This is a genomic window from Geodermatophilus sp. SYSU D00710, assembly GCF_054050195.1.
On the sequence record NZ_JBJGYX010000027.1, the window covers coordinates 1 to 56,827 of the forward strand.

General features: G+C 76.1%; 54 protein-coding genes. 27 read left to right on the forward strand and 27 right to left on the reverse strand.

What is annotated here, in order from left to right; all coding sequences use genetic code 11:
* Positions 1-149 precede the first annotated feature (149 nt).
* Complete coding sequence (locus ACI78U_RS13755) at positions 150-917, forward strand: alpha/beta hydrolase (RefSeq protein WP_456875883.1); 768 nt, start codon at positions 150-152, stop codon at positions 915-917.
* A gap of 45 nt (positions 918-962) precedes the next feature.
* On the opposite strand, the gene ACI78U_RS13760 is transcribed toward ACI78U_RS13755, so the two are convergent.
* Together ACI78U_RS13760 and ACI78U_RS13765 are read right to left on the reverse strand one after the other, a co-directional pair.
* Positions 963-1,709: an alpha/beta fold hydrolase gene (locus ACI78U_RS13760; protein ID WP_456875884.1), complete on the reverse strand. Its 747-nt coding sequence runs from the start codon at positions 1,707-1,709 to the stop codon at positions 963-965.
* A gap of 35 nt (positions 1,710-1,744) precedes the next feature.
* On the reverse strand, positions 1,745-2,098 hold the full coding sequence (locus tag ACI78U_RS13765; RefSeq protein WP_456875885.1) for a nuclear transport factor 2 family protein: 354 nt from the start codon (positions 2,096-2,098) through the stop codon (positions 1,745-1,747).
* Between the two features lie 78 nt (positions 2,099-2,176).
* Between ACI78U_RS13765 and ACI78U_RS13770 the strand changes: the two genes are divergently transcribed.
* A complete protein-coding gene (locus ACI78U_RS13770) occupies positions 2,177-2,974 on the forward strand; it encodes a MerR family transcriptional regulator (protein WP_456875886.1) in 798 nt (265 codons plus the stop codon).
* A 23-nt stretch (positions 2,975-2,997) separates the two neighbouring features.
* Here the strand turns inward: ACI78U_RS13770 and ACI78U_RS13775 are convergent, their stop codons facing one another.
* Entirely contained in the window at positions 2,998-3,906 is a 909-nt protein-coding gene (locus tag ACI78U_RS13775) for an NAD-dependent epimerase/dehydratase family protein (RefSeq protein ID WP_456875887.1), read from the reverse strand.
* Positions 3,907-4,129: 223 nt separating this feature from the next.
* Between ACI78U_RS13775 and ACI78U_RS13780 the strand changes: the two genes are divergently transcribed.
* Positions 4,130-4,273, forward strand: coding sequence for a hypothetical protein (locus tag ACI78U_RS13780; protein ID WP_456875888.1), 144 nt, complete (start codon positions 4,130-4,132; stop codon positions 4,271-4,273).
* A 143-nt stretch (positions 4,274-4,416) separates the two neighbouring features.
* On the opposite strand, the gene ACI78U_RS13785 is transcribed toward ACI78U_RS13780, so the two are convergent.
* The gene (locus tag ACI78U_RS13785; RefSeq protein WP_456875889.1) at positions 4,417-4,656 is read right to left on the reverse strand and encodes a hypothetical protein; all 240 of its coding nucleotides are present in this window, start codon (positions 4,654-4,656) and stop codon (positions 4,417-4,419) included.
* Between the two features lie 273 nt (positions 4,657-4,929).
* Here ACI78U_RS13785 and ACI78U_RS13790 point away from each other — a divergent pair, with 273 nt between their 5' ends.
* The 4 genes from ACI78U_RS13790 to ACI78U_RS13805 all read left to right on the forward strand — a co-directional run bounded on the left by ACI78U_RS13790 (position 4,930) and on the right by ACI78U_RS13805 (position 7,742).
* Positions 4,930-5,244: a hypothetical protein gene (locus tag ACI78U_RS13790; RefSeq protein WP_456875890.1), complete on the forward strand. Its 315-nt coding sequence runs from the start codon at positions 4,930-4,932 to the stop codon at positions 5,242-5,244.
* A gap of 150 nt (positions 5,245-5,394) precedes the next feature.
* Entirely contained in the window at positions 5,395-6,336 is a 942-nt protein-coding gene (locus ACI78U_RS13795; protein ID WP_456875891.1) for a PAS domain S-box protein, read from the forward strand.
* A gap of 159 nt (positions 6,337-6,495) precedes the next feature.
* Positions 6,496-6,783 carry a hypothetical protein gene (locus ACI78U_RS13800; protein WP_456875892.1) on the forward strand — a complete coding sequence of 96 codons (288 nt, stop codon included), beginning with the start codon at positions 6,496-6,498 and terminating at the stop codon, positions 6,781-6,783.
* 203 nt (positions 6,784-6,986) lie between these two features.
* The gene (locus ACI78U_RS13805) at positions 6,987-7,742 is read left to right on the forward strand and encodes an SDR family oxidoreductase (protein WP_456875893.1); all 756 of its coding nucleotides are present in this window, start codon (positions 6,987-6,989) and stop codon (positions 7,740-7,742) included.
* A gap of 109 nt (positions 7,743-7,851) precedes the next feature.
* Here the strand turns inward: ACI78U_RS13805 and ACI78U_RS13810 are convergent, their stop codons facing one another.
* From ACI78U_RS13810 to ACI78U_RS13825, 4 genes are all read right to left on the reverse strand, one after another.
* Positions 7,852-9,069, reverse strand: a complete 1,218-nt coding sequence (locus tag ACI78U_RS13810) for a glycosyltransferase (protein ID WP_456875894.1) — start codon at positions 9,067-9,069, stop codon at positions 7,852-7,854.
* Positions 9,070-9,137: 68 nt separating this feature from the next.
* Positions 9,138-9,905 (reverse strand): CPBP family intramembrane glutamic endopeptidase, encoded by a 768-nt coding sequence (locus ACI78U_RS13815; RefSeq protein WP_456875895.1) that lies wholly within the window; start codon positions 9,903-9,905, stop codon positions 9,138-9,140.
* Complete coding sequence (locus ACI78U_RS13820; RefSeq protein WP_456875896.1) at positions 9,902-10,843, reverse strand: NAD(P)H-binding protein; 942 nt, start codon at positions 10,841-10,843, stop codon at positions 9,902-9,904. Before ACI78U_RS13820 ends, ACI78U_RS13815 begins: the two co-directional genes overlap by 4 nt.
* Before the next feature lie 108 nt (positions 10,844-10,951).
* Positions 10,952-11,194, reverse strand: a complete 243-nt coding sequence (locus ACI78U_RS13825; protein WP_456875897.1) for a hypothetical protein — start codon at positions 11,192-11,194, stop codon at positions 10,952-10,954.
* 84 nt (positions 11,195-11,278) lie between these two features.
* On the opposite strand from ACI78U_RS13825, the gene ACI78U_RS13830 reads away from it, so the two are divergent.
* The 5 genes from ACI78U_RS13830 (at position 11,279) to ACI78U_RS13850 (ending at position 15,209) form a co-directional block, all read left to right on the forward strand.
* Complete coding sequence (locus ACI78U_RS13830; RefSeq protein WP_456875898.1) at positions 11,279-11,689, forward strand: hypothetical protein; 411 nt, start codon at positions 11,279-11,281, stop codon at positions 11,687-11,689.
* A 73-nt stretch (positions 11,690-11,762) separates the two neighbouring features.
* On the forward strand, positions 11,763-12,566 hold the full coding sequence (locus tag ACI78U_RS13835) for a class I SAM-dependent methyltransferase (protein ID WP_456875899.1): 804 nt from the start codon (positions 11,763-11,765) through the stop codon (positions 12,564-12,566).
* Positions 12,567-12,656: 90 nt separating this feature from the next.
* Positions 12,657-14,090 carry an APC family permease gene (locus tag ACI78U_RS13840; protein WP_456875900.1) on the forward strand — a complete coding sequence of 478 codons (1,434 nt, stop codon included), beginning with the start codon at positions 12,657-12,659 and terminating at the stop codon, positions 14,088-14,090.
* A gap of 1 nt (position 14,091) precedes the next feature.
* Positions 14,092-14,571: a universal stress protein gene (locus ACI78U_RS13845; RefSeq protein WP_456875901.1), complete on the forward strand. Its 480-nt coding sequence runs from the start codon at positions 14,092-14,094 to the stop codon at positions 14,569-14,571.
* Entirely contained in the window at positions 14,568-15,209 is a 642-nt protein-coding gene (locus ACI78U_RS13850; protein ID WP_456875902.1) for an adenylate kinase, read from the forward strand. Before ACI78U_RS13845 ends, ACI78U_RS13850 begins: the two co-directional genes overlap by 4 nt.
* Positions 15,210-15,223: 14 nt before the next feature.
* On the opposite strand, the gene ACI78U_RS13855 is transcribed toward ACI78U_RS13850, so the two are convergent.
* Entirely contained in the window at positions 15,224-17,440 is a 2,217-nt protein-coding gene (locus tag ACI78U_RS13855; protein WP_456875903.1) for a thiamine pyrophosphate-dependent enzyme, read from the reverse strand.
* Between the two features lie 173 nt (positions 17,441-17,613).
* On the opposite strand from ACI78U_RS13855, the gene ACI78U_RS13860 reads away from it, so the two are divergent.
* On the forward strand, positions 17,614-18,630 hold the full coding sequence (locus ACI78U_RS13860; RefSeq protein ID WP_456875904.1) for an LLM class flavin-dependent oxidoreductase: 1,017 nt from the start codon (positions 17,614-17,616) through the stop codon (positions 18,628-18,630).
* A 3-nt stretch (positions 18,631-18,633) separates the two neighbouring features.
* On the opposite strand, the gene ACI78U_RS13865 is transcribed toward ACI78U_RS13860, so the two are convergent.
* Positions 18,634-20,643, reverse strand: a complete 2,010-nt coding sequence (locus tag ACI78U_RS13865) for a glucuronyl esterase domain-containing protein (RefSeq protein ID WP_456875905.1) — start codon at positions 20,641-20,643, stop codon at positions 18,634-18,636.
* A 117-nt stretch (positions 20,644-20,760) separates the two neighbouring features.
* Here ACI78U_RS13865 and ACI78U_RS13870 point away from each other — a divergent pair, with 117 nt between their 5' ends.
* From ACI78U_RS13870 to ACI78U_RS13880, 3 genes are all read left to right on the forward strand, one after another.
* Positions 20,761-21,642 (forward strand): ATP-grasp domain-containing protein, encoded by an 882-nt coding sequence (locus ACI78U_RS13870; protein ID WP_456875906.1) that lies wholly within the window; start codon positions 20,761-20,763, stop codon positions 21,640-21,642.
* Positions 21,639-22,997, forward strand: coding sequence for a circularly permuted type 2 ATP-grasp protein (locus ACI78U_RS13875; RefSeq protein ID WP_456875907.1), 1,359 nt, complete (start codon positions 21,639-21,641; stop codon positions 22,995-22,997). The genes ACI78U_RS13870 and ACI78U_RS13875 overlap by 4 nt, the downstream gene beginning before the upstream one ends.
* 191 nt (positions 22,998-23,188) lie before the next feature.
* The gene (locus ACI78U_RS13880) at positions 23,189-24,079 is read left to right on the forward strand and encodes a class I SAM-dependent methyltransferase (RefSeq protein WP_456875908.1); all 891 of its coding nucleotides are present in this window, start codon (positions 23,189-23,191) and stop codon (positions 24,077-24,079) included.
* Between the two features lie 39 nt (positions 24,080-24,118).
* Here ACI78U_RS13880 and ACI78U_RS13885 read toward each other — a convergent pair whose 3' ends face one another.
* Positions 24,119-24,874, reverse strand: coding sequence for an IclR family transcriptional regulator (locus tag ACI78U_RS13885; RefSeq protein WP_456875909.1), 756 nt, complete (start codon positions 24,872-24,874; stop codon positions 24,119-24,121).
* Positions 24,875-24,884: 10 nt separating this feature from the next.
* Positions 24,885-26,366 (reverse strand): APC family permease, encoded by a 1,482-nt coding sequence (locus tag ACI78U_RS13890; protein ID WP_456875910.1) that lies wholly within the window; start codon positions 26,364-26,366, stop codon positions 24,885-24,887.
* A 249-nt stretch (positions 26,367-26,615) separates the two neighbouring features.
* On the opposite strand from ACI78U_RS13890, the gene ACI78U_RS13895 reads away from it, so the two are divergent.
* Genes ACI78U_RS13895 through ACI78U_RS13910 form a run of 4 tightly spaced genes read left to right on the forward strand, consistent with a single transcriptional unit; the run spans position 26,616 to position 31,365 of the window.
* On the forward strand, positions 26,616-28,109 hold the full coding sequence (locus ACI78U_RS13895; protein ID WP_456875911.1) for an APC family permease: 1,494 nt from the start codon (positions 26,616-26,618) through the stop codon (positions 28,107-28,109).
* A 35-nt stretch (positions 28,110-28,144) separates the two neighbouring features.
* Entirely contained in the window at positions 28,145-30,082 is a 1,938-nt protein-coding gene (locus tag ACI78U_RS13900; RefSeq protein WP_456875912.1) for a primary-amine oxidase, read from the forward strand.
* Positions 30,079-30,459, forward strand: a complete 381-nt coding sequence (locus ACI78U_RS13905; protein ID WP_456875913.1) for a hypothetical protein — start codon at positions 30,079-30,081, stop codon at positions 30,457-30,459. The genes ACI78U_RS13900 and ACI78U_RS13905 overlap by 4 nt, the downstream gene beginning before the upstream one ends.
* 57 nt (positions 30,460-30,516) lie before the next feature.
* Positions 30,517-31,365: a tryptophan 2,3-dioxygenase gene (locus ACI78U_RS13910; RefSeq protein WP_456875914.1), complete on the forward strand. Its 849-nt coding sequence runs from the start codon at positions 30,517-30,519 to the stop codon at positions 31,363-31,365.
* 31 nt (positions 31,366-31,396) lie between these two features.
* On the opposite strand, the gene ACI78U_RS13915 is transcribed toward ACI78U_RS13910, so the two are convergent.
* The 4 genes from ACI78U_RS13915 to ACI78U_RS13930 all read right to left on the reverse strand — a co-directional run bounded on the left by ACI78U_RS13915 (position 31,397) and on the right by ACI78U_RS13930 (position 34,668).
* The gene (locus tag ACI78U_RS13915; protein ID WP_456875915.1) at positions 31,397-31,729 is read right to left on the reverse strand and encodes a hypothetical protein; all 333 of its coding nucleotides are present in this window, start codon (positions 31,727-31,729) and stop codon (positions 31,397-31,399) included.
* 68 nt (positions 31,730-31,797) lie between these two features.
* Entirely contained in the window at positions 31,798-32,625 is an 828-nt protein-coding gene (locus tag ACI78U_RS13920; RefSeq protein ID WP_456875916.1) for a hypothetical protein, read from the reverse strand.
* Positions 32,626-32,854: 229 nt separating this feature from the next.
* Complete coding sequence (locus ACI78U_RS13925; protein WP_456875917.1) at positions 32,855-33,910, reverse strand: patatin-like phospholipase family protein; 1,056 nt, start codon at positions 33,908-33,910, stop codon at positions 32,855-32,857.
* A gap of 176 nt (positions 33,911-34,086) precedes the next feature.
* The gene (locus ACI78U_RS13930; protein WP_456875918.1) at positions 34,087-34,668 is read right to left on the reverse strand and encodes a flavodoxin domain-containing protein; all 582 of its coding nucleotides are present in this window, start codon (positions 34,666-34,668) and stop codon (positions 34,087-34,089) included.
* A 288-nt stretch (positions 34,669-34,956) separates the two neighbouring features.
* On the opposite strand from ACI78U_RS13930, the gene ACI78U_RS13935 reads away from it, so the two are divergent.
* Positions 34,957-36,822, forward strand: coding sequence for a nitroreductase/quinone reductase family protein (locus tag ACI78U_RS13935; RefSeq protein ID WP_456875919.1), 1,866 nt, complete (start codon positions 34,957-34,959; stop codon positions 36,820-36,822).
* Here the strand turns inward: ACI78U_RS13935 and ACI78U_RS13940 are convergent.
* Entirely contained in the window at positions 36,805-38,964 is a 2,160-nt protein-coding gene (locus ACI78U_RS13940; protein WP_456875920.1) for a DEAD/DEAH box helicase, read from the reverse strand. The genes ACI78U_RS13935 and ACI78U_RS13940 overlap by 18 nt on opposite strands.
* Before the next feature lie 333 nt (positions 38,965-39,297).
* Between ACI78U_RS13940 and ACI78U_RS13945 the strand changes: the two genes are divergently transcribed.
* Positions 39,298-40,332 (forward strand): uroporphyrinogen decarboxylase family protein, encoded by a 1,035-nt coding sequence (locus ACI78U_RS13945; protein ID WP_456875921.1) that lies wholly within the window; start codon positions 39,298-39,300, stop codon positions 40,330-40,332.
* Between the two features lie 38 nt (positions 40,333-40,370).
* Entirely contained in the window at positions 40,371-40,766 is a 396-nt protein-coding gene (locus tag ACI78U_RS13950) for a nuclear transport factor 2 family protein (protein ID WP_456875922.1), read from the forward strand.
* On the opposite strand, the gene ACI78U_RS13955 is transcribed toward ACI78U_RS13950, so the two are convergent.
* The 4 genes from ACI78U_RS13955 to ACI78U_RS13970 are packed head-to-tail and all read right to left on the reverse strand — an operon-like array spanning position 40,739 to position 44,662.
* The gene (locus tag ACI78U_RS13955; protein ID WP_456875923.1) at positions 40,739-41,638 is read right to left on the reverse strand and encodes a dioxygenase family protein; all 900 of its coding nucleotides are present in this window, start codon (positions 41,636-41,638) and stop codon (positions 40,739-40,741) included. The genes ACI78U_RS13950 and ACI78U_RS13955 overlap by 28 nt on opposite strands.
* 56 nt (positions 41,639-41,694) lie before the next feature.
* The gene (locus ACI78U_RS13960; protein WP_456875924.1) at positions 41,695-42,666 is read right to left on the reverse strand and encodes a zinc-binding dehydrogenase; all 972 of its coding nucleotides are present in this window, start codon (positions 42,664-42,666) and stop codon (positions 41,695-41,697) included.
* Entirely contained in the window at positions 42,663-43,475 is an 813-nt protein-coding gene (locus ACI78U_RS13965) for a citryl-CoA lyase (RefSeq protein WP_456875925.1), read from the reverse strand. The genes ACI78U_RS13960 and ACI78U_RS13965 overlap by 4 nt, the downstream gene beginning before the upstream one ends.
* Positions 43,472-44,662 (reverse strand): CaiB/BaiF CoA transferase family protein, encoded by a 1,191-nt coding sequence (locus ACI78U_RS13970; protein WP_456875926.1) that lies wholly within the window; start codon positions 44,660-44,662, stop codon positions 43,472-43,474. Before ACI78U_RS13970 ends, ACI78U_RS13965 begins: the two co-directional genes overlap by 4 nt.
* Before the next feature lie 222 nt (positions 44,663-44,884).
* Between ACI78U_RS13970 and ACI78U_RS13975 the strand changes: the two genes are divergently transcribed.
* The 3 genes from ACI78U_RS13975 (at position 44,885) to ACI78U_RS13985 (ending at position 47,545) form a co-directional block, all read left to right on the forward strand.
* The gene (locus tag ACI78U_RS13975) at positions 44,885-46,390 is read left to right on the forward strand and encodes an amidohydrolase family protein (protein ID WP_456875927.1); all 1,506 of its coding nucleotides are present in this window, start codon (positions 44,885-44,887) and stop codon (positions 46,388-46,390) included.
* 116 nt (positions 46,391-46,506) lie between these two features.
* The gene (locus tag ACI78U_RS13980) at positions 46,507-47,304 is read left to right on the forward strand and encodes an IclR family transcriptional regulator domain-containing protein (protein WP_456875928.1); all 798 of its coding nucleotides are present in this window, start codon (positions 46,507-46,509) and stop codon (positions 47,302-47,304) included.
* Between the two features lie 70 nt (positions 47,305-47,374).
* Positions 47,375-47,545, forward strand: coding sequence for a hypothetical protein (locus ACI78U_RS13985; protein WP_456875929.1), 171 nt, complete (start codon positions 47,375-47,377; stop codon positions 47,543-47,545).
* 103 nt (positions 47,546-47,648) lie between these two features.
* Here the strand turns inward: ACI78U_RS13985 and hutI are convergent, their stop codons facing one another.
* Genes hutI through hutH form a run of 5 tightly spaced genes read right to left on the reverse strand, consistent with a single transcriptional unit; the run spans position 47,649 to position 54,691 of the window.
* Positions 47,649-48,806, reverse strand: coding sequence for an imidazolonepropionase (gene hutI, locus ACI78U_RS13990; protein WP_456875930.1), 1,158 nt, complete (start codon positions 48,804-48,806; stop codon positions 47,649-47,651).
* Positions 48,803-50,149, reverse strand: coding sequence for a formimidoylglutamate deiminase (locus tag ACI78U_RS13995; RefSeq protein WP_456875931.1), 1,347 nt, complete (start codon positions 50,147-50,149; stop codon positions 48,803-48,805). Before ACI78U_RS13995 ends, hutI begins: the two co-directional genes overlap by 4 nt.
* Positions 50,146-51,393 carry an allantoate amidohydrolase gene (locus ACI78U_RS14000; protein ID WP_456875932.1) on the reverse strand — a complete coding sequence of 416 codons (1,248 nt, stop codon included), beginning with the start codon at positions 51,391-51,393 and terminating at the stop codon, positions 50,146-50,148. Before ACI78U_RS14000 ends, ACI78U_RS13995 begins: the two co-directional genes overlap by 4 nt.
* Positions 51,390-53,090, reverse strand: a complete 1,701-nt coding sequence (locus ACI78U_RS14005) for a urocanate hydratase (RefSeq protein WP_456875933.1) — start codon at positions 53,088-53,090, stop codon at positions 51,390-51,392. The genes ACI78U_RS14000 and ACI78U_RS14005 overlap by 4 nt, the downstream gene beginning before the upstream one ends.
* Before the next feature lie 38 nt (positions 53,091-53,128).
* The gene (gene hutH, locus ACI78U_RS14010; protein WP_456875934.1) at positions 53,129-54,691 is read right to left on the reverse strand and encodes a histidine ammonia-lyase; all 1,563 of its coding nucleotides are present in this window, start codon (positions 54,689-54,691) and stop codon (positions 53,129-53,131) included.
* A gap of 90 nt (positions 54,692-54,781) precedes the next feature.
* On the opposite strand from hutH, the gene ACI78U_RS14015 reads away from it, so the two are divergent.
* Positions 54,782-55,549, forward strand: a complete 768-nt coding sequence (locus ACI78U_RS14015) for an IclR family transcriptional regulator (protein ID WP_456875935.1) — start codon at positions 54,782-54,784, stop codon at positions 55,547-55,549.
* A 78-nt stretch (positions 55,550-55,627) separates the two neighbouring features.
* Here the strand turns inward: ACI78U_RS14015 and ACI78U_RS14020 are convergent, their stop codons facing one another.
* The gene (locus ACI78U_RS14020) at positions 55,628-56,797 is read right to left on the reverse strand and encodes a serine hydrolase domain-containing protein (RefSeq protein ID WP_456875936.1); all 1,170 of its coding nucleotides are present in this window, start codon (positions 56,795-56,797) and stop codon (positions 55,628-55,630) included.
* Between the last annotated feature and the right edge of the window lie 30 nt (positions 56,798-56,827).

Consider the following 56,827-nt stretch of genomic DNA (forward strand, 5'->3'; position numbering starts at 1 on the left):
CACCCCCCCAACCCCCCCCCCCCCCCCCCCCCCCCCCCCCCCCCCCCCCCCCCCCCCCCCCCCCCCCCCCCCCCCCCCCCCCCCCCCCCCCCCCCCCCCCCCCCCCCCCCCCCCCCCCCCCCCGCCGCGACGGCTCCCCGCTGCGCCTGGTGGTCGTCCGCCCGGCCGTCCCCCGTCGGCAGGTGCCCGGGGTGCTGTGGATCCACGGCGGCGGCTACGCCATCGGCACACCGGAGCAGAGCCTCGCCACGGCCAGGCGCCTGGTCACCGCCGGCAACGCCGTCGTCGTCCTGCCCGACTACCGCCTGTCGGTCGACGCGCCCTACCCCGCGGCGCTGGACGACTGCTACGACGCCCTGCTGTGGCTGCGCGACCACGCCGGCGACCTGGGCGTCGCCGACGACCAGCTGGTCGTCGGCGGCGAGAGCGCCGGCGGCGGGCTGACCGCGGCGGTCACCCTGGCGGCCCGCGACCGGGGCGAGGTCGCCGTCGCCTTCCAGATGCCGCTGTACCCGATGCTCGACGACCGCCCCACCGCCTCCTCGCGCGACAACTCCACCCCGGTGTGGAACACCACGACCAACACCGCCGCCTGGGACCTCTACCTCGGCGAGCTGCGCGGCGGCGACGTGCCGGCCCACGCGGCCCCGGCACGGGCCACCGACCTCGCCGGCCTGCCTCCGACGCTGACCTTCGTCGGGGACATCGAGCCCTTCCACGACGAGGTCGTCGACTGGTGCCGGCGCCTGCGCGACGCCGGCGTGCCGGTCGGCCTCGAGGTCTACCCGGGCGCCTTCCACGGCTTCGACCTCGTCGCGGGCTCCGCTCCGGTCAGCCGGAGGGCGCGCGCCTTCCTGGTCGACGGGTTCCGCGACTTCCTGGCCCGCTACCGCGCGCCGCAGCCGGCCCGCCGCTGACGTCCACCCGTTCCGTGCCCGCACCCGAACGCGCGTCCACCGGGATCAGGCGGCGGTGGCGCGGGCGGCCTCGTCGACCAGCCGCGCGACGACGTCGGGCCGGGAGACGGTCACGGCGTGGGAGGCGTCCACCTCCACGGTGTGCGACGACGCCCGCTCGGCCATGAACCGCTGGGCCTGCGCCGGGACGGCCAGGTCCTGACGCGTGACGAGGGTCCAGGACGGGATGGTCCTCCAGGCCGCCGTGGTCGCCTCGTCCGCCAGTGCGTCGGCGGTGATCGGCCGCTGCGTGACGGCCATCAGCTCGGCGACGTCCGCCGGCAGGTCCGCGGCGAAGACCTCCCGGAACCGGTCCTGCTCGATGTAGAAGTCGTCGCGTGGCCGCCCGCCCGGACCACGGACGGGCACCGGGCGCAGCGCCGGGCCCAGCTCGTTGCCCGGGTACCTGCCGGCCAGCTCACCGGTGCTCTCCCCCGCCTCCAGCAGGAAGCTGGCGACGTACACCAGCGCCCTCACCCGCGGGTGCCCCTCGGCCGCCTCGCTCATCACGCTGCCGCCGTAGGAGTGGCCGGCGAGGACGATCGGCCCGTCCACGCCGTCCAGGACGTCGCGCAGGAACTCGGCGTCGCCGGCCAGCGAGCGGAGCGGGTTGGCGACCCCGATCACCGGGTGTCCGTCCCGCCGGAGCTCGGCGATCACGCCGTTCCAGCTCGACGAGTCGGCGAAGGCCCCGTGCACGAGCACCACCGTCGGCGGAGCGCCGGTGCGGGCCTCGGGCGTGCCGCTGGTCATCGGTCCTCCCTCCCGGTCCGTGGGGAACGAGCGGGTCACGGGGCGATGACGAGCTCAGCGATGAGCCCGCCGTCCATCGCGAAGCGGTAGCCGAGCTCGACGACGCCGCCGGGGAAGTCGCCCTCCAGCCGGTTGGTGGCAACCCAGTGCGTGGCGTCGACGCGCTGGGCACCGACGAGCTCGGTGGTGTAGCTGAACCGGGCTCCGGCCCGGGACAGGAAGCGCCGGACCTCGTCGGTCCCCCGGTAGGTCGTGCCGTCGTCGACGACCACGGCGGTGGGCGTGAAGGCGCGCAGTGCGGCGTCCGCGTCGCGGGCCGCGTGCGCGGCCAGGTACTCGCGGATCGGAGCCGGGAGCTGGTCCGGCCGGATGCTGGTCGGTGTGGTCATGCCCCGACGGTGTGGCCTCCCGGGGCGGGAGGGTCAAGGGGTGGACCCTCCCCCGGCGAGAGGGTGCAGAGTGCTCCGGTGCTGGCGATCGGCGAGTTCTCCCGGCTGACCCACCTCAGCGTGCGCACCCTGCGCCGCTACCACGACGCGGGCCTGCTCGAGCCGGCGACCGTGGACGAGGCGACCGGCTACCGCTCCTACAGCGCGGACCAGATCCCGACCGCCCAGGTCATCCACCGGCTGCGCGAGCTGGACGTCCCCCTGTCCGACGTGCAGCGCATCCTGCGCTCCCCCGACCCGGTCACCCGCGCCGCCCTGGTCTCCGACCACCTGCAGCGGCTCGAGACCGAACTGGACCGCACCCGGGCCGCGGTGGCGTCGCTGCGCCGGCTGCTGCGACCGGAGCCGGCCCCGCTCCACGTGGAGGTGCGCGCGGTGCCCGCCTCGACCGTGGCCGCGGTCGAGGACGACGTGGCGCACGACCAGATCCTCGGCTGGTACGCCGGCGCCATGGCCGAGCTGGACGCCGTGGTCGGCGAGCCGAGCGGCGCCCCCGGAGGGCTGTACGACAACGCGCTGTTCGAGACCGGCCGCGGGCACGTGCTCGTGTACCGGCCGACGGCGCGGCCACCGCGCAGCGGCCGCGTGCACCCGGTGACCCTGCCGGCCGTCGAGCTGGCCGTCGCCACCCACGTCGGCGAGCACGACGACATCGACGTCACCTACGGCGAGCTGGGGACCTGGGTGGTGGCCAACGCGCTCGCGGTGGCCGGACCGGTGCGGGAGACCTACCTGGCCGGCCCGCGCGACACCCCCGACCCGTCGGCCTGGCGGACCGAGATCGGCTGGCCGGTCTTCCGGGTGGCCCCGCGCTGACGGTCCCGGTCGCCGGGTGTCCGTCACGCCTGCGGCGTCAGACCCCACCGCAGCTCGTCCAGGGCCTGTGCGAGACCGACCCGGGGCACCCAGCCCCACCGGCGCGCGCGGTCGGTGCGCAGCTGCCCGGTCCACACCGGCTCGTCGGTCCACTCGGGGGTGACGCCCAGCGCGCCGGTGACCGTGCCGAGGTAGTCCCGCCACGTCGCGGGCTCGCCGGCGACGATGACCGGGGTCGTGCCGCCGGGCACGGGGCCCCGCTCCGGGTCGTCGGACGTCGCGACGGCACCCGTGGCGACGTCCGCGACGAAGGCCGCCAGGTCCTCGACGTGCACCCAGGGCCAGGTCTGCGCCGGGTTGGCCCGGCGGTCGCCGTCCCGGATCGCCTGCGGTCGCAGCGTGTTCCAGACCGAGGTGTCGCCGGCGCCCAGGATCGCCGGCGGGCGGACCAGCACGGTCGTGAGCCCACCGACCTGTGCCAGCGCGGCGTCGGCGGCGTTCTTGGTGTCGGGGTAGTCGCCACTGCCCTCGGGCAGGAGGCGACCGTCCTCGGCGACGTCCCCGACGCCGGCCGAGCGGTCGTAGACCCCGGCCGTGGACACGTGCACCAGCCGGGCGACGCCGGCGTCGCGGGCCGCGCGGGCGAGGACCGACGTGCCCTCGACGCCCACCCGGTGCTGGACCTCCCGCGGCGAGCCCATCGGGTGGACCGTCGTGACGACCGCGTCGGCCCCCCGGGTCACCGCGCGGGCGAGGGACTCGTCGGCGGGGTCGCCGACGTGCTCGGTGACCCCGTCGAGCGCGGGCGCGCTGCCGGCACGGCGGACCACGGCGCGCACCTGCGCCGACCGCTCGACCAGCGCCCGGCACACCGCGGTGCCCACCAGCCCGTTCGCACCGGTCACCACGACGACGGGAGATGCAGCGGCCATGCCGCCCACCCTGTCAGCGAGCCCGTGACGGCGCGCGACGCCGGGCACGTCGTGGCCGCGTCGAGGGCTGCTCGCGCCGGGTCGACCGGACGGGGAGCCACGCCGCGCAGTGTCCGGGCCGGAGACCCGTCCCGAGCCGAACGGACGCGACGGACCCCCTGGCACACCGGGGCGACCGGGCGTAGAGAGGAGCCGTTCCCACCGCCGACGAGGGAGCACTCCCATGGCCGACAAGTCGCCCCACGACAACCACGCCACGAAGAAGTCGGGCAAGGCCGTCAAGGCCAAGCGCAGCGAACGCAAGGAGAAGCAGCGGGCCGCCACGGAGATGGAGCGGCTGATGCACCCGCGCCGGGCCAAGACCTGACCGATCTCCGCGAGGGAGGACACGCCGCGTCCACACCAGCCGGCCTCGGCCGGCGCCGGCCGCTCCCGTCCTCCCGACCCGAGACCACGCCCCCGGAGAGACGCCGAGCGGCTCTCCGGGGGGCGTTTCTCCGACCGGCCCGATCAGCCGCTGAGCCGGGACCTGAGCATCTGCTTGCCCTGCTCCGCGCCCTTGCGGCTCTCCGCCTGTGCCTTGCGGAAGAGGTCGGCGAGCTCACCGTCGCCGTCGCGGTCGGCGTCCTGGATGTAGGTCTCGAGCCGGAGTGCGTTGCTCAGGCACTGCTCGGTGAACCAGATGAGGTTGTAGTCCTTGTCCCGGGTGCCGGTGACCTGTCCGGACTCCTGGCCGCTACCAGTGGTCATGTCCCGCTCCCTCCCATCGAGTGAGGCCCTCGGTCTACTCGCCGTCGCCGGCCGCGTCCACCAGCACGTGCCCGGTGCACCCCGTTCCCGCCCTGCCCGGACAGCGCTGAGCCCACCGGTCGGTCCGGGCATCCGCCGACGGGTCCAGCAGTTCGTCGACGCAGCGGATGGCTCGTCGTGGGGAGTCCCCGGTGGGAGGATCGGCACGTCCGAGCGCGGCGAGACCGGGCGCCTGTCCCGACGCCGGGCCGGACCGACGGAGGGAGTGGCGCCGTGGCCGACCAGCACCCCATCGAGCCGGACGAGGTCTACCGGGCGGACGGCAGCCGCGTGCCGCAGCGCCGGACGGCGCTGGACACGGTGCCGGCCGCGGTGCGGTTCCTGCTCCCGGCCCTGCGCCGTGGCACGACCGCCGGGTCACTGGTCACCGCGTCGGCCCTCGCGATCGCGGCGGCCGTCACCGCCCGGGCCGCCGAGGCGGCCCGCCAGGCGGTGGAGCAGGCGGCCCGGGAGGGGCTGTCACTGCGGTCCACCGGGCCGTGGATCGAGGTCTCGGTCACCCGGATCGAGGTGCGCTGGCAACGCTGAGCCGCCCCGGGCGCCGTCCAGGACGCGGGAGGCGGCGCTCCCGGGTCACGGCACGGACCGGGTGGCCGGTTTGCCGATTTCGGACGGCGGCGGCACGATTCTCCCGGGGGCGAGGAGAGCCGGCCACCGATCCGATCGGGTGGTGACGGTGTGGCTCGCGACCAGGACTCCCCCTCCGGCACGGGGACCGGCCACTGGACGGACGCCGACCGCCTGTTGAGCGCCCTGGGGCACGCGGTCATCGCCACCGACCTCGACGGCCGCATCGTCCGGTGGAACCCCGCGGCCGAGCGGCTGTACGGCTGGAGCGCCGGGGAGATCCTGGGCCGCGACATCGCGGAGGTGACGGTCCCCGAGGCCGGGCAGGAACAGGGCGGCGAGATCATGCGGTCGCTGCGCGAGGGCAGGCCCTGGTCCGGCGGCTTCACCGTCGTCCGCAAGGACGGCTCGACCTTCTCCGCGCTCGTCACCGACGTCGGCGTGCGGGACGACGACGGTCGACTCGTCGGGATCGTGGGGGTCTCCACGGACGTGGGCCACGCGCTGCGCCCACTGCTGGCCCGCTCGTCGGACGCGGTCCTGGTCACCTCCCGCAGCGGCGCCGTCTCGTACGCCAGCCCGGCCTTCACCCGGCTGTTCGGCTGGTCCGAGGACGGCGTCCTCGGCGCGCACCTGTGGGATCTCGTGCACCCCGACGACCGGCCGGCCGCGGCGCCGCCGCCCGACCGGGACGGGTGCGAGGAGCCGCCTGCGCTGGTGTGCCGTCTCCGCTGCCCGGACGGCTCCTGGCGCCACGTCGAGATGGTGGTGACCGACCTGCTCGACGACCCCGCGGTCCGGGCCCGGATCTGCAACATCCGCGACGTCACCGAACGGCTGAGGGTGCAGGACCGGCTGGCCGAGCTCAACGGGCAACTGGAGACCGCCCTGACCTCGCGGGTGGTCATCGAGCAGGCCAAGGGCGTGCTGGCGGAACGGCGCGGGACCTCCGTCGACGAGGCGTTCCAGGTGCTGCGCAGGCACGCCCGTGAGCACAACGCGTCCCTGCAGGACGTCGCGACCGCGGTCGTCACCCTCGGGCTGTCCCCCTGAGCCCGGGGACACCCGGCCGCACGCCTCCCGCGTGGCCCGGCCTGGGTGAGGCGACTAGCGTGGGGACCGGCCGCTCCGCGGCCCTCCGCCCCGGTCCCCGGCGGAACCCTGTCGCTCCGGTCCACGGCGACGCCGTGCAGGTGCCGACTGGATGGACCGATGCTGACCCTCACCACGACCTGGACCGTCCCCGTCGACCGGCAGGTCGCCGACGCGGTCCGGCCGCACCCCACCCCCTTCCCGGTGGCCCGGACCATCGGGGACGAGACCCCGGACCGTCGTCTCCACCTCCTCGACGGGGACGGCGCCTCCTTGTGCGAGGCATTCCCGCCGCAGCAGCTCGAGCGGATGCGCCGGCCCTGGGAGGACGTCGACGCCGCCGCCCGGTGCCACCCCTGCGAGCTGCTCGGCTCCCCGTCCGCCGGAACGCCGCCCGGGTGCGGCTGACCTCCGCCACGCCGGGCCGCCACCGCTCCCCCGGGCCCGCGGAGGTCCTGTCGCCTCCGGTGGCCTGAAGGCTGCGCCGGCTCCCGCCCTACCCTGATCGTCGCGGGCCCCGGCGCGGCTCGGTCACCGTCGGCGGGTCGTGGACGGCCGCTGCCGCGACGCGGTCCTCGCCGGGCCGCCCACCCCCACAGGGAGGCCGACCCGTGGCGCAGCGCGTGACCGACGAGGCCGTCCTCGTGACCGGAGCCACCTCGGGCATCGGCGGCGGTCTCGCCGCGCGCTTCCTCGCCCGGGGCGCCCGCGTGATCATCTCGGGCCGGGACCGGGACCGGTTGGAGGCAGCCGCGGCTGCGCACCCCGGGACGTCCGCGGTCGTCATGGACGTCGCTGATCCGGAGTCCGTCACCCGGGGGATGGCGGAGGTGGCGGCGCACACCCCGGTCCTGACCACCCTCGTCAACAACGCGGGCATCCAGCGGCTGCTCGACTTCTCTGCCGCCGAGCCTCCCGGACCCGCGGACGTCGCACCCGAGATCGCGACGAACCTCACCGGCCTGATCAACGTCACGGCAGCCGCCCTCCCCCTCCTCCGTCGGGCCCGGCGGTCACGCGTGGTCCACGTCGGCTCGGGCCTGGGCTTCGTGCCGCTGGCGAAGGCCCCCGTCTACTCCGCGACGAAGGCCGCGGTGCACTCCTTCTCGACCAGCCTGCGACGGCAACTGGCGGGCTCGACGGTGCAGGTGGTCGAGATCATCGCGCCGGTCGTGGACACACCGCTGCACCGCGACCTGCCGTCGACGCCGCCCATGGCCATGCCCCTCGACGCCTTCCTGGACAAGGTGATGAGGGGCCTGGACGCCGGCCGGGACGAGATCCCCATCGGGCTCGGACGCGTGTCACGGCTCGGGGCACGGCTGGCCCCGCGCCGGCTGTTCGCGCTGGTCAACAGCGGGGGCTGACCCCTCGCCCGTCGGGCCTCGGTCACCCGGGCAGTCCCGCTCGCGGATCGGGCGTGGTCGTGGGTTCCCGCGTGGGCACCTCTCTCGGCCCCGTCCCGTCGTCGCACCCTCAGGACAGGCGACCGAGGAGCTCCAGCGCGGTCCGGCAGCCGTCCTCGCCGGCCATGGCACGCGCGGCGTCCGCCGCGGCGCCGGGCCCGGGCAGGGTGGCCAGTGCCGCACCGAGGCGGTCGGCGGTGAGCCGCCGCGCGGCCACGGGTGCCGCGCCGAGGCCGCGCCGGTGCAGCAGTGCGCCCCAGAAGGGCTGGTCGGCGATGAACGGCACCGTCACCGAGACCACCCCCGCCCGCACGGCGGCGTGCGCCGTACCCGCGCCACCGTGGTGCACGGCGACGCGGCAGCGGGGCAGGACGGCCGCGTGCGGCACACCGGCGCGGACGAGGACGCCGTCCCCGGCCAGGTCCGCGGGGATCCGCAGGCCTCCCCACCCCTCGGCCACGAGGAGCCGTCGTCCGGTCGCGCGGACCGCGCTGACGACCGCCCGGCCGCGGGCGACGGGGTCGCCCGTGACCATGGACCCGAACCCGGCGTAGACGACGTCGCCGGCCTCGAGGAAGGCGTCGAGCTCGGCGTCGAGCGGCTGGTCCGCCGGTGGGCGGTGCCAGGGCCCCGTGATCCGGGTGGTGTCCGGCCAGTCGGAGGGGCGGGGCAGGAGGACGCCGCTGACCGGCACGAGGGTCAGCGAGGGAGCCGGGAGCCGACCGCGCACGGGCACCCCGAGCCGGGCCCGGATCTCCCGCAGGGTCCCCGCGAACGGCCGGGAGGCGCCGGCCGCGGCCCGGTACGTCAGCGGGTTGAACCGCCCCAGGTCCACCGTCGTGACCCCGGCGGCGGGGAACTCGCGGGTCGGGGTCAGCGTCGGGACGATCTCCACCAGCACGTGGGGGACCCCCAGGTGCGCCGCGGCGATCGGCGCGGAGAGCACCTTGGGGTGGTGGACGACCACGTCGGGGCGGAACGCCACCGCTGCCTCGGCCGCGGACCGCAGCATGGCGGCCATCAGGGGGCGGATCACGGAGCGGTAGGACCGCAGCGCCGCCCAGGCCGACACGCCCTGCTGGGCGACCACCCGGGTGAGGTCCGCGTCGAGAGGGACGACGTCGACGCCGGCGCCCTCGGCCGCGTCGACGAAGTCGCGCGTCACGCCCAGCCGGACGTCGTGGCCGTCGTCCCGCGCCCGCCGCGCCAGCGCGAGGAAGGGCTCGACGTCCCCCCGGCTGCCGGCCGTCACCAGCATGATCCGCATCCCGGCCCCCACTCCGCGCACCGTCGGGATCCCGGGTCAGCTTCCTCGCCGGCGGTGACCGCGGCCAGGGGTCGCGGTCCGGGCTCCCGTCACCGGGCCGGGGTCGCCCGCTCCTCCTCCGCCAGGCGGTCGGCGAACAGCGGCGGCAGGTAGCGCAGCATCAGGGTCGACCACACCACGTGCGTGAGCACCGACGCCTGGATCCCCCCGGTGATCCGGCGCTGCTGGGCGAAGAGCAGGCCCATCGGCAGGCTGGCCAGCACGAGCGCCGGGTTGCGGGTGGCGGTGGTGGCCAGGCCGTACACCGCGGTCGAGACGAGCACGGGCCGCCGGGCCCCCGCCGCGGCGTAGAGCGCGCCGCGGAAGAACACCTCCTCCGCCACGCCGTTGGCCAGCGTGGTGGTGAGCACGAGCGGGGCCGACCCCTGGTCGGCGTACCGGAGCACCGAGCCGATCGCCCGCTCCAGGACCGGGATCCGCCGGGCGACCAACGCGGCGGCGTAGAAGGCACCGAAGGCGCCGACCCCCGAGACGACCGGCGTGAGCAGCGGCCGCTGCAGCCGGTCGCCGGGCCCGAACATCCGTCCCAGGTGCAGCGGCCCGGACGCCAGCCCCCCGGCGACCCAGGTGCCGGCGACCCCGAGGGTCAGCCCGTAGAAGCACGGCGAGCCCGGGGGGGTCGACAGCGACACCCCCAGCAGCGACGCGCCGGCCACCGCGACGGTGCCGGTGACCCGCCGGCGCCGCCGGAAGGCCTCGTCGCTCTCCCAGTGGTCCCGCGGCACGCTCCGCAGCAGCGGCCCGGCCGCCCGCCGGACCCGGGCCTCCAGCGCCGCGAGGGCGCGGCGGCGGGTCACCGCCGCGCTCCGCGGCTGAGCCACCCGCCCCGCCGCTCCCCGATCCGCCGCCGGCGTTCCCGCGCCCGCTCGACCAGGGCGGTGAGCACCATCTCGTCGTAGTCCACCGGCTCGAAGGGGACGACCGAGCGGATGGCGGGGTCGGTGACGACGACCTCGTTGGTCATCGAGTCGATGAGCGAGCGTCCCGTGGCCACGTCGACGTCGGTGACGAGGGACAGCCAGCGCGAGGACAGCCGCGGGCTGAGCAGCGGGACGGGCACGACGAACAGGTGCCGGTTCTGGATGTCGGCGACCCGGGTGAGCATCTGCAGGTAGGTGAGCACCTCCGGGCCCCCGACCTCGAACACCCGCCCGGCGGCCTGCGGCACGTCGAGGACGCCGACCAGGTACCGGACGACGTCGGCGACCGCGATCGGCTGGGTCCGCGTGCCGACCCACCGGGGGGTGACCATCGCGGGCAGGTGGGCCACGAGCTGGCGGGTGATCTCCCACGACACCCCGCCATGGCCGACCACGATGCCCGCGCGCAGCACGGTCACCGGCACCCCGCTGCCGCCCAGGAGCCGCTCCACCTCGCGGCGGCTGCGCAGGTGCGGGGACAACCGGTCGCCGTCCCGGCCCAGGCCCCCGAGGTAGACGATCCGGCCGACGCCGGCCGCCGCGGCGGCACGCGCGAAGGCCCGCGCCGCGTCGGCGTCCTTGCGCTCGAAGTCCGCGTCGCCCAGCGAGTGCACGAGGTAGTAGGCGGCCTCGGCGCCCGCGAGCGCCTCCCGCAGCGACGCCTCGTCGCCGACGTCCCCCGCGACCGGCGTGCCGGGTCCCTCGTACCCCCCGGGCCGGCGGGTCATGGCCCGGACCTCGTGGCCCTGCTCGTCCAGCGCGGCGGCCAGCCGGCCGCCCACGAACCCCGACGCACCGGTGACCAGCACTCGCACCGCCCCAGCCTGACGCGGACGGGCGACGCGCGCGACCCGGTCGGGCACGATCCGGCCGTGGGACGCCGAGACCCGTCGCGGACGGCGGGCGGCCGGCCGGGCGGGCACCTACCGGAAGAGGTCCCAGAAGCTGCCCGAGGTGTCCCACGGCCGCCCGCCGCCGTCCCCTGCCTCGGGCAGGGCGGGCCGGACCAGGAACAGCCCGGCCACGAACGGCAGGATCCCGACCCCGAAGCCGATGCCGCCGAGCAGGGCGCGTCCGGGATCCACGATCGCCAGCACCAGGCCGCCGACCGAGACCGCCAGTCCCGTTCCGATCCCCACGACGCCCCACACCGTCCGCGCCCGCATGCCACTCCTCCCGTCGAGCGGAGCACTGTCACACACCGCACCGCCGATCGGGCGGCCGGGCGGGCCGGATCGCACGATGGTGGTGTGCTCTCCGTTGCTCTGGCGCGCGCCCTGCAGGACGCGGGGCTCCAGTGGACCCCCGCGCGCGGCGACAGCTTCGTCATCCCCGACCGGGACATGGACGCCGACGTCTTCGTGCTCTCGGACATGACCATCGAGGTCCACCGGTTCCCCACCGGGCCGGTGATCGGCTTCAACGGCACCACCGAGTGGGCGCTCGACGCGGTCGAGCAGTCCGAGACGCTGTGGGTGCCCGCCGAGCACCAGCTCCGTGAGCTGCTCGGCGACGCGTTCGCCGGGCTGGCGCCGACCGGCGACGGCTACCGGGTCACCCTCCGGGTCGACGGCGCGACGAGCGGGCACGAGGGTCGCGACCCGGCCGAGGCCTACGCACGGGCACTGCTCCACCTGATGAGGTCCCGGCGCGGCGTCTGAGGACGCGATCCGGGGAGGTGGACTCCGCCACCGGCCGGGCGGGACCATGCCGGGCGGGACCCAGGGAGGCGACGTGCCCGGTTACGCACTCGAGGTCACCGCCGAGGAGGTCCGGCGTTACCGGATGATGGCCGACCGGGCCCGCAGCGAGGAGTCCGGCCACTGGCGCGCCGCCGGCATCGTGCCCGGCGCGACGGTCGCCGACGTCGGCTGCGGTCCCGCGGCGGTCGCCGTCGTGATCGCGCAGGTCGTGGGCCCGCAGGGCCGCGTGATCGGCGTGGAGCCCGACGCGTCGGCGCGCGCGGCCGCGCGGCGGGTGGTCGCCGACTCCGGTGCGGGCAACGTCGAGGTGCGGGAGGGCACCGGTACCGCCAGCGGGATCGCGCCGGGATCGGTGGACGTCGCGCTGATGCGCCACGTGCTGGCGCACAACGGCGGCCGGGAGCAGGCGATCGTCGACCACCTCGCCTCCCTGGTGCGGCCGGGCGGAGCGGTCTACCTCGTCGACGTCGACGGGACCGCGAGACGAGCGCTCGACACCGAACCGGAGCTCGCCGACCTCGAGGAGCGATACGACGAGCTGCACCGCCGGCGGGGCAACGACCTCCAGGTCGGCCTGCAGCTGGCCCGCCTGCTCGAGCGCGCCGGCCTCGACGTCGAGCTGCACGAGGGCCGGTACCTGATCGCGCCGCTCCCGCCGGGCGTGCGCCCGCCGGCGTGGGCGGCCCGCGGCGCCCTGCTGGCCGAGGGCCTCGCCGGGCCCGACGACGTCCGCCGCTGGGAGGCGGCGTTCGAGCGGATGGACGCCGCGCCCGTCCGCCCGACCGTGTTCGCGCCCTACTTCGTCGGCATCGGCCGCCGTCGCCGAGCGGGGTAGCCGGAACCCCGGGAGCTCGAATTGACACCGGTGCCGGGTGACGCTTCCGTGAACGGGCCGGAAACTCGCCCCCGACGAAGCGAGGACCTCGTGGCCCACACCAGCGGCAGCGCCAGCACCGTCGACGAGGAGGACACCGGGCTCCGGAGGTCCATCACCGGCGGGCAGTTGTTCTTCTACACCCTCGGTGACGTCCTCGGCTCCGGGATCTACGTCCTGATCGGCCTGGTCGCCGCCGCCGTCGGCGGGGCGTTCTGGATCGCGTTCGCCCTCGGCGTCACCGTCGCGGCCATCACCGGGGCGGCCTACGCCGAGCTGGTGACCAAGTACCCCCAGGCCGCGGGTGCCTCGCTGTACATCAAGAAGGCCTTCGGCAGCACGGCGCTGACCTTCCTGGTCACCGTGTCCTTCCTGTCGGCCAGCTTCGCGGCGACCGGATCGCTGGCCACCGGGTTCGCCTCCTACTTCGCCACGCTCTGGGACGGCCCTCCGGCGTTGCTCGTGTCCCTCGTGTTCGTCCTCGCGCTGGTGGTCGTCAACTTCATCGGCATCACCGAGTCCGTGGTGATGAACATGCTGATGACCTTCGTGGAGGTCGCCGGCCTGCTCATCATCATGGTCATCGGCGTCTGGTTCATCGCCCAGGGCGACGCCGACTTCGGGGTCCTCGCCGACATCAGCGTCTCCGGCAACCCCGCGCTCGCGGTCCTCGCCGGCATCGCCTTCTCCTTCTTCGCGATGACCGGCTTCGAGAACACGGCCAACGTCGCCGAGGAGACGATCGAACCGCACCGGAACTTCCCGCGGTCCCTGGTCGGCGGGATGGTCGTGGCCGGCCTCGTCTACGTCCTGGTGTCCATGGCCGCCGCGCTCACCGTGCCCACCGAGCAGCTCGCCGAGTCCGACGCGGCGCTGCTCGAGGTCGTCAGGCAGGGCATCCTGCCCTTCTCGACCGACTTCATGACCACGCTGTTCTCGATCATCGCGCTGATCGCGATCACCAACACCACGCTGGTCACGATCGTCACCCAGCCTCGGATCCTCTACGGCATGGCCAAGGAGGACGTCGTCCCGGGCGTCTTCGCGAAGATCCACGCCACCCGCCGCAGCCCCTGGGTGGGGCTGCTCTTCAGCGCGGTGGTGGTCGCGGCCCTGCTCATCGCCGGCAGCATCTTCGTCAGCGCCGGCGGCATCGACCTGGTCAACACCCTCGCCCTGGTCACGGTCGTGCTCCTCCTGGCCATCTACGCCCTCGTGATCGTCGCCTGCCTCAAGCTGCGCGGGCGGGACGAGGACGAGCGCACCTACCGGGCCAACACGCCCCTGCTGATCTTCGGGCTGCTCGGCAACCTGGCCATCCTCGGGTTCGCCGTCTACGACGACCCGTCGTCGCTGATCTGGTGCGCCGGGCTCATCGCCGTCGGCGTCGTCCTCTTCCTCATCGAGTACACCGTCGGCTCGCGGAACCGCCCCCCGGGTGCCCGGCGCGGCGATCCCGAGGTCGTCGCTCGGAAGGACGTCTGACATGCACGTCGTCGTCGCCACCGACGGGTCGCCGCAGTCGCTGGCCGCGGCCCGCCACCTCACGTCCTTCGCCGACCCTGCGAAGATCGACACGATCTCGGTCGTGGCGGTGCTCCGGCCGCTGGCCTCGGTGGCCTTCGCCGACGAGATCTCCGAGGCCGAGCACCACGAGGTCGGCGAGGGGGCCGGCAGCTTCCGCGAGGCGGCGCAGCGTGCCGTCGACGCGGTGGCGGCCGTCTTCGACGGCTGGGGCCCGGAGGTCAGCAGGCAGATCCGCAGCGGGTCGCCCGCCGCGGAGATCATCAAGGCGGCGACCGAGCACGACGCCGGGCTGATCGTGATGGCGGCCGGCGGACGGGGGCTCAGCGACGTGATCCTCCTCGGCAGCACCGCCCAGCGGGTGCAGCACTACGCCCCCTGCCCGGTGCTCGTCGTCCGCCCCGCCCCCCGGCCGAGGAAGGCCGTCCGGGGCACGGCATGACCCCGCGACCGGCACCGGACGGCGTCCGGCGCATCGTGCTGCTCGGGCCACCCGGCTCCGGCAAGGGCACCCAGGCCGCGCTGCTCGCCGAGGCGCTCGGCGTGCCGGCGGTGTCGACCGGGGAGCTGTTCCGCGCCCACGTCGCCGCGGGGACCGAGCTCGGCCGGACCGTGGCGGCGTACGCGAACGTCGGTGACCTCGTCCCCGACGACGTCACGACGGCGGTGCTCGTCGAGCGGCTGGAGGAGCCGGACTGCGAGCACGGGTACCTCCTCGACGGCTTCCCCCGGACGGTGGCCCAGGCCGAGCGGCTGCGTGAGGAGCTGCGGACCCGGGCCACGCGCCTGGACGCCGTGGTCGACCTCGAGGTCGGCGACGCCGAGCTGATCCGGCGGATGGCGGCGCGCCGGGTGCTCGTGGACGGCGCCTGGGTCGCGCGCGAGGACGACCGGCCCGAGACGGTGCGGCACCGGCTGGAGGTCTACCGCGAGCAGACCGCCCCGCTGGTCGACTTCTACGCCGCCGAGGGGATCCTGCGGCGGGTCGACGCCGACGGCGAGGTGCCCGTGGTCGCCGCGCGGGTGCTCGCCGCCCTCGGCCGGGGTGCGCCGGGAACGGCAGGGCCCCCGGTCGGGTAGCGGGCCCGACCCGGTCAGTCCCCGCGGCGCACCAGTTCCCGGGCGGCCCGCTCGACGTCGCTCTCGGAGACCAGCACGTGCAGGGCGGCGTCGCCGAGCGGGATGAAACTGTCGGCGCTGGTCACCCGGGCCATCCGGCCGGTGAAGCCGGCGTCGACCAGGGCCGCCAGCACGCCCTCGGACACACCGCCGGAGCGGCGGGTCTCGTCGACGACCAGGACGCGGCCGGTCGCCTCCGCCTCCCGCACGACGTCGGCCACGGGCAGCGGCGCCAGCCAGCGCAGGTCCACCACCCGGCACCCGATCCCCTCCTCGGCGAGGCGGGCCGCGACCCGGAGGCTCATGTACAGGCCGTTGGCCCACGTGACCAGCGTCAGGTCGGTCCCGTCGCCGTGGGTGCGCGCCCGGCCGATCGGGACGTGGTGCTCGGCCCACTCCCCCGGCGGGCGGTACGGCGCGGTCCACCCGTCGTCACCCTCCGCGTACAGGTCACGGGTGTGGTACAGCGCGATCGGCTCCAGGAAGACGCACACGGCGCCGTCGACCGCCGCCGCCGCCGCGCAGGTGCGCAGCATCGCCGCGGCGTCGTCGGGCCGCCCCGGCGAGGCGATGACCAGCCCCGGGACGTCACGCAGCACCCCGACGGCGTCGTCGTTGTGGAAGTGACCGCCGAAGCCCTTCTGGTACCCGTAGCCGGCGATCCGGACGACCATCGGGTTGCGGTACTGCCCGTTGGAGAAGAACTGCAGGGTCGCCGCCTCGCCGCGCAGCTGGTCCTCGGCGTTGTGCAGGTAGGCCAGGTACTGGATCTCGGGGATCGGCAGCAGGCCGGAGACGCCGGCACCCAGCCCGAGCCCCAGCACGGTCTGCTCGTCGAGCAGGGTGTCGAAGACCCGGGCGGCACCGGCCTTGCGCAGCAGGCCCCGGGTCACCCCGTAGACGCCGCCCTTGGCCGCGACGTCCTCCCCGAAGACCAGGGCGCCCGGGTGGCGCGCCAGGACGTCGAGCAGCGCCCGGTTGATCGACTGCGCCAGCGTCATCGGCGGCTCGTCCTCGGGCAGCGTGCTCCCGAACAGGGCGGCGCGGTGCTCGGGCGGCGCGGCCTCCGCGGCGACCCGGGCCACCTCCTGCGGTGTGGCGGGCGCGAGCGGCGCCACCACCTCCGCGGCCGACCCGAGCCGGGGCAGGCCGGCGGCCTCCCGGGCGAGGTCGAGCACCCGGGACCGCATCCCCTCGTAGCGGTCGAGCACCTCGGCCGGGGTGAGCAGCCCGGTGTCGACGAGCAGCCGGGCGGTGCCGAGCAGCGGGTCGCGGCGCAGGTCGGCGGCGATCTGGTCGGCCCGCCGGTAGGCGCTCTCGACGTCGGTGCCGGCGTGCCCCATGAGCCGGACCGTCCGCAGGTGGAGGAACGCCGGCCGGCGGTGCCGCCGGACCCAGTCCGCCGCCCGCCGGGCCGTGACGACGGCGTCGAGCAGGTCGGCGCCGTCGGCGGCGAAGTACTCCAGCCCCGGGCGGCTGCCGTAGGCGTGCGCCACCCAGCCGTGGGGGGTGGGCACGCTGATGCCGATGCCGTTGTCCTCGCAGACGAGCAGCAGCGGCATCGGCAGCCCCCGGAACCCGACCTGCACGGCGGCGTTGATCGCGCCGACGGCGGTCGAGTGGTTGGCCGAGGCGTCCCCGAAGCTGCAGACGGTGACGGCGTCGCGTGGGTACTCCCCCGCCAGGCCGAGCTTGCGGACGCGGTCGATCGAGAACGCCATGCCGAGGGCGCGGGGCAGGTGGGAGGCGATCGTCGAGGTCTGCGGCAGCACGGCGAGGTCGCGGCGGCCGAAGACCTTGTGCCGGCCACCCGAGATGGGCTCCTCGGCGGCCGCGACGATGCCGAGGAGCACGTCGCGCAGCGGGTCCGAGCCAACGGCCACCTGGCTCGCCCGCTCGAGGAAGAAGGCGCCCGAGCGGTAGTGCAGCAGCGCGGGGTCGGTCGGGCGCAGCGCGGCCGCCACGGCCGCGTTGCCCTCGTGGCCGGACGAGCCGATCGTGTAGAAGCCCTCGCCCCGGGCCCGCAGCCAGCGGGCGGCCAGGTCCAGGTGCCGGCTGCCCAGCTGGGCGTCGAACAGCCGGAGGACCTCCTCGGCGGGGACGTCCGGGGGCAGGACCGCCCGGTCGCCGCCGCGCGCGGCGCCGTCGAGGCCCTTGACCGTCTCGATGAGGTGTTCGTCGACCTGCTCCACCGGAACACCTTGTCCCGCGGGGACGGCCCGGTCCAGCACCCGCCCCGGGGACGGCCGCCGAGTCGCCCCCCGGCCACCTCGACAGCCGGCGCCGCCCGGCGGCATCCTCGCGGTGGGTGGTCGCCATCTGCAGCCGCACCCGGCCGGCCCGCGGTCGGCAGGAGGGAGCCGACGTGCCCGCTCCCGAGTTCCACCTGCGGTCCTACCCGCTGCCCGACGACGTGCGCGCCCACGCCGCGGCGGCGGAGGACGCCGGCTGGGACGGGCTGCTGCTGACCGACACGCAGAACCTCAGCATGGACGTCGTCGGGTCGCTGTACCTGGCCGCCTCGGCCACGTCGCGGCTGAGGCTCGGCACCGCCGTGACCAACCTCGTCACCCGCCATCCCGCGGTCGTGGCGTCGACGTTCGCCACCCTGCACCACGTCACCGGGGGACGGGCGCACCTCGGGGTCGGCCGCGGTGACACGGCGCTGGAGCTCGTGGGGCTCCGGCCGCCGTCGGCGCACGACTTCGAGCAGCAGCTCGGCCGGCTGCAGACCTACCTGCGAGGCGGCACGGTCGACGTCGACGGGTTCGGCAGCCGGATCACGTGGCTGCCGGTCGCCGGCGACGAGGCGGTCCCCGTGGACGTGTTCGGCTCCGGGCCGCAGGTCATCGGAGCCGCGGCACGGCAGGCGGACCGGGTCACCGTGACCGTGGGCGCCGAACCCGAGCGGGTCGCGTGGGCGGTGCGGACGGCACGGGAGGCGCGCGCGGCCGCCGGGCTCGACCCGCAGACCCTCGACGTCGGTGCGTTCGTCGTGGTGGGCGTCGGCACCGACCAGGACGCGCTGGAGGAGCTCGTGCGCGGCAACGCGAGCATCTCCGCCCACTTCCAGCGCGGCGCCCGCTCGTCCCTGTCGACGGCCGACGCCGCCGTCGTCGCCGACGTCAGCGCGCACTACGACACCTACCACCACGGGCTGGAGCACGCGACGCAGGCCGAGACGCTGTCCGGTGGGTTCCTGCGGCGGTTCTGCGTCATCGGCGGTCCCGACGAGTGCGTGGAGCGGCTGCGCGGGCTGATCGCGCTCGGCCTGTCCCACGTGACGGTCGTGGGCGGGTCCCGCGACATCGATCCCGACGTGCGCGAGCGCTCGGACCGCCTGGTCGCCGAGGAGGTGCTGCCCGCGCTGCGGTCGCCGTGACGGTCAGCGCCGGCCCCCGTCGCCGGCCGATCGGCGGTCCTTCCGGGGGCCGTGCGCGTCCAGCCAGTCGACCATCGCCGACCGGGTGGCGACGGAGAGCCGGTGCCAGTCGGCGAGCGGCACCCGCGGCACCCCGGCGGCCCGGCAGGCGGCGGCCACCGCGCCGGGCGGCGCCTCGGGGTCCCAGGCCGGGTCCAGCACCACCGCGGGGCGGTCCGCCGTGGCGGTGAGCAGGTCGGCCAGCGTGTACCCCGGCCGGGCCCGCAGCAGCGGCTCCCCGCAGGTGGGCGCGGCCAGCACCATCCCGGCCGGCGGCACGTCCCCGGGTCCGGTGCCCAGGGCGCCCAGGTGCAGTGCCACCAGCGCCCCGGTGCCGTAGGCGGCGACCCAGGCCTGCCGGTGCCCGGTGGCCGCCGCCGCGACGGCGGCCACGGCGGCCGCGTCGGCGGTCATCCGACCCAGCGGGGAGGAACCCGGCCCGGGCCGCTCGGCGTGCCGAGGGCCGCTCCCGACCGGGTCGTGGCAGGCGACCGCCCAGCCGGCCGCGGCCAGGAGCGCCGGCAGCGGCTCGGCCTGCTCGTACCCGGCCCGCCAGCCGGTCGCCGCACACGGCGGGCCGAGCCAGAGCACCAGCCCGCGGCCGTCGCCCCCGTCCGGCGGGCGCAGCACGGTGACCGGCACGCCGTCCGGGGTCTGCAGGTCCCCCTCCCCCGCGACGCCGGCGGCGGTCCCGGCCGGGCCCAGCGCGGCGCGGACGGCGGCGCGCAGCTCCGCACCGCGGACCGGCCGCGGCCCCGGGCGCAGGCGGTCGGCCGGCCACGGGACCGGGGACGCCTCCGCCGGCGCCCGCCCGCGACGGCGGGGCGGGCCGCCGAGCACCGACTGCGCCCAGTCCAGCTGGCCGGCCACCGCGGTCTCGTCGGCCCGGTGCCCGCCCGGGCGCAGCGCCAGCTCGAGGGCGTCGCCGCAGCCGAGCAGGGCCCAGGCCTCCCGCGCGGCGTCGACGGCGGCGCGGGCGGCCGGGACGCGCTCGACCGGGTCCTCGACCGCCACCGACACCAGCACCGGCCGCGGCGCGGCCAGGGCGAGCAGCTCGTGGGCGTCGGTGGGCAGCCGGTGCTCCCGCCCGGCGAACCAGCGCAGCCGCGGGTGGTACCAGCCCGGGTAGTGCCGGGTGAGCAGCTCCACGCCCTCGCCGAAGTGCCGGTCGGTGCACAGCCGGGCGGGGATGGCGCCGAGGACGCCGCTGGAGCTGGACACCACGCCGGCGAAGCGGTCGTCGAAGGCGGCGGCCAGCAGCGCGGTCTTGCCGTTGCGGCTGTGCCCGCCGACCAGCACCCGGCGGGCGTCCACCCCCGGCTGGTCCGCCAGCGCGTCGAGGACGCGGGACAGCGCCCACGCCCGCCAGGCCAGTCGGCCGGCGACGACCGAGGGGAAGACCCGCTCGACGGCCTCGGTGTCGTCGTCGCCGTCGGCGGCGGACACCAGGCAGGCGCCCCAGCCGCGGGCCAGCGCGGCGTCCGCCCAGGGCCCGTGGCTGGACTGCAGGAGGTAGACCGGGACGTCGCGGCGCACGCCGGCCGCGGGCACCGGCAGCAGCAGCCGCGCCCGCACCGACCAGCCCCCGCCGACCGTGGACCCGCCGACCGTGGACCCGCCGACCGTGAGCTCCCGGACCTCCACGCCGCCCGCCGTCCGCACCCGGTCCACGCGGACGGCCGTGCGGCCGGGCACGGGAGGGAGGTCCCCGGTCAGCCAGCGGCGCCAGCGGGCGCGCAGCACCGCGCGCCGGGCCGGCCACCCGCCCGGTCCCGCCACCCCCTCCGCCGGCGACCACAGGCCGGTGCGCGCCGGCAGCCGGGCGAAGTCCGGCGCCAGGCCGCCGCCGGCCGCGAGCCACGCCTCGAAGGGCCCGCTCGGTGGCAGCACCCCGGCCAGCTCGGCGGTGTAGCGCCGCCGGCGCGCCGCGGCCGACCGCTGGGCACGGGGCCGGTCGGGCACCACCTGCGTCATGCGCCCGCACGGTAGGTCCGGGACGTGTCCGCCGGGGTGTTCCACGTGTTGCGTCCGTGCTGCGGCGGGCGGGTGGTTCGCCGGGGACGGAGCGCGGGCACAGGGAGCGCTGTGCGCGTGCTGTTGGTGATCACCGACGAGGACTGGTACGAGGACGCCGGCTACGCGGCCGCCTGGGTGCGGGCGCTGGAGGAGGAGGGCGCCGAGGTCGAGCGGCTGGCCCGGATCCCGGACGACTGGCCGGTCACCGGCCCGCCACCGGGCCGCTACGACCTGGCGATCGCGCACGTGCTGGTCGAGGAGGTGGTGGCCTACGCACCCACCTTCGCCCTGGCCACGCTGCTCGAGGCGGCCGGCGTGCCCCTGCTCAACCCCGTCACCTCGCTGGTCGCCTCGGCCGACAAGCTGGTGACCCACGCGGTGTGGGCGGCCGCCGGCGTGCCGCAGCCGGCCGCGTGGGACCTGGCGCGGGTCCGGGAGTGGCCGATGCCCGGTCGGCAGATGGTGCTCAAGCCCTCCCTCGGCGACGGCGCCCGCTACATCGAACTGGTCGGCGACCTCGACGCCGCCCGCGAGGTGGAGGCCGGCTGGCGGGAGCACGAGGCGGCCGGCGGCCACCGGCGCGGTGCGTCGCTGCTGCAGGAGTGGATCGCCGAGCCGGCGTGCGCGCGGGTCTTCGCCACGCCCACCACCACCTCCCTGGTCTACGAGAAGTCCCGGGAGGAGGGCGCGCTGGTCACCCACGGGACGGTGTACCCGCGGGTGTACGAGGCGCCGCCGGAGATGGCGCAGCTGGCGCGGCGGATGGTCGCCGGGCTCGGCGGGGGCCTGATGGGCGTCGACCTGCTGGTCGAGCCGGGCGGCCGGCTGCTCGCGCTGGAGGCCAACGCGCCCTTCGGCTTCGACGTCACCGACCCGCAGCAGGGACGGTGGGTGGCCCGCGCCGCCCTGGCCGTCGCGGAGCGCGCGGCCGCGGAGCGCGCGGCGGCGGCCGCGTGAGCCCCGAGGGCGGGCTCGACGAGGCACTGCTACCCGGTGGCGGCGACCGGGCGCACGCGGCGGCGGCGCTGGCCGCCGTCCGCGCGTACGGCCCCGGCGCGCTGGCCGCGGACGTCGCCCGCGCGGCCGCCGACCTCGGCCTGGAGCACGGGCCCGCCGGGGAGTCCCACCCGTTCACGGTCGACCCGGTGCCGCGGGTGCTGGAGCGGGCCGAGTGGCAGGAGCTGGCCGCGGGCCTCACCCAGCGGCTCCGGGCGCTGGAGGCCTTCGTCGCCGACGCGCACGGCCCGCGTGAGGCGGTCCGCGCCGGCGTCGTGCCGGCCGCGGTGCTCGACACCAACCGCCACCTGACGCCGGGCCTGCCGCCGCCGCGGCGCTGGATCGGCATGGCCGGCCCCGACCTCGTCCGCGGTGCCGACGGCCGGCTCGTCGTCCTGGAGGACAACGTGCGGACGCCGACGCTGCTGGCCTACGCCCTGGCCGCGCGCGACCTCGTGGCCCCCCGCTTGGGCGTGCAGCCGGGACCGCCGCCGGTGCGGGAGGCCGCCGTCGCGGCGGTGCGGCGGATGCTCGCCGCCGCCACCGACGTCCCCGACCCGGTGGTGGCCGTCCTCGGGGACGGGCCGCGCAGCGCGGTGGCCTGGGAGATCGACCGGCTCGGGGAGATGGCCGGCGCGCCGGTCGTGCTGCCCGCGCAGCTGACCCTGCGCGGCGAGGACCTCCTGTTGCCCGACGGGCGCCGGGTGGACCTCGTCTGGCGGCGCACCAGCGAGGAGCGGCTGACCGGCGACGACGGCCGGCCCAACGAGCTCGGCGAGCTGCTGCTGCGCCCCCTGCGGGCCGGCACGGTGACCGTGGTCAACGCCTTCGGCACCGGCGTCGCCGACGACAAGCGCACCTTCCCCTACGTCGAGGACCTGGTCCGCTTCTTCCTCGGCGAGGAACCGCGGCTGCGCTCCCAGCCGGCCTACGACCTCGGCGACCCGGCGGTGTGCCGGGAGGTCCTCGACCGGCTGCCCGAGCTGGTGCTCAAGCCGCGGTCCGGCTCGGGCGGGCACGGGGTGCTCATCGGCCCGCGGGCGGACGCCGACCGGCTGGAGCGGGCCCGGGCCGCCGTCCTGGCCGACCCCGGGGAGTGGATCGCCCAGGAGCCGGTGGCGCTGTCGACCCACCCCACGGTCGTCGACGGCGCGCTCGTGCCGCGGCACGTGGACTACCGGCCGTACGCGTTCTGCGCCGACGACGGGACGGTCGTGCTGCCGGGCGGCTTCACCCGGGTGTCGCTGACCGAGGGCGAGCTGGTGGTCAATGCCTCGCAGGGCGGCGGCGGGAAGGACACCTGGGTGGTCGGCTGAGGGGGACGGCGCTCCGACCGAGGGCCGAAGTGCCCTGGAGCGGCTCGCCCCCGCGGTGCTTGGCTGGCGGGCACGGGGGCCAGATCGGCGGGGCCGCCGCTGCCCGCGATCGCGGCCGCGGACCGCCGGTGCCCCAGGGCACGCGCCGTCGACGGGCCGGGTCCGGTGACCGCGGGCGGGGCACGGTTCCGGTGCCGTGCCCGACCGGCACCCCGGCGGCCCTCGCCACGCCGTGCACCACTCCACGAGAGGCCACGCCGATGGGCACCACGCTGCCGGCCTTCACGCCGCTGGAGGACAGCCTGTTCGTGACGCTCGACTCCCGGGCACTCGACAGCCGCTCCCCGCACCCGATCCTCGGGGACACCCTCGCCGACGAGGTCGTCCGGGGGCTCGACCACGACGTCGGCCGGCGGCGCATCGACGCCAACCTGGTCAACACCTGCGCACTCCGGGCCAAGCGCATGGACGAGGTGGCGGCGGGGTTCCTGGCCCGCCACCCCGACGGCGTCGGGCTCGACCTGGGCGCCGGGCTGGACACCCGGTGGGCGCGGATCGCCCCGCCGGCGACGGTCGACTGGTACGACGTCGACCTCCCCACCGTGGCCGCCTTCCGGGAGTCCGCGATCCCCCCGCGCGCGCAGACCCGTGTCATCGGGGCGGACGTGCGGGACGAGGGCTGGCTCGACGCCGTCCCGTCCGACCGGCCGGCCGTGGTCGTCGCCGACGGTCTGATGGGGTTCCTCGACGGGGCGGAGGTGTCCGCCCTGCTCGACCGGCTGGTCGGCCACTTCCCCTCCGGGGAGATCGCCTTCAACAGCTACTCCCGCTTCGCGGTCTGGGCGACCCGGCACGTCCCCGGCACCAAGGCCGTCTCCGGGCTCCTCAGGTTCCCGGGCATCGACGACCCGCACGAGTTCGAACGCTGGAACCCGCGCCTGCACCTGGTCCGGGAGATCCTGCTCAGCAGGGAACCCGAAGTCGCCCGGTTCCCACCGCTGCTGCGCACGTACTACCGGCTGTCGTCGCACAGCACGGCCTGGTCCCGCAGGGGGACGATCGTCCTGCACCACCGCTTCTGACGATCCGTCCCGACCCGGTGCGAGGACCGCGCTCCCCCGTCAGCCGAGCAGCGGGCCCAGCCGGTCGGCGTACTCGACGACGTCGGCCGCCCGAGCCCGCGCCACGGAGGCGTCCTCGCTCGGCACGGTGATCGCGACGGCGGCGACCAGCTCGCCGGACGGGGCGCGCACCGGCACGGCGGCACAGGACACGCCCTCGTGCACCTGGCCGGCCTGCACGGCGACGCCACCGGCCAGGACCGCGTCGATCTCGGCGTCGAGCTGGGCCGGCCGGACGACGGTGCGGGCCGTCACCGGGTGCAGGCGCCTCGGGTGGACGACCTCGCGCCAGTCCGGCTGCTCGGCGAGCAGCAGCTTGCCCACGGCCGAGGCGTGCAGGTGGCGTTCGACCGCCTGGGGATCGCGCAGCGGGTGGTCGGGATCGACGTCCGCGCACCGGAGCGTGGTGGCGGAGTAGAGGACCAGGTGGACGCCGAAGCGCATCCGCTGCCGCAGGTCCCCGACGACGTCGCGCGCGGCGGTGGGCACGTGGACCCGCCCCCCGTTGCCGGCCAGGCCCGCCACCTTCCGCCCGCAGGCGAAGCCGTGCAGGTCGGGGAGCCGCACGAGGTACTCCTCGGCGACGAGGAGGTTGAGCAGCCGGTAGGTCGTCGCCGCCGGCAGGCCCACCTCCTCGGCGACCTCCTTGGCCGTGATCCCCGCACCGACGCGGGCCACCGTCTCCAGGATGGCCAGCGCGCTCTGCACGGCCTTGGGCTGGCGGCCGGTGAGTCCCCGGTCCACGTCGGGGGTCACCGCGGCGGCCTCACGGGAGGGACCGGGACCGTGGTCCCGACCCGTCGCGGACGCTGCCGGGGAGCACGCTGCCGACGGTGGCCTGGTCGTAGACGCCCACGGCCCGCAGCCGGTCGGGCGACCGGACCCGCAGCAGCGCGAACCAGGCCAGGCCCGGGACCATCGCGCCGAGGAAGACCAGCGCCGCCGTCCGGCCCCCGCCCCACGACCCGCCGACGACCGCGACGCCCAGGCCCACGAGCCACACGCCGCCGGTGGCCAGCCCGGCGACCAGGGCCGGGAGCGTGAGCTCCCCGATCCGCCGGAGGAAGGCCGGCATGGCGGAGCAGGCGAGCGCGTAGGCCACGACGTATCCGAACACCGACACGGTGAGCAGGTCGGTGAGCACGGCACGAGGGCCCGCGCCCAGCGACAGCGCCGCGACCGGCACCCCGACGACGGCCGGGAGGACGGCGGCCAGCGCCACGTGCGGCGTCTCGAAGCGGCGGTGGGTCCGCCCCAGGGACCGCGGGAGCACCCCCTCCCGGCCCATCGAGAACAGCACCCGGGCCAGGGCGTTGACCGCGCCGGCCACCCCCGCGGAGAAGGACGCCGCGATACCGAGGTCGAGCGCCGTCGGCAGCCACGCGAGCCCGCCGCGGTCGGCCAGGGCCGCCAGTGGCGCCGGGCCGGTCAACACCTCCAGTGGCGCCCGGCCCAGCAGCGCCACCTGGGCGACCGTCGCGAGCACGAACAGGACCCCGGCCACGACCGGCGTCCACAGCACCGCCCGGGAGACGGTGACCAGCGGCCGCCGCGCCTCCACCCCCAGCGTGGCGGAGCTCTCGAAGCCCATGAACGCGATGACCCACAGGACCACCCCGACCGCCGCCGCGGGCCAGTCGACCGGGCGGTCCACGGTGGCAGCGGCGGTGCCCCCGTCGGCCGGCAGTGCCGCCAGCAGCGCCGCGAGCACGACCAGCACGAGGGTGATCGAGACGACCTCGAGCGCCAGCGTCACGCGCGCCGACACCCGGACGCCGCGGATCGCGCACGCGCCCACCACCACGCCGACCGCGACGACCCCCGTGAGGACCGCGGGCGTGGAGGCGCGGACACCCACCGCGCCCGCCAGGTAGATCCCGGCGCCGACGAGCGCCCCCATGGCCACCGCGGCGTACCCGATGACCAGCGCCCAGCCGCCGACCAGGGCCGCGCCGGGCCCGAGGCCCTTGGCGGTGTAGCTGTACGTGCCGCCGACCGCGGCCATCCGGCGGGCGAACTGGGTCAGGCACCAGCCGACGAGGACCACGAGCACGGAGGCGCACAGGAGGGCGGGCAGGGTCCGGCTCCCGGCCTGCACCAGCACGATCGACGGGACGGCGACCATCGCCGCCGACGGCGCGAGGGTCGCGACCGACTGCGCGAGGACCTCGGCGAGACCGAGCCGGCGGCGGCGCAGACCCGCCACGGGCGACCGTCCGGGCAGTGCGGTGGGGGTGGGGCGGCGCACGACCACTCCCTCCGGGTGCACGTCCCCGCTGACGGGAGCGGAGCGTATCCGCACGGCCGGGCGTCCCGGGTCGCGTCCGCACGGGGTCCCGAATGAGAAACCGGCCGGCCCGTGTCCCGTTCGGCGTTACGCCGATGTTGCGCGAAGATGACGGTCGTGTAACCCCGGTCACATCAGCACAGGTCAGGCTCCAGGCGCCCCGCTCGCCCCTCCCGGCAGCCCGGAGCTGCCGCACCCCCGGAGGCCGCCATGGCCACAGTCTCGGACCCGCCCCCGACCTCGGCGACGCCGACGGGCCCCGGCGTCGCCGGCCGCCCGCCGTCGCACCGCCTCGAGGGCCGCCTGGGCACCGGCGCGATCGTGTTCATGGTGGTCGCCGCCGCCGCACCGCTGACCGTCATCGCCGGATCGGTGCCGATCGGCATCGCCGCGGGCAACGGCGCCGGCTACCCGGCGATGTACGTGGTGGCCGCCGTCGTGCTGGGGTTCTTCGCCGTGGGCTTCACCGCGATGACCCGCCACGTGCCGAACGCCGGCGCCTTCTACTCCTACGTCGGCACCGGTCTCGGCCGCGGCGCCGGGCTGGGGAGCGCGCTGGTCGCCCTCGTCAGCTACGTGACCGTCCAGGGCGCGGTGTACGGCTACATCGGCTTCCTGGTCGGTGACCTCATCGCCGGGTACGGCGGGCCGTCGCTGCCGTGGTGGCTCTGGACGGCGCTCGCGCTGGCGGTCACCGGGCTGCTCGGCTACCGGCACATCGAGCTCTCGAGCCGGGTCCTCGGCGTCCTGCTGGTCGCCGAGGTCGGCATCGTGCTGGTGCTGGACGCCGCCGTCATCGGCCGGGGCGGTGGCGAGGAGGGGCTGTCCTCGGCGCTCGTGACGCCCGCCGAGATCCTCTCCGGCTCCCCGGGCATCGGCCTGATGTTCGCGATCGCGGGCTTCATCGGCTTCGAGGCCACGGCGATCTTCCGGGACGAGGCCCGCGACCCCGAGCGCACCGTCCCGCGGGCGACCTACGTCGCGCTGGTCGTCATCGGCGTCTTCTACACGCTCTCGTCCTGGGCCATCGTCAGCGCGTGGGGCGACAGCCGCATCGTCGAGGCGGCGGCCGCCGACCCGGGCGGCATCGTGGTCACGACCACCGCCGACTTCGTCGGGACGGTGGCCGCCGACGTCATGCTCGTCCTGTTCGTGACCAGCCTGTTCGCCGCCATCCTGTCGTTCCACAACGTGCTGGCGCGCTACTTCTTCTCGCTGGGCAACACCGGGGTCCTGCCCGTCGCCTGCGGGCGCAGCCACGCCCGGCACGCCTCGCCGCACGTCGCCTCCCTGGTGACGTCGGCGGTCGGCGCGGTCCTGATGGCGGTGTGCGCGATCGCCGGCCTGGACCCGGTGCTCGAGGTCTTCACCTGGCTCGCGGGCATCGCCAGCGTCGGCATCGTCGTCCTCATGGCCCTCGCCTGCCTGGCGGTGATCGTGTTCTTCCGGCGCACCGGGGTCGACGGCCGTCCCTGGCACACGCTCGTCGCACCGGCCCTCGGGCTGGTCGGCCTCCTGCTCATCCTGGGCCTGCTGGTGCGGAACCTGCCGCTGCTGATGGGCGGCTCGACACCGCTCGGCGTCGGCGCCGGCGTCCTGCTGGCCGTCGCGCTCGGCGCCGGCTGGCTGCTGGCCCGGGCCCGCCCGCACGCGGCCCGCGACCTGGCCCGGGCCACGCCGGCCGACGAGGCCCCCCTGATCTGACCCACCCCGCACCACCGCACCCACCGGAGGACCAGATGACCCTCACCGCCCCCAGCACCGCCGTCACCCACCCGCTGTCCCGGCTCACCGCCGAGGAGATCACCGCCGCGACCGCGATCGTCCGCGACGCGGGCCTGGTGAGGGAGAGCAGCAAGTTCGTCTACGTGGGGCTGGAGGAGCCCCACAAGCGCGACGTCCGGGCCTGGCGCCCCGGTGAGCCGGTCGAGCGGCGGGTCCGCGCGCTGCTGCTCGACCGCGCCACCGGCAACGGCCGCGACCTGGTCGTCTCGATCACCGGCGGCACCGTCGTCGAGGACCGCGAGATCGACGGGATCGCCGACGGGCAGGTGCCGATCCTCGACGCCGAGTTCGAGGCGATCGAGCCGATCCTCGCCGCGGACGAGCGCTGGGTGGCGGCGATGGCCAAGCGCGGCCTCGACGTCGCCGAGGTCCGTGCGGTGCCGCTGTCGGCCGGGTCCTACTTCCCCGACGAGTTCGGTCACCGGATCGTGCGGGTGCTCGGCTTCCACCAGGCCGACGAGTCCGACCTGCCCTGGGCGCACCCGGTCGACGGCGTCGTCGCCTACGTCGACATCACCGGCGGCACCACCACCGCCGTGCACGACCACTACGACCTGCCGGTCCCCGCCGAGCGCGCCGACCTCGACCAGGCGACCCACCCCTCGCCGGTGCGCGACCTCAAGCCGATCGAGATCACCCAGCCCGAGGGCCCGAGCTTCACCGTCGACGACGACGTCGTGCGCTGGGCCGGCTGGGAGTTCCGGGTCGGCTTCGACGCCCGCGAGGGCCTCGTGCTCCACCAGTTGTCCGTCGACGGCCGCTCGGTCGTGCACCGCGCCTCGATCGCGGAGATGGTCGTGCCCTACGCCGATCCCTCCCCCGTGCGGTTCTGGCAGAACTACTTCGACGTCGGCGAGTACCTCTTCGCCCGATACACCAACTCCCTGGAACTCGGCTGCGACTGCCTCGGGGAGATCCACTACCTCGACGCCACCCTGGCCGACGAGGACGGCGCACCGCGGACCATCCGCAACGCGATCTGCCTGCACGAGGAGGACTACGGCGTCGGCTGGAAGCACACCGACCTGTTCAACGGGATGGCCGAGACCCGTCGCTCCCGCCGCCTGGTGATCAGCTTCTTCACGACCATCGGCAACTACGACTACGGCTTCTACTGGTACCTCTACACCGACGGCACCATCCAGCTGGAGAGCAAGGCCACCGGCATCGTGTTCACCTCGTCCTACCGCGGCGAGGAGCACCCCTACGCCACCGAGGTCGCCCCGGGGCTGGGGGCGCCGTTCCACCAGCACCTGTTCTCCGCCCGGCTGGACATGGCGGTGGACGCGGCCGACGGCTCCGGCAACACCGTCCACGAGGTGGACGCCGTCCGGCTCCCGATGGACGAGGACACCAACCCCTACGGCAACGCCTTCACCCGCCGGTCCACCCCGCTGACCCGGGAGTCGGAGGCCCAGCGGCTCACCGACGCCACGGTCGGGCGCACCTGGCACGTGGTCAACCCGTCCAAGACCAACCGGCTCGGCCAGCCGGTGGGGTACGCGCTGCACCCGCTGAACGCGCCGGTGCTGCTCGCCGACGAGCGGTCCTCGATCCACGCGCGGGCCACGTTCTCGACCCGGAGCCTGTGGGTCACCGAGTACGACCCGGCCGAGCGCTATCCGGCCGGCGACTTCGTCAACCAGCACCCCGGCGAGGGCGGCCTGCCGTCCTTCGTCGCCGACGACGCCTCCCTCGAGGACACCGACGTCGTCCTGTGGCACACCTTCGGGCTGACCCACTTCCCGCGCCCGGAGGACTGGCCGGTCATGCCGACCGACTACTCGGGCTTCACGCTCAAGCCGGTCGGCTTCTTCGACCGCAACCCGGCGCTCGGGGTGCCGGGGTCGGCGTCCTCGCACTGCGCCGGCGAGGGCGGCCACGGCGCGTGACCACCGTCCCGACGGCTGCCGTCGCCGCCCGGCCGGGGGCGCCCGCCCTCGGCCGGGCGGCCGCCGGGCTCGCGGTGGCCTCGGCGCTGGTGCACCTCCTGCTCCTCGACGCCTCGTCCCTGGGCTCGCTGGCCATGGCCGGCATGGCCCTGGTCTGCCTGGGCTGCGCCCGACACCTGTGGCGCGCGCCGACGCCGTCGGTGTGGCGGCTGACCGCCGGCCTGGACGCCGCGATGCTCCTGGTCCACGTCCAGGTGCCGGCCGGGCACGGCGCGGCCCACGTCCACGCCGGCGGACCCGGCGTCCTGGGCTGGCTCGGGCTGGGCCTGGTGGCCGGGCAGTTGCTGGTCGCCGGGGCGGTGGCGCTGCGGCGCTGACCCCGGACGCCTCCCGCTCCGGACCGGGCTAGCGTCCGGACCGGAGAGGGAGGCGTCATGGCGATCGAGGACGGCGTCCGCGAGATCGAAGCCGGTGTGGCGACGGACTTCAGCGGGAGGATGGACTACGGGAGCTACCTCGGCCTCGACGAGCTGCTGTCCGCGCAGCACCCGATCAGCGACCACCACGACGAACTCCTCTTCGTCATCCAGCACCAGACCACCGAGCTGTGGCTGAAGCTCGCGCTGCACGAGCTGCGCGCGGTCCGCTCCCACCTCGACGCCGACGACGTCCGCCGCGCGCGCAAGGGCCTGGCCCGGGTCAAGCACGTCTTCCGCACCATCACCGACCAGTGGTCGGTCCTCGCGACCCTGACGCCCAGCGAGTACGCGCAGTTCCGGGGCGTCCTGGGCAACGCGTCGGGCTTCCAGTCCTACCAGTACCGCGCCGTCGAGTTCGTCCTCGGCAACAAGAACGGGCGCATGCTGGCGGTGTTCGAGTCCCGGCCGCACGCGCACGCCATGCTGGCCGACCTGCTCGACACCCCGACGGTCTACGACGCCTTCCTGCGCTTCCTGGCGCGCGCCGGGCACCCGGTCCCCGAGCACGTCCTGCACCGGGACGTGCGCCGGGCGTGGGTGCAGGAGGAGTCGCTGCTGCCGGTCTTCCAGGCGGTCTACGAGGACACCGACACGCACTGGGCCGAGTACGCGACCTGCGAGGACCTCGTCGACCTCGAGGACGCCGTCCAGCTGTGGCGCTTCCGCCACCTGCGGACCGTGCAGCGGACGATCGGCTTCAAGACCGGCACCGGCGGGAGCTCGGGTGTGGACTTCCTCCGCCGCGCGCTGGACCTGACCTTCTTCCCGGAGCTCTACGCGGTGCGGACCCGGATCGGCGCCTGAGCCGCGCGCGGGACCGTCCGCGGCCCGGCGGTCACAGCTGCAGGACGGCCGCGGCGGCCAGGTAGGCCGCGGCCACGCCCTCCGGGTCGTGCAGGTCCCCGGGGTCCGTGGCCACCACCCGCGCCCGCGCGCGCACCGCGGCGCCCGGGTCCCCGGCGACCAGGTCGGCGCACAGCCCGGCGACGACGACCCGCGCGTCGTGGTCGTCCAGCCCGTCGAGGGCCAGGCCGTCGTGGAGCAGGGTCGCGGCCTCGGTGAACACCTCGCGCGCCGCCTCGGGGTCGACCTCGGGCCGCTCCCTGGCCACGGCCTCCGCGGTGGCCAGGAACGGCTCGTACAGCGGGGCCACGTCCCCGGGCGGCATGCCGCGACGCTCCCAGGGCACCCCGCCTCCCGGCAACCGGGTTCGGCGCCCCGCCGGAGGACCTGCGGTCAGGGGATCTGGGCCGGGATGCGCCGGCCCTCGACGAGCACGCACAGGTGCTGGAGGCCGGCGATCGACGCGGCCTGCAGCAGCGGCAGTCGCACGAACACCAGACCGAGCGGCCCCAGGAAGGCGGCGAAGAGCCAGATCGAGGTCGCGAGGCAGAGCAGCCGCCGGCCGGAGCTGCGGGCGTCGCGACCCCGCCCCGCGAGGGGCAGCGCCGCGACGGCGAAGGCGGTCCCCAGGACGATGGTCAGCAGCGCCGCGCTCTGCGCACCGCCCAGCCACTGGGCGGGGAGGACGCCCAGCACGGCCGCCGCGATCGCCACCGACCACCACAGCCGGCCGGCGCGGTGGCCGCTCCCCGGGCCGGCCGGCTCGTAGCACTCCAGCTCGGTCGGCGGGTGCTCGGCCAGCATCCGGGACCGGTCCCGGTGGACGGCGACCGAGGGGTGGTTCCGGCGGACCCGCTCGGCGAGCTCCTCCGGCACGGCCGCCGACAACCACAGGGCCTCGATCCGGCAGTGCTCGGCGCGCAGCCCGCGGGTCCCGGCGATGACGTGCCCCCAGCAGGAGACCACTGCGAGGACGTGGCGGCTGCGCGGGTGGTCACCGACCCACTGCTCCCCGCCGAAGGCGTAGAACCCGCAGGTGCACTCCGGGTCGGGGCTGGGGTGCGGTGGGCGGTCCTGCTTCAGGCAGCGCGCGGTGTTGACACCGTCGTGCCACGGACCGGCCGAGAACAGGGGGTACAGGACACCGTCCGGACCGATCCGGAAGGTGCGCAGTGCCCTGATCTGACCCACCTGCGGCTCGAAGCCGCCGTAGGGGTCCACCGCGGCTACCTCGTCGGAGACGGTTCCCGGTGCGGCTCAGGTCGCTCCGGCGCGGCCGGTTCAGGGGTCGGCCCGGGCACGGGCAGGACCTCGATCCGGCGGACTTCCTTGCCGATGTTGCCCATGGCAGGAGCGTAGGGACCCCGAGCCGTGTCCCGGGCGTCTTCCCGCGCGGCGATCTGCACGGAACGGCTGACGGCGGCCGGCTCCCGAGCCCTCCGCCGTGCGCTCAGACGGTCGCCCGGGGGGTCACTGCCGGGTCACCGCCGGCGTGCGACCGCGGGCCGAGCCCGGCCGCGGTGGTCATGAACGCCGTGTCGAACACCGCACACCGACGCCCGGCGTCCATGACGTTCGGGCCGATGGCGGTGAGGTCCTGCGGCGTCGGGGCGAGGACGCGGACGCGGCTGCCCCCCGCGGTCAGCCGGCCGACCTCCCGCTCGAGGCGCCCGGTGGCGTACCGGCGCAGGCCGCCCTCGAGGCGCGCGACGACGCCGCGACGCGGATCGGCACCCGCGAGGGCCATCGGCGCCAGCACGACGACCTCGTCGAGCCCCTCACGGACGAGCACGTCGGCGTTGGTGACCGACACCGCTCCCCCGTCGACCCAGCGACGCCCGGCCGCCGGCACCGGAGGGAACCAGCCCGGTGCCGCGCACGAGGCCATCACCGCTGCCGGCAGGGGCACCACCGGTGCTCCGGGGCGACCGAAGACCACACGGCGGCCGGAGTCGAAGTCCGTCGCCACCGCCCAGGTGCGTGGGCGGTCCGGCCAACCCACGCCCTCGTGGTACTCCTCCACCAGCTCGCCCACCGGCGCCAGGAGGCCGCGACCCCGCGGAGCCAGCGCCGCCGCGGCGGTCAACAGGGTGTGCCGGCCGGGCCGCCGCAGGACGCGCGTGGCGAGCGCCGGGTTGCCGGGCAGGGGGATCGGCCGCCCGACGTCCCCGAGCGCCCGGTGCAGGCGGTCCACCACGTCGAGCGCGTTGACCGCCTCCGTGCCGACGACGTCGGACCCGCTGCCGGTGAGGCGCTCGGCCATCTGCCGCGGCGGGACGCCGCAGCCGACCAGTGCGGCCAGCACCGAGCCGGCGGAGGTGCCCACCACCACGTCGACCCCCGCCGGGTCGTAACCCTCGAACTCGTGCAGCGCGCAGAGTGCACCGAGCGCCCACGCACCACCGAGGGCGGCACCCGCCCCGATCACCAGGCCACGCCGCGGCGGCCCGACCGGCGTCCCCCGGACGGTGGCCGCAGGTCCGGGACCGCCGGTCGCTGAGGTCACGGTGCCCCTCCTCCGCTCGGACCACCTCGTGGACCCAGCGTGGTCCGTGCCCGCTGCACGGTCCGGAGGACGAGGGCAGGTCCTGCACGCCGAGAGTCCCTGGCCCGAGCAGGCCCTTGGCCGCGGGGGATGCGGGACGTCCGTCGGGCCGAGAGGCGATCCGGGCGGTCCCCGGCTCAGGTCACCCGGCCCGCGGGCACGTCCGCCGGACCCCGCCCGACCCCGCCGGACGTGAGGTCCGCCAGGAAGTCCTCGGCGAACCGCCGCACGCCGTCCCACTCCGTGTACACGTAGTCGCGGGAGACGTCCGTACCGAGGTGGCCGGGCTTCTCGCTCGCGATCTTCTTCATCATGTGCCGCTTGAGGAACCCGTACTGCGTGTAGAGCAGGGCGCCGCCGAAGAGGGCGATCCTCGCCGGGCGCCAGCCCGTCCCGCGCTCGAACTCCTCGACGTAGCCCTGGGCCTCCTCGGGGTCCCCGTGCGCGGCGAGGCTGACGGAGAACAGCGCCGACGGCAGCCGTTCGAGCGCGGCCCGGTTCGCCCGCACGTAGTCGACGGCGTGGCCGTCGTGCTTCCCCATGTGGACCGAGGCCCCCACGATCACCCCGTCGTACCCGCCGGGCACCGCGCCCTCGGACCGCCTGATGTCGGCGGTGTCCGCCTGGTGCCCGTGGGCCCGCAGCACGTCGGCGATGTAGTCCGCGATCCTCGCCGTCTGCCCCTCCCCGGTCGAGTAGGGGATGTAGATCCTCGCCATGACGGCCACCACCTCTGCACCCAGGACGTCCGGTCGGCGGGACCGTCGCGGTGGCGACGGCTCCCTGCCTTGCAGGGTCCGGCGTGCGGCGCGCCCGGCGTAGGGGCGAAGGCCACGGCCCGGTGAGCCGTCCGGTCCAGCCCCGAGGAGGGAGGAGCGCCGGAGAACGGGACGATGGTCCGACCCGGGTGGGCCCCAGGGCTCCTACCGGCCCCCGCGCCGACCGGACACGCTCCGGTACCTGACGACAGTCCGGCGGGGCCCCGGTCCCGCTGCCGGGCCGAGGGGGTGCGCGGTGACCTGCACCGGACCGATGAGCGGGCGGCCCACGCCGGCGGGGCCGTGGTGATCCGGATCGGCGGGGAGGTGAGCATCGCCCGCCCGCCGGACGAGGTGTTCGACGTCCTCGCCGATCCCCGCAACGAGCCCCGCTACAACCCGCGCGTCCTACGGGCCGAGAAGACCACCCCCGGCCCGATCGGGGTCGGCACACGGTTCCGGCAGACCGTCGCCGGCCTGGGCCGGCACGGCGAGACGACGACCGAGCTGACCGGCTACGAGCGGCCGCACCGGCTGGCCTTCCGGATCCGGATGGCGGCCATGGACGTCGACGGGCAGGAGACGTTCGACCCGGTCGAGGGCGGGACCCGGGCCCGCTGGTCCTGGGACGTCCGGCCGCGCGGGGCCTGGCGTGCGGCGGCTCCGCTGCTGGGTGCCGGCGGGGCCCGGCTCGAGCGGCGGGTGTGGGCCCGCCTCGGGCAGTACCTGGAGCAGACGCCGGACCGGTGGCCTCCCCCGCCCGGACGGCGGGGACCGGCGGAGGTCGCCCGCGACGTGCACGCCGTCGCGCTCGGCCCCGGGGTGCTCGCCTCGAACGCCTACCTGGTCCGCTCCGGCGACTCGTGGGTGCTCGTCGACACCGGCTGGGCCGGCGACGCGGAGGCCGTCCGGCAGGCGGCGGAGTCGCTGTTCGGCCCCGGCGCGTGTCCGACGGCGATCCTGCTCACCCACGTCCACCCCGACCACTCCGCCGGAGCGGGCGACCTCGCCCGTGCCTGGCAGGTGCCGGTCTACCTCCACCCGGACGAGCTGCCCATGGCCGCCGGGAGGTACCTGCCCGAGTTCGACATGCCGCTGGACCACTGGGTGGTCGTGCCGGTCATGCGCCTGCTGCCGGCCCGCGCGCGGGCCCGCATCGAGGCGGCCGGGGACATCACCGACGTCGCCCGGCCCCTCGACCCCGACGGCGTCGTCCCCGGGCTGCCCGACTGGCAGTGGATCGCCGCGCCCGGGCACACGCCCGGCTCCGTCGCCTTCCTGCGCCGGGGCGACGGCGTCCTGGTCTCCGGCGACGCGCTGGTGACCGTGGACCTGGACTCGGTCCCCGGTGCGCTCTCGGGCCGGCAGCGGCTCGCCGGGCCGCCCTGGTACACGACCTGGGACCGGCCGACGGCGCTGCGCTCGATCGCGGCGCTGGCCGCGCTCGAGCCCCGGGTGCTGCTGCCCGGACACGGGTACCCGCTCAGGGTCCGGACCGCGGAGGTCCTGCGCGCGTTCGCCCTCGACGCCCGCGACGGCCCCCGGCGGAGGACCGACCGCCTCGTCGTGCCACTCGGTGACCCCCGGGCGCACCGCTACCGGCCGCCACCCCGGTGGTACGCGCGGCTGCAGTGGCTGGGACACGTGCTGACCGCCCTCGGGCTCAGCCCGGGCTACGTGGTCACCCTCGAGGTGCCCGGCCGCCGCAGTGGGGTGCTCCGGCGCACCACCCTGGTCCGGGCCGAGCACCACGGCTCCGGCCACCTGGTCTCCCTCACCGGCGACTCGGAGTGGGTGCGCAACGTGCGGGCGGCCGGGGGCCGCGTCGTGCTGGCCCGCGGCGGGCGGCGTCGGGCGGTGACGCTGGCCGAGGTGCCCGTCGGGGACCGCGCTCCGGTGATCCGCTCCTACGTGCTGCGGGCGGGACGACGACCGGGCACCGCGGCGGTCGCCCGCGAGGCGCGGGCGTTCTTCGGCGTCGGACCGGACCTCGCCGTCGACGAGATCGCCGCCGTCGCCGACCGGTTCCCCGTCTTCCGCGTGGTGCCGGGCTCCGGCTCCGCGGCCCGGCCGGACGCGCCGCCCGCCCGACGCCGGTCAGCTGCCGGTCAGTGAGCCCGCGTCCAGCCGCGGCGCCGCGGTCAGCGCGTCGGTCAGCAGGGCGACGAGCGTCTCGAGCTGGACGTCGGCCGACGAGGTGACCTCCTCGTCCGACCCGTCGAGCGCCCGCGCGGCCAGCCCGGCCTTGCTGTCGATCAGCTCGGCGATGCGGGCGTCGAGGGTCTGCGCGGCGATGACCCGCCACGCGGTGACCGGCTCGGTCTGGCCGATCCGGTGGCTGCGGTCGATGGCCTGGGTCTGCTCCGCGTCGGTCCACGACAGCTCGGCGAGCACGACGTTCGACGCGACCTGCAGGTTCAGGCCCACGCCGGCGGCGGTCAGCGAGCAGACCGCGACGGCGACGCCGGGGTCGCTGACGAAGGCGTCGATCTGCCTCTGCCGCGCCGAGGGCGTCTGGTCACCGCGGATCGACGAGTACCGGACCCCCTGCCGCGCGAGGGTCTCCTCGGCGGCGTCCATGACGTCGACGTGCTTGGCGAAGAAGACCACCTTGCCCGCGCTGCGGGCCAGCTGGGCCGCGTAGTCGGCGGCGAGGCCGGCCTTCGCCCGGCCGATGCGCCGCATCATGCCGAACACGTTCTCGCCCGTGCCGGTGCTCGCGTCCTTCAGCTCCGCCCGGGCCACCCGGCGCACCAGCTCCCGGTCGATGCCGCCGTCGAGCTCCTCGACACCGGCCGCGCGGTTGGCCAGCGCGGTCTCGTAGCGCGCCACCATCCGGCGGGCCAGCTCCTCCTCCGCCGCCCGGACCGACCGGCCCGCCGGCCCGTCGAGCTCGACGGGCAGGTCGGCGATCCGGCGGGCGGGGATGTCGGCGGCGACGTCGACCTTGCGGCGCCGCACGATGCCCCGGTCGACGACGCACCGGCGGGCGGCGGCGTAGAAGCCGGGGTCGGCCGGCGTCAGGCCGGTCTCTTCGAGCGCCTCCAGGAGCTCACCGCGCGGCCCGGACTCGTCGATCCAGCCGAGGAACTGCCAGATGGCCCGGAAGTCGTCGATGTCGTTGATCAGCGGCGTGCCGGTGAGGGCCATGAGCAGGGGCCGCGCGGTGCGCGACCGGATGCGCTCGGACAGCCCGAGGACGTGCTGCGACCGCTGCGAGGTCTTGTTCTTGATGAAGTGCGCCTCGTCGATGACCATCCCGCGGAACCCGAAGTCGCCGAGCCAGCCCACGTGGCGGTCGAGCACCTCGTAGTTGACGACGACGATGTCGGCGAAGCCGTCGACCGCGTCGCCGTCGCCCTGGACCACGGTGGCCGGGTGCCCGGGGGTCCAGCGTCCGGCCTCGCGCGCCCAGTTGGTCTTGACGACGTTCGGCACGACCACGAGCAGCGGGTAGGCGTCGGCCGCCTCGGCGGCGAGCAGCGCCTGCGCCGTCTTGCCGAGACCGGGCTCGTCGGCGAGCAGGAAGGTGCGGTGGCCGGCCTCGGCCGCGGCGACCAGCCGGGCCTGGTGCGGCATCAGCTCGAGGCCGGCGGGTCCGCGGCGCGACGTCGGGACGGGCAGGTCCATGACCGCCGCGTTGCCGTCGCCGGCGCGCTCGAAGGAGTTCAGCAGCGGGCCGATCAGCTCCCAGCCGGCCAGCCGCCGGGGCCGGACCGGGCGCGGCGGGACGGCGGAGAAGTCGGGCGCGAGGAAGGGGTTGGCCAGCTGCCGGGAGACCACCGACTGCGGCACCACGCGGCGCTCGGGCGGGGCGGGCGTCGCGGCGGGCTCCGCCGGCGGGGCCTCCTCGGGGGCGGGCTCGATCCCGGCGGCCTCGAGCAGCTCCCGGGACAGCGCCCGCGCCTCGTCGGAGACGACGGCGTCGTCGGCCAGCAGCGCCAGCAGCCCTGTGTCGCGGACGGCGGTCGTGGCGAGGATGGTCGCGATGCCGTCCAGCCGCTTGAGCTGCTCGGCCCGCCGGCTCTCGCTGAGGTCGGCCGCCCGGACGCGGGCCCGCTGGTCGCGCAGCACCAGGGCGACGGCCTGGAACGTCGCCCGCACCGAGGGCGTCACGCGGCCGCGCCGGGCGGCCGCCTCCACCTCGCGGACGGTCCGGGCGAGTTCGGCGACGACGTCGCCGCGCTGCCGTCCCCGGCGCTGGTCGCGCGGGGTGGATCGGCGGGCGGCGGTCTGGCGCCGGCCTGGTCGGGCCACGAACTCCTCCTCTGGCTGCCGGGCACGGGTGCCCGGCAGCACGCTGCACTGTCCCGCCGGTGCCGGCGGGGGCGTCCCGGCGACGGGACCCGGTGCCCCGGTCGCCGGTCCGCGGATCCCCCGGGGATCGACGCGTGGACGAAGCGGGCGACCACGGCACGGGGGACGTCGCCGGACGACCCGCTGCGGCCCGGTGGTCGGCACCTCGCCGGGGTCAACGCCTGCGACGGCGCACTGCTTCCCCCACTGTGCCATCCCGGAGGAGGAACCGGTGTGGTCGGCTCCCCGGCGCGCGGAGACGATGGTCGCACCCAGACGCCCCGGGAGGACCGGATGCCGGCACCGCTGCCCCCGCTGCCGACGATGATCGTCGGCAGCCTGCCCCAGCCCGACTGGCTCATCGACCGGGAGCGGCTGGGACACCGGTTCCCCCCACGGGTGCGCGCCCGGGAGCTGTGGCGCATCCCGCCGCAGCACCTCCATGAGGCCCAGGACGACGCCACGCTGGCGGCCGTGCGGGCCCAGGAGGAGGCCGGGCTGGACGTGGTCACCGACGGCGAGATCCGCCGGGAGTCCTACTCCAACCACTTCGCGACGGCGCTCGGCGGCCTCGAGCTCGACCCACCCGGCACGGTGCGCAACCGGTCGGGGACCGAGATCCCGGTGCCCCGGGTGACCGGCGAGATCCACCGGCCGTCCCCGGTCCAGGTGGACGACGTCCGGTTCCTCCGCGCGCACACCGACCGAGCGACCAAGATCACCGTGCCCGGGCCGTTCACGATGGCGCAGCAGTCGCAGGACGAGCACTACCGCGACGACCGGGCGCTGGCGATGGCCTACGCCGACGTCGTCCGCGCGGAGATCGCCGACCTGTTCGCCGCCGGCGCCGACGTCGTCCAGGTGGACGAGCCGTGGCTGCAGGCGCGTCCCGAGGTGGCCCGCCGCTTCGGCGCGGAGGCGGTGACCCGGGCCGTGGCCGGCGCCGCCGGCCCGGTGCACGTGCACCTGTGCTTCGGCTACGCGGCGATGGTCTCCGAGCGGCCGGCGGGCTACTCCTTCCTGCCCGAGCTGGCGGACACCCCGGCCGACACGATCTCGGTCGAGACGGCGCAGTCGCGGCTGGACCCCGCGACCCTGCGGCCGCTGCGGGGCAAGGGGATCGCGCTCGGCGTCCTCGACCTGTCGACCCCCGAGTTGGAGACCCCGGAGACGGTCGCCGAGCGGGTGCGGCGCGCGCTGGACCACGTCGACGTGGACCGGCTCGTGCTCTCCAGCGACTGCGGGCTCAAGTACCTCCCGCGGGCGTCGGCCGCCGGGAAGATGCGCGCCCTCGCGCAGGCGGCGGCGCTGCTGCGCGCCGAGCTCTGAGAGGGGCAGCGGCCCGCGGCACGGGGCATGATCGCCCCGTGGCGGAGGGCCGGGTCGGCGACCCCGAGGACGTGCGCGCGGTGCTGGCCGCCGAGGACCGCCGCTACCGGGCCATGCAGGACGCCGACCTGGCGGTGCTCGCGGACCTCTGCGCCGACGAGCTGAGCTACGCCCACTCCAGCGGCGCCCGGGACACCAAGGACGAGTACCTGGGCAAGGTCCGCTCGGGCTACTACGTCTACCGCCGCATCGACCACCCGGTGGAGCGGGTGGCCGTCGTCGGCGACAGCGCGCTCGTCGTCGGCCGGATGACCGCGGACCTCGACGTCGACGGCGTGGCCAAGACGATCGACAACCTGGCCCTCGCCGTGTGGACGCGGGCCTCGGGGCAGTGGCGGCTGCTGGCCTACGCGCCGACGCCGCTGCCGGCCTGAACCCCGGCCTGCGCCGTCGGCTGGAGCACGAAGTCGTACCGGGCCTCGAGCCACGGCTCGGCCGAGGTGCCGCCGTCCGGGGTCTCGCCGGGCTCCCGCTCCTCGAACCGGACGACCAGCTCGGCCTTGGTGCCGAAGACGACGTCGCTGTCGAGGTACTGCGCGCCCTCCTGGAACAGGTGGGTGATCAACGGCTCGTAGCCGGGCACGTTGAGCAGGAAGTGCACGTGCGCCGGCCGGAAGTGGCTGATCTCCGTCCGCGCGATGAGCTCCCCCACCGGCCCGTCCATCGGGATCGTGTAGCCCAGGGGCGCGACGGTGCGCAGGCAGTAGCTGCCGTCCTCGCGGGTCCGGTACTTCGCGCGCAGCCGGGCCTCGTCGACCTCGGCGTGCTGGGACTCGTAGAGCCCCTCGTCGTCGGCCTGCCAGACGTCGAGCACCGCCCCCGGCACGGGCGCGCCGTCGAGGTCGGTGACCACGCCGGAGACGAACAGCGGCGTGCCGGGCAGGCCCTGGGACATGTCGGCGCCGTACCCGAGTTCCGGCGATCCCTCGATGTGGAACGGGCCGAGCACCGTGGCCGGCGTGGCCCGGGGGTCGAGCCGGTGGTTCATCTGGACGACCAGCATCGACAGGCCCAACACGTCGGAGGCGAGGATGAACTCCTCGCGCTTGGCGTCGCTGATCTGCCCGGTGCGGGTCAGCCACCGCACCGCCGCCATCCACTCCGCCTCGGTCAGCCGGACCTCGCGGGCGAAGGCGTGCAGGTGCCGCACGAGCGCCGTCAGGAGCTCGGCCGTGCGGGGGTCCCCGGCCGTGGCCCAGCGCTCCACGGCCAGGTCGGTGATGTTCTCCTCGGTGACCAGCTGCACGGTCGCCTCCTCCTCGGGGACCGCGGGCGGCGGGCGCCGTCCGCGCGGTGGGTGGTTCAGGGCGTCATGACCAGCCGCACGCCCGCCTGCCCGGCCGCCTGCCGGTCCCAGGCCTCGGCGACCCGGGCGAGCGGGAGCACCTCGTGGGCGACGGCGAGCCGGCCGGCCGCCGCGTGGCCGGCGACCGCGGTGACGGCGTCGCGGCGCTCGTCGGCGGTCAGGTGGTTGTTGGTGTAGCCGAGCACCGACGCCGACCGGCTGCGCAGCTCGGCCGAGGAGAACTGCGCGACGTCGCCACCGGACCCGCCGAGGTTGACCATCCGCCCGCGGACGGCCAGCACCCGCGCGGCAGCGGTCGCGGCAGTGCCGAACACCGGGTCGACCACGACGTCGGCCCCGGCCCCGAGGGCGTCGCGCAGCCGGGCGGTCAGCTCGTCGACGTCGCCGGCCGGTGCGAGCACCTCGTCGGCGCCGGCCCGGCGGGCCCGCTCCTGCGCCTCCGGCGACCGGGCCACCGCGACCACCCGGCCGGCGCCGAGCAGCCTGGCCGCGCCGACCGCGGCCTGCCCGACCGCTCCCCCGCCGCCGAGGACGAGCACGGTCTCGCCGGCCCGCAACCGGGCCCGCTCGGTGAGCACCACCCAGGCCGCGACCCCGGACATCCCCAGGGCGGCGAGCGCGGCGTCGTCGACGTCCGCGTCGATCGCCACGACGTCCTCGTCGGGGACGACGCACTCCTCGGCGAGGCTGCCGTCCCCCGGTCGCATCCCGGCGGTGGTCGAGACGAACACCCGGGTGCCCTCGGCCAGCACCGCCGAGCGCCGCACCACGCCGACGCCCTGCACGCCGGGGACGTAGGGGGTGGCCGGGCGCCCGAAGTACGAGGCGCCCGACGCGCACAGCTGGTCGAGCGGGACGATCGGCGCCGCGGTCACCGCGACCAGCGTCTGCCCGGCCGCCGGCACCGGGTCCGGGTGCTCGGCGTACGCGGGGGTGCCGCCCGGCCGGCTGAGGACCGCCGCGTTCACGCCGGCGGCTCCCGGTCGCCGGGGTCGACGTAGACCGCGTTGCGGTCGACCGCCAGGTAGGCGTCCATGCCGATCGGCCGGCGGCGCTCCTCGGCGATGTGCCCGAGCAGGCCGGCCGCCCGGGCCAGGAGGGCGACGCCGCGCAGCATCTCGACGGGCAGTCCCAGGTCGGCCAGGGCGGCGCCGCAGACCCCGGCGCCGTTGAGCGGCAGCCGCCGGCCGAGGACCTGCTCGTGCACCCGGCCGACCGCCTCGAACAGGCGCAGGTGCGGCCCTAGCAGCCCCTCCTCCTCCGCGATGCGGACGAGCACCGCGGTGCGCGGGTCGTGCACCTTGTGCACCGGGTGGCCGAGGCCGGGAACGAGGCGGCCGGCCGCCCGCGTGGCCCGCACCGCCTCCAGCGCCAGCGCGTCCCAGCCGTCGTCGTCGGTGGGCAGCGGCCCGTCCTGCGCCTCGAGGACCGTGTGGAGGAAGACCCCGCAGTCCTCGGTGACGCCGAGGAACCGGGAGCCGCCGCCCAGCAGCCCGGCGGCCAGCGCCCCCTGCAGGGAGTCCGGCGCCGACAGGTAGGTCAGCCGGGCGGCGATCGCGGTGGGCGTGAACCCGTGGTCGGCGAGGGCGACGAGCACCGCCTCGAACACGCGGGTCTCGGCCAGCGTGGGACGGCGGGTGCTCAGCAGCCAGAACGCCAGCTCGCCGAAGCCGACCCGGCCCATGAGCTCGGTGGTGAGGTCCCGGCCGAGCAGCCGGATCTCCTCGGCGGTCGACGTCCCGAGTGACGTCGGGAACGAGAGCCCGTCACCGCTCATGCCGATGCCTCCTCACCGGCGGGCTCCGCCAGCCACCGGCGGATCTCCGCGCCGTGCTCGTCGAGGGCCGGCGGTGGCAGCCGGTACTCCGCCGCAGTCGCCGAGAAGGTGATCGGGTTGCGCACCGAGGGGACGGCGGCCGCGCCCTCCCCGGCGCTGACCACCGGTTCGAGGCCGATCTCCTCGGCGAAGGCCACGCCCTGGTCGATGGTGTTGATCGGTCCGCACGGCACCCCCGCGCCGATGATGTCGCGGAACCAGTCCGCCTTCGAGCGGGTGCGCAGCCGCTCGACCAGCAGCGGGCGGAGCTGGTCGCGGTTGGCCGTCCGGTCCTCGTTGCGGGCGAACCGCGGGTCGTCGACGAGCCCGGGCACCCCGAGCACCTCGCAGAGCCGGCGGAACTGGCCGTCGTTGCCCGCCGTGACGATGAGCTCCCCGTCGGCGCACGGCAGGGGCTCGTAGGGGAACAGGCTGGGGTGGCTGTTGCCCATGCGGAAGGGGACGACCCCGCCCGCGACGAACGCGCTCGTCTGGTTCACCAGGCCCGACAGTGCGGACGACAGCAGGTCCACCTCCACGTGCTGCCCCTCCCCCGTCTCGTGGCGGTGGTTGAGCGCCGAGAGCACCCCGATCGTGGCGTGCAGACCGGCCATGACGTCGAAGAGCGCCACGCCGGCCCGGTACGGCTCCCCCTCGGGGTCGCCGGTCAGGCTCATGAAGCCCGAGATGGCCTGCACGATGAGGTCGTAGCCCGGCAGCGACCGTCCCCCGGGCGCGCTGCCGAACCCGCTGATGGACGCGTAGACGACCCGCGGGTTCTCCGCCGCGACGCTGGCGTGGTCGAGGCCGAAGCGGGCGAGTCCGCCGGGCTTGAAGTTCTCCACGAGCACGTCGGCCCGCCGCGCCAGCTCTCGCGCGAGGGCGGCGTCGCCGGGGTCCTTCAGGTCCAGCACGACCGAGCGCTTGTTGCGGTTGACGCCGAGGTAGTAGGTCGACACGCCGTCCCGGACCGGGGGCTGCCAGGTGCGGGTGTCGTCCCCGCGCGGCCCCTCGACCTTGACCACCTCGGCGCCGAGGTCGGCCAGCAGCATCGTGGCGTAGGGGCCGGCGAGGACCCGCGAGAAGTCGGCCACGAGGAGGCCCGCGAGCGGCCCGCGGGGCGCCGGGTCGGGGGGTCTCGACGTCATCGGTCGGGCTCGCCTCTCGTCCGGGGACTCCGCGATGCGGACGTGCGTCCGGGCCGGAGTCTGCGGGTCACGACCGACCCTGTCAACGGCCCGTCGCCGTCCGTCACGAGTCGCCCTCGACCTTGACACGTGGTCGGCATCACACCAGAGTGACGCCGCCCGGACCACTGGCCGTCAGGCGGACAACGGTCCGGTCGACACCCGCCGTCCGAGGAGGAGACGATGAGCATGTCCGGTGCTGCCAGCGGCGACGGGGCCGGCGTCCCCGTGGCCGGCCGTCCGCTCGTGTTCCGCGGCGGCACCGTCCTGACGGTGGACGACGCCGCGACGGTCCTGCGGGACACCGACGTGCTCGTCGTCGACGACCGGATCGCCGCGGTGGGACACCGGCTGGACGTCCCCGAGGGCACCGCCGAGGTCGACGCCTCGGGCGGCATCGTCATGCCGGGCATGATCGACACCCACCGGCACATGTGGCAGACGGCGATGCGCGGCTACGGCGCCGACTGGACGCTCACCCAGTACTTCGTCTGGTACTACCTCGAGCACGGCAGGAGGTTCCGGCCGCAGGACATCGCGGCGGGCAACCGGCTCGCGGCGATCGAGTCGCTCGACGCCGGCGTCACCACCACGGTCGACTGGTCGCACAACCTGCACACCACCGACCACGCCGAGGCCGCGATCGAGGCACTCCGGTCGGTGCCCGGCCGGTTCGTCCTGGCCTACGGCAACATCCAGGCCGGCCCGTGGGAGTGGAGCGCCGACCCGGCCGTCCGCTCGATCCTCGAGCGGCTGCGCGACGCCGGCGACGACCGGATGGGCGTGCAGATGGCGTTCGACGTCACCGGCGACCCCGCCTTCCCGGAGCGGGCGGCGTTCGAGGTGGCCCGCGACCTCGGCATCCCGGTCACCACGCACGCCGGCGTGTGGGGCGCGACCAGCGACACCGGCATCCAGCAGATGTACGACGGCGGGTTCATGACCCCGGAGACGACGTACGTGCACGCCTCGACGCTGACCCGCGACAGCTACCAGAGGATCGCGGCCACCGGCGGGTCGATCTCGGTGGCGACCGAGTCCGAGTGCAGCGCCGGGCAGGGTCACGCGCCCACCGAGCAGGTGCTGCAGTACGGCATCCCGGTGTCGCTGTCGATGGACACCAGCGTCTGGTGGAGCGGCGACATGTTCTCCGCCATGCGCGCCACGCTCAACGCCGACCGCATGGCCGAGCACCTCACCGCGCACCTCCGGGGCGAGACCATCACCCACCTGCGGCTGCGGGCGGCGACGGTCCTGGAGTGGTGCACCCGCGGCGGGGCGCACACCATCGGCCGCGACCGCGACCTGGGCAGCGTCGAGGTCGGCAGGAAGGCCGACCTGGTCCTGGTCAAGAACGACGATTCCCCCGTCTCCTTCCCGCTGCTCAACCCGGTCGGCCACGTGGTGTTCCAGGCCCAGCGCAGCGACGTGCACACCGTCGTCGTCGACGGCCGGGTGGTGAAGTACGACGGCAGGCTGGTCGGGATCGACCTCGCCGCGGTGCGCCGCGAGATCGAGGACACGGTCGGGTACCTGCAGGCGGAGTGCGGCGAGGAGGTCTGGGAGGCCGGGATGTTCCCGGAGGCACCGGAGGCCGAGCAGTCGATCCTCGAGAACCCCTACCAGTACACCGACTTCAAGGACGAGTCGAAGCGGGCCGGCGGCGAGGAGCGCGTCCTCGGACGGTGACCGACCCGGACCGGTGACGCGCCCCGGCGAGGCGTACCGCGCCGCCCGCGGCCCGTGTCATCCTCGCGAGGGGGGAGTGATGTGCAATGGCGGGGCGCGGCACGGGACCGGACTTCGTGGAGGCTCTGGCCCGCGGGCTGGACGTCCTGGCCTGCTTCGACGCCGACCACCGCAGCATGTCGCTGACGGAGGTGGCGACCGCGGTCGGGCTCGCCCGGCCCACCGCCCGCCGGCTGCTGCTCACCCTCGAGGAGCTGGGCTTCGTCCGGTCCTCCGGCGGGGCGTTCGAGCTGACCCCGAAGGTGCTCACCCTGGGGATGGCCTACGTGGGCGCGCTCGGCCTGTGGGACATCGCCCGCCCGCACCTGGAGGCGCTGGTCGCCCGCACCGGGGAGTCGTCGTCGATGGCGCAGCTCGACGGGTCCGACATCGTCTACGTCGCCCGGGTGTCGGTGCCCAAGCTGATCGCGCTGCGGGTCGAGATCGGCACCCGGTTCCCGGCGGTGCTGACCTCGCAGGGCAAGGTCCTGCTGGCCGCCCTGCCCCCGGACCGGCTCGCCGCGACGCTGGCCGAGCCGAGCCGGTCGGGGCTGCCCGGGCGGACCGGCCGGACGCCGGACGAGCTGCGCGAGGAGCTGACCGCGATCCGCGCCCAGGGCTGGGCGCTGGCCGACGAGGAGCTGGCCCCGGGCGTGCGCTCGGTCGCGGTCCCCGTCCGGGACCGGGACGGTGCGGTGCAGGCCGCCGTGAACGTCACCGTGCACGCGGCCGAGACCACCACCGAGCACCTGCTGCGGGAGCACCTGCCGCTGCTGCTGCGCACCGCGGGCGAGATCGGCGCCGAGTGGGCGCTGTGGCAGTCCCGGCCGCACGTCCAGCTGCCCCACCGGCCGGCGGGCTCGGCCACCGCGTAGCGCGGCCGTCGGCGGGCCTCGGGGACGGTCAGGCATCGCCACGGCGGCCGTGCGCTGCTTCACTACCCGCATGGTCGCCCCGCTGCCCGAGCCCGGACCGGAGATCGACCCGGACGAGCCTGTGCCCGACGACCCGGGGGAACTGCTCCCCGACGCCCCCGAGCCGCTGCCGCCGCCGCCGATCGAACCGACCCCGGACGACCCCGGCGGCGACCCCGGGGGCGTGCCCGAGCCCGCCTGACCCCGGGCCGGGGAGCGCGGCCTCCACCGGCTCTGCCGGCTCGTTCCGCGCGCTCCGGGCGCGATGGGGCCGGCAGCGCACGGAACGGGCCGGAAGAGCGCGTTCAGAGCTCCAGGGTCGAGGCGATCGGCACGCCGGGGCGGTAGGCCAGGTGCACGTGGCTGGGCGCCGCGAGGACGGCGAGGTCGGCGCGGGCGCCGACCGCGAGCGTGCCGACGTCGGTCCGCCGCAGGGCCCGCGCTCCCCCGGCCGTGGCGGCCCACAGCGCCTCGGCGGGTGTCAGCCGCATCTCGCGCACCGCCAGGGCGATCATCAGCGGCATCGAGGAGCTGTAGCAGGTGCCGGGGTTGCAGTCGCTGGCCAGCGCGAGGGTCACCCCGGCGTCGAGCAGCGCGCGCCCGTCGGGATAGGGCGAGCGCGTCGCGAACTCGACCCCGGGCAGCAGGGTGGCGACGGTGTCGCCGCCCGCCAGCGCCGCGACGTCGGCGTCCGACAGGAACGTGCAGTGGTCGACGCTCGCCGCCCCGAGCTCGACGGCCAGTTGCACCCCCGGGCCGGGTCCGAGCTGGTTGCCGTGCACCCGCAGGCCCAGGCCGGCCGCCCGCCCGGCCACGAGCACCGCGCGTGCCTCGTCGCCGTCGAACGCGCGGGGACTGCCCGGCTCGCAGAACACGTCGATCCACCGGGCCAGCGGCGCGCAGGCCCGGAGCATCGCGCCGGTGACCAGCGCGAGGTACTCGTCGCGCCCGGCGCCCGGCGGCACCACGTGCGCGCCGAGGAACGTGGTCTCGGGGGTGGCGGCCGCGGCCACGGCCAGCGAGGTGACCTCGTGCTCCACCGTCAGCCCGTAGCCGCTCTTGATCTCGACGGTGGTGGTGCCCTGCGCGCGCATCTCCGCGACCCGGGCGGCGACCAGCGCGCCCAGCTCCGCCTCGCCGGCGGCGCGGGTGGCCGCGACGCTGGTGGCGATGCCGCCGCCGTCGTAGGGCTCCCCCGCCATCCGTGCGGCGAACTCGGCGGCCCGGTCGCCGGCGAACACCAGGTGGGTGTGGGAGTCGACGAACCCCGGCACCACCGCCCGCCCGCCGACGTCGACCCGGCGGTCGGCGGCCGGCGCGGCCACGGTCGGCCCGGTCCACCGCACCCGCCCGTCCTCGACCACCACGGCCGCGTCGCGGAGCGCGCCGAGCGGCGTCCCGCCGCCGACGGCGGGGTCGTTGGTGACCAGCTCCCCGATGCCGGTGACGACGGTGCTGCTCACGACGCCCACACCCGGTCCACCGCGGCGCTGAGCAGCGCACCGACGTCGCCCAGCCGGTGCCGGCCGCCCTGCACGACGGGGACGCCGTCGACGTACACGGTGTCGACGTCGGCCCGCGAGGCCACCAGCAGGACCTGCTCGGGGAGCGCGCCCGCGGTGCCCACGGTGTCGCTGCGCAGCACCACGAGGTCCGCCCGCGCCCCGGGGTCGATCCGGCCGGCGTCGGCCCAGCCCAGGCTCGGGTGCGCGGTGAGCGCCGCCAGCAGCTGCCCGGGGGTGAACCGGCCGCGCCGCAGGGTGGCCAGCCGCTCGTGTCCCTCCATCGCCCGGGCCTCCTCGAGCAGGTCGACGACGGCGTGCTGGTCGCTGCCCAGGCTCAGCGACGCCCCGGCGTCGAGCAGCGCGCGGGCCGGGCCGATGCCGTCGGCGAGGTCCCGCTCGGTCGTGGGGCACAGGCAGGCGGTCGCCCCGGCCCCGCCGAGCAGGGCGACGTCGGCCGCGGTCAGGTGGGTCGCGTGCACCGCGGTCGCCGCGGCGTCCCAGATCCCCGCGTCGGCGAGCAGCCGGGTCGGGGTGCGGCCGTAGCAACCGAGGCAGGCCTCGTTCTCGGCGGGCTGCTCGGAGACGTGCACGTGCAGCGGCGAGCGGTCCGCCCCGCCGAGCCCGCCGCGGGCGGCGGCCACGACCACCGGCAGGTCCGCGGCCGGCACGGCCCGCACGGAGTGCACCGCGGCCCCGACCCGGAAGCCGGCCGAGCCGCGCAGGGCTGCGACCCGCTCGGCCCAGCGGTGCACGTCGCCGTCGCCGAAGCGCAGCTGCGCCCCCTCCAGCGGGGCGTGCCCCGCCGCGGAGAGCCCGCCGGCCAGGTAGGCGGTGTCGAGCAGGGTGAGCCGGACGCCGGCGTCGGCCGCGGCCTGCCGCAGCGCCTCGGCCATCGCGTTGGGATCGGCGTAGCGGTGCCCGCCGGGCGCGTGGTGCAGGTAGTGGAACTCCCCCACCGTGCTCACCCCGGCCAGGGCCATCTCGGCGTAGACGGCCCGGGCGAGGTCGAGGTAGCCGTCCGGGTCCAGCCGCCCGGCGAGGGCGTACACCGCCTCCCGCCAGGTCCAGAACGTGCCGCCGTCGGCGGAGGTCCGGCCGCGCAGCGCCCGGTGGAACGCGTGGCTGTGCGCGTCGGCGAACCCGGGCACGACCACCCCCGGCAGGCGCTCCGCGGCGGCCGGCACCTCCGCCGCGGGCACCCCCGCCCGCACCGAGGTGAACCGCTCGCCGTCGATCTCCAGGAGCACGTCCGGACGCACCCCGCCGGGCAGGTGCGCGTGCGGCGCGAACAGGACGGTCACCGGGCGAGATCGGCGACCGCGGCGGCGAGGGCGTGCACCCCGCGGTGGCAGTCGTCGGGCTCGGCGAACTCCTCGGGCGAGTGGGAGACGCCGGTCGGGTTGCGGACGAAGAGCATCGCGGCCGGGACGCCGGCGGCGGCCAGGATCCCGGCGTCGTGCCCGGCTCCGGTGGCCAGGCGGGGTACGGCACCGGGGTCCCGGCCGCCCAGCGACGCGGCGAGCCGGTCGGTCAGGGACGCGTCGAAGGACGTCTCGCCGGTCCAGGACTCCTCGCCGAACGTCCCGCCGAGGTCGCCGACCGTGCCGGCGAAGGCCTCGACCAGCGCCCGCACCGACGCCGGGTCCTCGCCGCGCGCGTCGACCCAGCCGGTGACCGACGAGGGGATCGCGTTGACCCCGTTGGGCCGGACGACGACCTTGCCGCAGGTGGCCAGGACGCCGTTCCGCACCGCGAGCTCGCGCGCCCGCTGGACCAGCGCGGCGAAGGCGAGCATCGGGTCGTCGCGGTCGGCGAGCCGGGTGGTGCCGGCGTGGTCGGCCCGCCCGGTCAGGTCGAACCGCCAGCGGCCGTGCGGCCAGATGCCGGTACCGACCGCCACCGGCCGGCCGAGCCCGGCGAGGCCGTACCCCTGCTCGACGTGCAGCTCGACGAACGCGCCGACGCGGGCCAGCGCGCGGTCGTCGCGGCCGAGCTGCGCGGGGTCCCGCCCGGCCGCGATCAGCGCCTCCGCCATGCTCGTGCCCTCGCCGTCGACCAGCCCCAGCGCCCGCTCGGCCGGCAGCGCGCCGGTGAGGAGCCGCGAGCCCGCGCACGCCACCCCGAACCGGGCGCCCTCCTCGTCGGCGAAGGCGACCACCCCGACCGGCCGGGACGGGACGAAGCCGGCCGCCCGCAGGCCGTCGACCGCGGCCAGGGCGCCGGCCACGCCGAGCGGGCCGTCGAACGCGCCGCCGTCGGGGACCGAGTCCAGGTGCGAGCCGACCACCACCCCTGGCGCCCCGGCGGCCACGGCGGCGTCCGGGTCGCCCCACCACGCCCACTGGTTGCCCGCCCGGTCGACCTCGACCTCCAGGCCGCGCCCGGCGCAGGCCCCGGCGAACCACTCGCGCAGCGCGGCGTCCTCCCGTGTCCAGGCGAAGCGGCGGTAGCCGCCGGTCCGCCCGCACCGGCCGACCGGCGCCAGCTCGGCCCACATCCGGTCGAAGCCGGCGGCCGCGGTCCGCTCCGCGTCCGGCGCGCTCACCGGCCCGCCGTCGGCAGCCGGACGCCGCCTCCGGGGTGCTCGGCGAGCGGGCCGGCGTCGTCGTCGGACCCCGGCGCGTCCCCGGAGTCGATGTGCCGCAGCACGCCCAGGCCCGGGTCGTTGGTGAGCACCCGCTCGATCTTCTGCCCCGCGAGCGCGGTGCCGTCGGCGACGGTCACCTGCCCGGCGTGGATCGATCGGCCGATGCCCACGCCGCCGCCGTGGTGGATCGACACCCAGGACGCGCCCGAGGCGGTGTTGACCAGCGCGTTGAGCAGCGGCCAGTCCGCGATCGCGTCCGACCCGTCGGCCATCCCCTCCGTCTCGCGGTAGGGCGACGCGACCGATCCGCAGTCGAGGTGGTCGCGGCCGATGACGACGGGGGCCGCGAGCTCGCCGGAGGCGACCATGTCGTTGAACCGCGCTCCGGCCCGCTCGCGCTCGCCGTAGCCGAGCCAGCAGATGCGCGCGGGCAGCCCCTGGAAGGCGACCTTGTCTTGCGCGGCCCGGATCCACCGGTGCAGGTGGTCGTGGTCGGGGAACAGGTCGAGGACCGCCTCGTCGGTGGCGCGGATGTCGGCCGGGTCCCCGGACAGCGCGGCCCACCGGAACGGACCCTTGCCCTGCGTGAACAACGGCCGGATGTAGGCGGGCACGAACCCGGGGAAGGCGAAGGCCCGGCCGAAGCCGCCCTGACGGGCCTCGTCCCGGATCGAGTTGCCGTAGTCGAACACCTCGGCGCCGGCGTCCTGGAAGCCGACCATCGCCTCGACGTGCCGGGCCATCGACGCGCGGGCCCGGTCGGTGAACTCCGCCGGCTTCCGCTCGGCGTGGTCGTGCCAGTCGGCCAGGTCCACGCCCTCGGGCAGGTAGGACAGCGGGTCGTGGGCGGACGTCTGGTCGGTGACGACGTCGGCCTCGACGCCGCGGCGGAGCAGCTCGGGCAGGACCGTGGCGCAGTTGCCCACCAGGCCGACCGACAGCGGCGTGCGGTCCCGCCGCGCCTGCTCGCACCGGGCGACCGCGGCGTCCAGGTCGTCGGCGACCTCGTCGAGGTAGCGCTGCGCGACCCGCCGGTGCAGCCGGGCAGGGTCGACGTCGACGACCAGGCAGACACCGCCGTTGAGCGTCACGGCCAGCGGCTGCGCCCCGCCCATGCCGCCGCAGCCGCCGGTCACGGTCAGCGTGCCGGCCAGGGTGCCGCCGCCCTGCCCCTGCCCGGCTGCGCCGGCGAGCTTCGCGGCCACGGCGGCGAAGGTCTCGTAGGTGCCCTGCAGGATGCCCTGGGTGCCGATGTAGATCCACGAGCCGGCGGTCATCTGCCCGTACATGGTCAGCCCGAGCTGCTCCAGGCGGCGGAACTCCGGCCAGGTGGCCCAGTCGCCGACCAGGTTGGAGTTGGCGATGAGCACCCGGGGCGCCCACTCGTGGGTGCGCACCACGCCGACGGGCTTGCCCGACTGGACCAGCATCGTCTCGTCGTCCCCGAGCCCGCGCAGCGTGGCGACCATCGCGTCGAACGCGGCCCAGCTGCGGGCCGCGCGCCCGGTGCCGCCGTAGACGACGAGGTCGTCGGGGCGTTCGGCCACCTCGGGGTCGAGGTTGTTCATCAGCATCCGCAGCGGCGCCTCGGTCTGCCAGGAGCGGGCGGTGCGGGCCGTGCCGCGGGCGGCACGGACGGGACGGGCGCCTTCCATGGGGTGCTTCCTTCCGGGCGGGGACGGTCCTGGGGGGCTCAGGCGAGGGGGCCGGTGACCGACTCGGCCGCCGCGAGGGCGGTGCCGTCGGCGACGAGCGCGGCGACGGCGTCGATCTCGGGGGCGAGGTACCGGTCGGGGCCGGGGCCGGCGACGTGCTCGCGGACGGCGGCGACGACGGCGGCGGTCGCCGGGGCGGGGGTCAGCGGGGCGCGCAGGTCGAGCGCGCGGGCCGCGGTGAGCAGCTCGACCGCCAGGACCCGGGTGAGCCCGTCGACGGCGCGGCGCAGCTTGCGGGCGGCCGACCAGCCCATCGACACGTGGTCCTCCTGCATGGCGCTGGAGGGGATCGAGTCGACCGAGGCAGGGGCGGCCAGCCGCTTGAGCTCGGAGACGATGGCCGCCTGCGTGTACTGGGCGATCATGTGCCCGGAGTCGACGCCCGGGTCGTCGGCGAGGAAGGCCGGCAGGCCGTGGTTGCGGGCGACGTCGAGGAAGCGGTCGGTCCGCCGCTCGGCGATCGAGGCCAGGTCGGCCACGGCGATGGCGAGGAAGTCCAGCACGTAGGCGACCGGCGCGCCGTGGAAGTTGCCGTTGCTCTCGACCCGCCCGTCGGCGGTGACCACCGGGTTGTCGACGGCGGCGGCGAGCTCGCGGTCGGCGACCAGCCGGGCGTGGGCGACGGTGTCGCGGACGGCGCCGTGCACCTGCGGCGAGCAGCGCAGGGAGTAGGCGTCCTGCACCCGGGTGCACGCGGGGCCGCGGTGGCTGGCCATGATCGCCGAGCCGGCGAGCAGCGCCCGCAGGTTGGCCGCGCTCTCGGCCTGGCCGGGGTGGGGGCGCAGCGCCTGCAGGTCCGCGGCGAACACCGCGTCGGTGCCCAGCAGCGCCTCCACGCTCATCGCGGCGGTGACGTCGGCGACGCGGAGCAGCAGCCGCAGGTCGGCCAGGGCCAGCACCAGCATGCCGAGCATGCCGTCGGTGCCGTTGACCAGCGCCAGGCCCTCCTTCTCGGCCAGCACCACCGGCTCGATCCCGGCGGCGGCCAGCGCCTCGGCGGCCGGCCGGCGCCGCCCGGCGGCGTCGCGGACCTCGCCCTCCCCCGTGGCGGCGAGCGCGCAGTGCGCCAGCGGCGCGAGGTCGCCGGAACAGCCCAGCGAGCCGTACTCGGAGACGACCGGCGAGATGCCCGCGTTGAGCATCGCGGCGTAGGTGCGCGCGGTCTCCGGCCGGACGCCGGTGCGCCCGGTGGCCAGCGTGGCCAACCGCAGCACCATCAGGGCGCGGACCACCTCCCGCTCCACCTCCGGTCCGGACCCGGCGGCGTGCGAGCGCACCAGGCTGCGTTGCAGCTGCGCCCGCCGCTCGGCGGGGATGTGCCGGGTGGCCAGCGCGCCGAAGCCGGTGGACACCCCGTAGTGGGCGACGACGTCACCGGCCAGCGCCTCGACGACCCGCCGGCTGGCGGCGACCTCCCGCTCGGCCTCCGCGGTGAGGACGACGGCGGCCCCGTCGCGGGCGACTGCGACGACGTCGGAGGCGCGCAGCGGGCCGGGCCCGACGCCGATCGCGACGGTGGCGGTGGTGTCGCTGGTGATCACCGCTCCATGCCACGGCATCGCGCGGGCGCCCGGTAGACCCCTGCGGCAGTTACCGTCTGAGATCTCAGACATCCGCGGATCGGAGGTCCGGTGAGCCGGGTGCCCGCGGCGCGCCAGGTGCTCGAGATCCTCCGGTTCCTGGCCGACCAGGCCGGGCCGGTGCCCGCGGCGGCGCTGGCCCGGGAGCTCGGGCTGCCACGCTCGACGACGTACCACCTGCTCGGGGAGCTCACCGCCACCGGCTTCGTCGTCCACCTGCCCGGCGAGCGCCGGTACGGCCTCGGGGTCAGCGCCTACGAGCTCGGCAGCGGGTTCACCCGCCAGGAGCCGCTGCAGCGGCTGGCCCGGCGGCCGCTGTCGGAGCTGACCGACCGCACCGGGCACACGTCCCACCTGGCCGTGCTGCACGGCCGCGACGTCGTCTACGTCATCGAGGAGCGGGCCCGCGGGCGGGCACCGCTGGTCACCGACGTCGGCGTCCGGCTGCCGGCGCAGCTGACCGCTAGCGGCCGGGCGGTGCTGGCCGTCCTGCCGCCGGCCGCGGTGCGGGCGCTGTTCCCCACTGCGGCCAGCTTCGTCCTGCGCAACGAGCGCGGTCCCCGCTCGCTGTCGGCGCTGCGCCGGGTGCTGGGCGAGACGCGGCGGCGCGGCTACGCCCTGGAGGAGGGCGAGGTCACCGAGGGCTTCGCCTCGGTGGGCGCCGCGGTGGTGGACCACTCCGGGCACCCGATCGCGGGTGTGGCGCTCACCTTCCCCGAGCAGGAGGTGCCCGGGGAGAGCCGGCAGCGGTTCCTGGCCTCCCACGTCGCCCGCACCGCGGGGACGATCAGCCGGCTCATCGGCGGCCAGGGCCCGTGAGCCGGCCGCGGTCGTCCGCGGCGGCGGGTGGCCGGGCTCCGTCCACCCGCCGCCGTCCGGGCGTCCCGTCGACGGTCCTCAGCGCGAGGCGTAGACCGCCCGCTCGAAGTCGGCGTAGACCGCCATCGCCTCCTCCGGGATGAACGGGAGGAACTGGGTGTAGATGGCGCCGGTGACCCCGCTGGCCCGGTCCACCCAGAAGTGCGTGTTGAAGACCCCGGCCCAGGCGCCGCTGCCGACGGCGCGCATGCCGGGCTGCTGCTCGGTGGTGAGCAGGAGGCCGTACCCCCACTTCTGCCCCGCCGGGCCGTTCCAGGGGTGACTCACCGAGGGGTCGGCCGACGCGATCCGGCTCGGGAACTCCAGGTCGCCGATCTGGTTGGTGAAGGCCGCCTCGACGGTCTCCGGACGCAGGATGCGCACCCCGTCGAGCTCGCCGTCGCCGAGCAGCATCCGCTGGAAGCGCAGGTAGTCCCGCGGGGTGGAGTACAGACCGTGCCCGCCGGCCCACCACTCGGCCTCCTCGGCCCAGTCGAGGTCGGTGGCGACCCAGCGCCCGTCCTCGTCCCGGACGTGCACGGGGACGAGGTCGGCCCGCTGCTCCGGGGTCGGGCTGAAGGTGGTCTGCGTCATGCCCAGGGGCGCGAGGACGTTCTCCTCGAGGTACTTGTCCAGCGTGCGGCCGCAGACCGCCTCGACCACCAGGCCGAGCCAGTCGGTGTTGATGCCGTACTCGAAGCGCGTACCGGGGTCGGCGACCAGCGGCGCGCTCAGGCAGGTGCGGCGGCCGCTCAGGACGTTGGGCGTGCCCGTGGTGCTCTCCCAGCGGACCATCTCGGCGTTCCAGAACCAGTAGGTGAGGCCGCTGGTGTGGGTGATCAGGTGGTGGACGGTGGCGCGGGTCGCCGGGGGCCGGGTCCGGGGCGTGTCCCCGTCCCACCCCTCGAGGACCTGCAGCTCCGACCAGGAGGGGACCAGCGTGTCGACCGGCGCCTGCAGGTCCAGCTCGCCGCGCTCGGCGAGCTGGAGGGCGGCGACCGTGGCGACCATCTTCGTCATCGAGGCGATCCGGAAGAGCGTGCCGCCGTCGAGCGGCTGGTCCGTGCCGGCCGTCCGGCCGCCGGCGGCCCCCTCGTAGAAGGGTCCGTCGGCGTCCGCGGCGGTGGCGACCACGTTGGGCACCACCCCGCTGTCGACCGCCCGCCGCAGGACCTCGTCCATCCCCCTGCTGTCCACCCGTGCCGCCATGACCCCTCCTCGGTCGTGTGGTGCCGGTCA

Bases quoted from the DNA above. Each gene is read 5' to 3' on its own strand.
- ACI78U_RS13760 (WP_456875884.1), bottom strand. From the start codon at position 1,709: ATGACCAGCGGCACGCCCGAGGCCCGCACCGGCGCTCCGCCGACGGTG.
- ACI78U_RS13765 (WP_456875885.1), bottom strand. From the start codon at position 2,098: ATGACCACACCGACCAGCATCCGGCCGGACCAGCTCCCGGCTCCGATC.
- ACI78U_RS13775 (WP_456875887.1), bottom strand. From the start codon at position 3,906: ATGGCCGCTGCATCTCCCGTCGTCGTGGTGACCGGTGCGAACGGGCTG.
- ACI78U_RS13780 (WP_456875888.1), top strand. From the start codon at position 4,130: ATGGCCGACAAGTCGCCCCACGACAACCACGCCACGAAGAAGTCGGGC.
- ACI78U_RS13785 (WP_456875889.1), bottom strand. From the start codon at position 4,656: ATGACCACTGGTAGCGGCCAGGAGTCCGGACAGGTCACCGGCACCCGG.
- ACI78U_RS13800 (WP_456875892.1), top strand. From the start codon at position 6,496: ATGCTGACCCTCACCACGACCTGGACCGTCCCCGTCGACCGGCAGGTC.
- ACI78U_RS13825 (WP_456875897.1), bottom strand. From the start codon at position 11,194: ATGCGGGCGCGGACGGTGTGGGGCGTCGTGGGGATCGGAACGGGACTG.
- ACI78U_RS13845 (WP_456875901.1), top strand. From the start codon at position 14,092: ATGCACGTCGTCGTCGCCACCGACGGGTCGCCGCAGTCGCTGGCCGCG.
- ACI78U_RS13850 (WP_456875902.1), top strand. From the start codon at position 14,568: ATGACCCCGCGACCGGCACCGGACGGCGTCCGGCGCATCGTGCTGCTC.
- ACI78U_RS13865 (WP_456875905.1), bottom strand. From the start codon at position 20,643: ATGACGCAGGTGGTGCCCGACCGGCCCCGTGCCCAGCGGTCGGCCGCG.
- ACI78U_RS13895 (WP_456875911.1), top strand. From the start codon at position 26,616: ATGGCCACAGTCTCGGACCCGCCCCCGACCTCGGCGACGCCGACGGGC.
- ACI78U_RS13900 (WP_456875912.1), top strand. From the start codon at position 28,145: ATGACCCTCACCGCCCCCAGCACCGCCGTCACCCACCCGCTGTCCCGG.
- ACI78U_RS13910 (WP_456875914.1), top strand. From the start codon at position 30,517: ATGGCGATCGAGGACGGCGTCCGCGAGATCGAAGCCGGTGTGGCGACG.
- ACI78U_RS13915 (WP_456875915.1), bottom strand. From the start codon at position 31,729: ATGCCGCCCGGGGACGTGGCCCCGCTGTACGAGCCGTTCCTGGCCACC.
- ACI78U_RS13930 (WP_456875918.1), bottom strand. From the start codon at position 34,668: ATGGCGAGGATCTACATCCCCTACTCGACCGGGGAGGGGCAGACGGCG.
- ACI78U_RS13945 (WP_456875921.1), top strand. From the start codon at position 39,298: ATGCCGGCACCGCTGCCCCCGCTGCCGACGATGATCGTCGGCAGCCTG.
- ACI78U_RS13965 (WP_456875925.1), bottom strand. From the start codon at position 43,475: ATGAGCGGTGACGGGCTCTCGTTCCCGACGTCACTCGGGACGTCGACC.
- ACI78U_RS13970 (WP_456875926.1), bottom strand. From the start codon at position 44,662: ATGACGTCGAGACCCCCCGACCCGGCGCCCCGCGGGCCGCTCGCGGGC.
- ACI78U_RS13975 (WP_456875927.1), top strand. From the start codon at position 44,885: ATGAGCATGTCCGGTGCTGCCAGCGGCGACGGGGCCGGCGTCCCCGTG.
- ACI78U_RS13985 (WP_456875929.1), top strand. From the start codon at position 47,375: ATGGTCGCCCCGCTGCCCGAGCCCGGACCGGAGATCGACCCGGACGAG.
- ACI78U_RS14005 (WP_456875933.1), bottom strand. From the start codon at position 53,090: ATGGAAGGCGCCCGTCCCGTCCGTGCCGCCCGCGGCACGGCCCGCACC.
- ACI78U_RS14020 (WP_456875936.1), bottom strand. From the start codon at position 56,797: ATGGCGGCACGGGTGGACAGCAGGGGGATGGACGAGGTCCTGCGGCGG.